This window comes from Paenibacillus sp. J31R30 (genome assembly GCF_059692115.1).
Window position 1 is genome coordinate 173,014 of sequence record NZ_JCAUAV010000007.1, and the last position, 57,671, is coordinate 230,684.

Consider the following 57,671-nt stretch of genomic DNA (forward strand, 5'->3'; position numbering starts at 1 on the left):
CCCAAAGGTGCGCATGCTTATCCAGCAGTCATGCATATTCATGGCGGGGGTAATCAGACGCTTAATCTTGACCATGTTAGGCATTTGGTGAGTCAAGGCTACGTTGCGCTAGGCTATGATTGGAAGGAAGAAATTAGCGGGGCGGACCGTTTTAGCGATTTGGCAAATATGCCACTTTCTGATATGGAAGATGAATATGACCCTTTACAATCGGTCATGCTAACGAGAGTCATTCATGCTAAGAAAATGGTTACTTGGTTAAGCTTGCGTGATGAAGTTGATCCCGATCGGATTGGCGTATTTGGTATATCCAGAGGCGGTACCATTACGTGGCTGCTTAATGCGTGGGACGATCGGCTGAAGGCAGCTGTTCCGATTTATGGCTGTGGGAAGCATTTGGCTCCTGGAAGACTGAATCGCAATATCCGAAAGGCACATAGCTTAGAAGATACCTTCGAATGGAACCGCATGTTGGACGGTGTAACGTTAGCTTCACGCCAGCAAGCGCCTGTTCTGGTGATGTCGGCCACCAATGACTACTGGGGCTGGATGGACGCCATTTGCGAGGCAGCGGTTCAAATCCCGCAGGAGAAGCGAGCTTTATTTTTTGCGGCTAACCAGAATCATCAGCTCGACCCATGGGCTGGAAAAACACTAGATCACTGGATGGCTGTGCATGTAAAAGGGGAAGGACAGAAGCGGCAAGCGCCGCGCGTCACACTCAGCCTTTCAACGATAGAAGGATATGACAGCCTGCGTGCTCATGCCATTTTAGATGCGTCAACCATGCTCCCAGAGAAACTCCGCTTTAGTTGGTCTTGGTGGGACTTTAGCGAAGTGCTTCCGCCGGGAAGATACTGGCATGTTGTAGAGGTGGATGCTTCTGCAGAAGCTAGTATTGAGATTCCCGTGGTGGATCCACAAATAAGCGGCTACATGTACATAGATGCCGTATACGCCGATGGCGTCAAAACGAGCTCTTTTCCTGTTCGCTTCTCACCGTCTTATATCGGCGTGAATGGAACGCAAGAGAAAACTAGCCTCGTATTGGCTGACTTCTCGAATGGTCTGGATGGATGGAGCTGCCCATTTATGCGAACGGAGCCCTATGATGCTGCATTTCAATATGCCTTTCTTGAACATCCGCAGGGAGGCAAAGCCTTAGGCATGGATGAGCCGGAAATCCCGTTTCAGCTGGCAACGAACAAGCTTGTGGATCCGATGATGGCAAGCTTAAGTGATACGAACAAGCTGCGTATCCAGTTATACAATGAACTCCCTGGGCGTTGGGCAGTCACTCTGTTATACCGTCCTGATCAAGCGGGGCAAAAAATCTGGACCCATGAGCTCACGGTGAATCCGGGGTGGTCGGAGTTAGACTTGCATCGGAGCGCGTTTCGCAGCGAGGAAGGGACAGAGCTTCCTTATTGGGATAAAGCGCAAAGGATCGTCATTTCCTATCAAGGATTATCGGAGATGAGTCCATTCGGAAGTGCCGCAATTGGGAAAATTTTATTCAATTAGGAAAAAAACATAGATTGACACCGTTTTCATTTTGAGATATTCTTAGTTTGCAAGTTTGCTTAATCGGTTAACCATTTTGATTAATCGGTTAATCATCGTACGTAGGTAGAAAGGGGTTGAATCCGATCACATGAGTGCCAAATTGAAACAAATATGGACTGACAAAACGCTTTACTTCATGCTTCTTCCTGGCTTGCTCTATTTTATTATCTTTCATGTATGGCCGATTATTGAGATGAAATTAGCCTTCTATGATTTTCGGATCATGGGGGATAACGTCTTTGTAGGATTCAAATATTTCAAAGAATTATTCAGTACACCGGTCTTTGCTCAAGTTATTAAAAACACATTAATTATCAGCGCGATGAAGATGTTTCTGATTTTTCCGATTCCAATCATTTTCGCTCTAATGCTGAATGAGTTCATGAATGGCAAGTTCCGCAAAGCGGTGCAAGTGATTTCGTACTTACCCCACTTTCTATCTTGGGTCGTTATCGCAGGGATCTGGTTCGAGTTCCTTTCCAAGTCAACGGGTGCAGTGAATGGGTTAATTCAGTTCTTCGGCTTCCCGGCACAAGACTTTCTAACGGATAAAGATTCCATTCGCTGGGTGCTTGTCGCAAGTGAAGCATGGCGTAACATTGGTTGGGATTCGATTATCTTCCTTGCTGCAATCCTTGGGATTAATCAAAGTCTCTACGAAGCAGCGTATGTCGATGGGGCTAGTCGTTGGCACATTATTACCCGCGTCGTACTTCCACATCTATATGTACCGATGGTGACCATCTTCATCCTTAACGTTGGTTTTATTATGAATGCTGGTCTGGATCAAGTGTTAAACTTCACGAACGATTCTGTAAATAGTCAGATCGATATCATTGATACTTACGTGTATCGCGTTGGTTTAATTAACGGGCAATATTCCTTTGCCACAGCAGCCAACTTGTTCAAAAGCGCAATTGGCGTAGTGCTCGTCCTTTCTACACATTTCATTTCCAAAAAACTCACCTCAAAAGGTGCATGGTAAGGAGGCAGTTTCATGGTAGGTAGAAAAATTACCGTACCCAAGTTGTTGATCGGGGCCATATTATCCGTCCTTACATTGACGATGTTTGTACCGATTATGAACATATTTGCTAAAGCATTTTCCAGCCCTGATAAAGTTCGCTTTATCCACGGCTATGATATTTGGCCAAAGGGCTTTTCCCTGATCCACTTTCAAGTTGTATTCAGCAATGAGCTGATCGGCAGGGCGCTTATGAACTCCTTGTTTATCACCATCGTCGGAACGATCTCAAGCGTTTTCTTTACGACGATTACAGCCTATGTGTTAACTCGTAAAAATTTGGTGGGTAAGACACCGCTGATGATTTTCCTCATCATCATTATGATTTTCGAGCCTGGGATCGTGCAAGAGTACATGGTGATCAAAGACCTTCATTTACTTGATAGTCTCTGGGCTATGGTGATCTACCGTACGATTAACGTGTTCTACCTCATCATTATGATGCGTTTCATTGAGGAGATTCCTGAATCCTTGTTGGAAGCCGCTAAGATCGATGGGGCTGGGCATATGCGAATTTTTACCCAGATCGTTTTGCCGTTATCCAAAATTCCCTTACTGACCATCAGCATGTTCTATATTGTCGCTAAATGGAATGAGTTTTTCAAATCAAGCATTTTCCTTTCCAGTCGTGAAAATACGGTTCTACAAGTACTGCTCAGACAGTTCATCGTAGAAGGTGATACCTCCGCATTGGTGGGTTCAGCTAATCTATTGCAAAATAACAACATTGCTCAGCTCGATTTCTCAGCTTTAAAGGCAGCGACCATTGTTATCGCGATGATCCCGATTCTTGTGCTATATCCCATTATTCTCAAACATTTTGCGAAGGGTGTAATGGAAGGCGGCGTTAAAGAATAGATGCTTTACCACTTAAGCTTGTGCTTAAGCTGCCAGTATTCTGGCGAAAAACTTTTAGGAGGAACAAACAATGAAAAAAGTGCTACTTACGTCGGTTGCAGCATTAATGATGCTAACCACAGCGTGCAGTTCCGGGGGGAACAAAACAACTGAAACAACGTCGCCAGCAGCAACAAATGCAGCGTCACAAGGTCCAGTAACACTAAACATTGTAGCGAAAGATTTCGCGGCAGACGATCCTAACGTTCAAAAGTTGGTAAAAGGCATTGAAGAAGGTATGAAAGCAGAAGGCAAAAACATTAAGCTGCAAATCGTACCGGTACAAAGCGGAACATATTCCGAGAAACTAGGCCTATTACTGCAAGGCGGAAATATTCCTGACTTGATGTACTTCCAAGGTGGAGACTATCAATTCGCAGTTACACAAAAAATCTTAACAGATTTGACGCCTTACATTGAAAAGTCCACGAATGTGAAAGCTTCTATGAGCGATTACAACAAAGAAAGAATGAAAAATTACCCTTACCTGTTGTGGCTATCCCCAATTAACAGTGCCGTTCCAGTTGTCCGCACGGATTGGTTGGATAAAACAGCATCTGGTAAAGAAGTGTTAGCTAATCCAACACCAGATAATTACTACACGTTCTTTAAAGAATTGAAAGATAAAAACGGCGCGAAATACGCTTATACAACAGCAGGCAACTTAGATGAGCTTGATGTGATGTTTGCACAATCTTTTGGACTAACATCCACATGGTTGAAAGGCGCGGACGGCAAGTATGTATACAGCAGAACAAGCGCAGCTGAGAAAGAAAAGTTGGCCTTTTATGCGAAGTTGTACAAAGATGGTTTGCTCGATCCGGAATATTTGACGAAAAAGTTCGATACGAAAGAAAAAGCTTTCTATGACGGCCAAGCAGCGGTAGTCGCTGGTACACAAGGTAAAGTTATTGACATTTATAACACGAAAATGACAGGACAAAATGGCGCTAATGCCAAGCTAACTCCGCTGCCACCTGCAAAAGGAAAAGCACAAGGCTATACGCCGGTTGATATCAGTAAAGAAAGCCGCGGATTTGCGATTTCTGCTGGTTCCAAGAATAAAGACGCAGCTTTCTCTGTACTTGAGTATATGGCTAGTCCAAAAGGACAAATGCTGGACAAGCTTGGTATTGAAGGCCAAGAATACACAATCGTTGATAACAAAATTAAACTAACAGATAAATTCGCTTCCTGGTTCCCGCATTTCGTAGAGTCCACAAGCAACTTCAAACCGGACAAAGCGTTTGACCCAGCAACGCCTTACCTATCTGCACCGGCAGTGAAATCTTTGGAAATGTTCACTTCCATGTCCACCAAAGATAATGCGTTTATTATGCCTGCTGATTTGGCAGCAAAATGGGATGCAGCGCTTGCTGTTTACAAAGGATTTGCGGCTGATGTCGTAACAGGTAAGAAAACAGTAGCAGATTTCGATAAGTTTGTTGAGCAATGGAATGCAGCTGGCGGTAAAGATGTTACAGAATACGCGAACAAAACAATTAAATAAATAGAACTGCAAAGTGTGGGGCAGGGATGCCTCACACTCCCTGTAGAGGGAGTGGAGAGAAATGATTACTTTTGCTGAGAGAGTTAAAGGTGTAGTCTTCGGTACAGCTTATGGCGATGCTATGGGCGCTGTTGTAGAGAAGTTAACGTATGGTGAGATTAAAAGCAGGTACGGCCGAGTGGATACCACGATGACGAAGTGGTGGAAAGCGGATTGGCCGGAAGCTGCAAGGCTTGGCCGAATGAGAGGCGAAGGTATCGTGACTGACGATACATTAATGACGCTTGCTCTGATGAACGTGTATTGCACGGAACAGCGTCATCTGGACGCTTATGATCTTGCCAATGAGTTCGTGAAGGAAATTGCCTTCCGACCTAGATATATTCCGGAGTTTGGAAAAGAAGCGTTAATTATGGATAGGCTCTTCTATCCAGAGAAGCACATTTTCAATCGCCATGTCTTAGCGAATTGCGAGCCGCGCGAAGGCGGATACGGCAACATGGTTAACTGCGGCGCGGCAATGTACATTGCCCCAATCGGAATTGTTAACGCATGTAATCCGAAAGCAGCTTACGATGAAGCCATTTTGTTTGCTTCTGGACATCAAGTCAGCTATGGCTTAGAAGCGGCCGGCGTAATGGCTGCCTGTGTGGCCCAAGCGTTCGTACCGGGCACAACGGTGCAAGATATCGTGGATACGGCTTTGCGCTATGCCAAAGACGGCACCAAAAAAGCGATTCAAGACATCTGCGAAGCTGCGGCTGAACTGAAACAAGAGAAAGAAGATCGCGATAAAGTCGTCGCTCGTTTTCATGCAGTTATTGCTCGTTATTCTCCTATGGGAGACGATGTGACGCGAAGCATTGATAAAGTAGGCATTCCTTCTAATCATTATACGCCTAGTCGTTTGTTTGCAATTGAAGAACTTCCGCTAGCATTAGCTTATATCGTTTTACATGATGGGAATATGCTGGAAGCTGTGAAAGATGGCGTCAGCTCTGGCCGCGATACCGATTCGATCGGTGTCATGATCGGTGCCATTCTCGGCGGGATGCAAGGTGTAGCCGCGATTCCAGCGTCGGAGATTGCTGTGTTGGAATCAGCGAATAAGCAAGACATCGCGCACAATTGTGATCGTTTTGTCGATGCTGCAACAGCGATTATTACAGAAGATTTAACAATGAATATGCGAAGACAAGATCAGCTTCGTTTTAAATAAATAAAGGGGTGTTTGGTGTGATACCATCAAATTATTTGGAGAAATTGTATGCTGGTTACTTAGGCATGAATATCGGGATCAGGATCGGGGCGCCTGTTGAGCCAACGATTTGGACGTACGAAAGAATTAGAGATACCTACGGTGAAATCACCGACTATGTTAAAGATTACAAAAATTTCGCTGCAGACGATGATGCAAATGGTCCTTTCTATTTCTTAAGAGCACTCTATGATGATGCCAAAGATCGCGATATTACACCGAATGATGTTGCTCGTGCTTGGCTGAACTACACGCGTGAAGGCATTGGTATGTTCTGGTGGGGCGGTTATGGGATCAGTACGGAGCATACGGCTTACATCAATTTGAAAAAAGGCGTTCCGGCTCCTCAATCAGGTTCCATCGAACAAAACGGTCTAATTATGGCTGAGCAAATTGGCGGTCAAATCTTTATCGATACATGGGGCTTGGTAAACCCAGGCAATCCGAAGAAAGCGGCTGATTTCGGCGAAGCTGCTGCACGGGTATCCCATGATGGCGAAGGCGTATACGGCGCTAGATTTTTCTGCGCGGCGATTTCTGCCGCTTTTGAAACGAGTAACATTAATGAGATCATCGAAGCAGGTCTTGCTCAAATTCCTGCAGAGTCCACGTATAACAAAGTCGCAAGAGCTGTATTGAAATTCCACGCTGAGCAGCCTGATGATTTCAGAGCTTGCCGCGATATGCTTGAGCGGGATTGGGGTTACGATAAATACAGAGGCGTTTGTCACATGATTCCGAATGCCGGCGTATGTATTTTGTCGATGATTTATGGTCAAGGTGACTTCAATCGTACGGTTGAAATCGCAACGATGTGTGGCTGGGATACGGATTGTAACGCAGGTAACGTAGGTACGGTTCTAGGGGTTGCTTGTGGAATTTCGGGTATTGCTGATAAATATCGTAAGCCAATCAACGATTCCATCGTGATGTCAGGTATTTCCGGTTACTTAAATATCTTGGATATTCCTACGTACGCGAAAGAGCTTGCGATTCTTGGTTATAGACTAGCTGGTGAGGCTTGTCCGCAGGAGCTTACGGATAGCTTCGTTGAAGATGAAATCTATTTTGATTTCGATCTGCCAGGTTCCACGCATAACTTCCGTGTATCGGATCCGTTCTTCTGTATAACGAAGCATTCTTCGGAGAAAGCATTTAAAGGTAAGGGTTCACTTGAAGTCATATTTGACCGTATGACGCGTGGCGAGCTGTCCAAAATTTTCTACAAGCCTTTCTACACACGTGATGAATTTAGTGATGAAAGATATTCCCCTGTATTCTCACCGAAAGCTTTCTCAGGTCAAACGGTATCCATGAAAATTTATCTCGACCAATGGGGCGGGAATGAATTGATGGGTGTTGCTCCTTACGTACGATTGGCTAACAGTAAGAAAGAGTTAGTACAGGGTTATGTGAAGCTGGTGAACAATGATTGGCTTCATCTTGAATTCCAAATTCCAGACTCCGAAGGTGAATTGATTGACGAAGTTGGGATCGTATTGGAAGCTTACTCGACACGTAAACCAAAAAGTCTAGGACGTATTTTCATTGACCAGTTCAGAATTTATGGTAAAGCGGATTATACGATTGACTTTGCTAAGCAAGCGATCAATTTCGGCTGTATCACACCGTTTGCTCATAACTTAGGCGCATGGAGCATTGAAAATGGTGCAATGTACCTCATGACGGCGGAAACAGCAGAAGCTTACACAGGTGCGTACTTCGCCAAGGATTATAGCTATACCGTCAATGTAAAGCCTCATGTAGGTTTATCCCATTTGGCAGCTGTTCGAGCACAAGGTGCAATGCGCGGTTATCATGTTGGCTTTGACGGAGAGAACGAAGTTTCCTTCTATATTAATGATTTTGGGTTCAAGAAGCTAGCAAGTGTATCTTACCCTTGGCAGCATGAGCAAGATTATGTTTTCACAGTGACTGTACAAGGAAGTACAATTACTCTATATATTAATGAAGAAGAAGTGATAAAGCATACCGATAACACCTTTGAATATGGTATGTTTGGTGTTAGTACAATTGCTGCGGCAAGGACATCTTATAGCAACATAAGATTAACCGAGATTTAGTAAGATGACACCGCTGGGATGGTAGCTGATAGAGGCCATTTCAGCGGTTTCCCTTATGCTGTCAGCCAATTGATGCGTTAGAAACTCGATGGCGAATTGGGGATGGGATGAGAACATGGTTCGAGAGAAAAAACCTACATTAAAAGAAATTGCCGAGCTTGCGGGTGTAACCAAAGCGACGGTTTCGATGGTGCTGAATAATACAGGAAGAGTCAGTCAGGAGCTGCGGGAAAAAGTGAAACGGCTTGCCGATGAGCTTGATTATCGCCCTAATGTTATTGCTCAAGGCTTGGCTCGTCAGCATATGAAACTGATCGGCATGGTGATTCCGTCCTTTCATGATGACTTTAGTCATGAGGTGTTTTTGGGCATCGAAAATTATGCCAAAGAGCGCGGCTACAAAATCTTAGTGGGTCTCACGAACAATGAAGGTGAAGCGGAGGACAGCATTATTGAAGAATTTTTGCAGCTGAATAGTGCGGGGCTGATCATTCATCCTTCTCCCAATGTTGACAGTAAAGAGCGCATGTATCAGAAGCTTCAGCAAGAGAAGGTTCCTTTTGTATTTTATACGCGTTATCCCATAGATGGTAATACCGATTATAACCGTGTCCTCTGTGACGATGTGCTTGGGGGAAGGTTAGCTACAGAGCATTTGCTTGAAAAAGGTCATAAACGGATCGCTTTTTATACGAATCGCTATGTGAAGCATACGAATGACTCCATCAATAAGAAAACAGGGTATGAGTTAGCACACAAAGAAGCCGGCCTGGCAGTGGATCCGCAGCTTTCGGTCAGCTCGGATATGTTCTCCGCTGACAATCCGATCAGTGACTGGGTTCGGGCGCATCAAGTAACGGCCATATTCGTATCAACGGACTATACCGCGATTAATATCATGGAAAGGCTGCAAAATAGCGGCATTCGGGTTCCAGAGGATGTTGCGATTGTCGGCTACGATGATATTCGTATGGCTAAGTTATGTACCCCTAAGCTGACAACAGTCCGAGTGCCTAAGAAGGAAATCGGAATGAAAGCAGCGGAGCTGGTATTGTCGATGATTGAGCATCCGATTCTGCGTCACAAACATGAAACGATCGAGACGCCAGAGCTAGTGGTCAGAAGGAGCAGTTAAGCCTATGGAAACAAAGTTTGTTCGGAACCGTGTGGAAAAAGTAAGACGTTCTACACTCATTGTCCCTGGCAATGTGGAACGGTTTATTCAGAAAGCAGTAACGCGCGGCGCAGATACGGTACAGCTTGATTTGGAAGATAGTGTTCCTATCGAGCAGAAGGACATCGGCCGTCAGATGGTGCGTGAAGCATTGAACACGATGCCTTTAACTTCTACACAAATCAATGTGCGATTGAATAATGCATGGGAGATGTGTGAGAAGGATTTAACTTGTTGTGTCGCTCCGCGGCTGCACAGTGTAACCATTCCTAAAGTGGAAGATGTCGATATCATTCGTAACGTTGAGGCGAAATTGACGGATTTGGAACGGGAGCGCGGCTTGTCTGCAGGACATACAGAAATCTCGATTCTGATTGAATCCGCACTAGGATTGTCTCGCTTAGGCGAACTGCTTGCGGCGAGTGATCGCATTAGTACGGTAACGCTCGGGAATGAAGATTTCTGTCTCGATTTGGGGATTGAAGCCTCATCGACAGGCGAGGAGTTATTTCCGTATTATGCGCAAGTTGTTTTACAAGCACGAATTCATCAAGTGATGCCGCTTGGTTTCGTGTCTTCGATTGCCGACTTTCGGAATTTAGATAACTTCAGACGTTTAGCGGAGAAAAGTAAGCAACTCGGCTTTATGGGCAGCTCCTGCATTCATCCAGACCAAGTAGCTATTCTCAACGAGGTGTACACGCCGCTGCAGGAAGAGATCGAGAGAGCTATTGGCATTGTCCAAGCTTATGAAGAAGCACAGCAGCAGGGCAGATCGTCCTGTTCCTATATGGGTAAAATGGTTGATCCTCCCGTTTATTTGCGGGCGCAATTATTACTGAAACGCAACACAATTCTGGTTGGCAAGGAGTGAATGACAAATGAATACAGCTTTTGGGCGGATGTTAAATCCGTTATCCATCGCCGTCGTCGGTGCCAGTGAGAAAATGAATTACGGTGGCCGCTTAATGAAAAATTTGCTGACGCAAGGTTACGCGGGGCAATTATTTCCCGTCAATCCAACAAGCAAAGAAATATTCGGCGTACCTTGTTACGCTTCACTTGATGATATTCAGGCAGAGATCGATTTGGCTGTCATTATTGTAAAGGCTGAGCTTGTCGAGTCCCTGCTTGCACAATGTGAGGCAAAAAAAGTCGGTTCTGTCTTAATTATCAGCGCCGGGTTTCGAGAGGCAGGGACAGAGGCAGGCGAACAGCGCGAGCATATGTTAACTGCATGGTCAGAACGGACAGGTATTCCAATCTGTGGGCCGAACTGCTTGGGGATTAGCTCCAGCAAGGTGGACTTGTGGGCGAGCTCTGCTTCCTCCATTGGTGAAAGCAAGCGTGTCGGCGGATCTGTCGGTCTTATTTCACATAGCGGTGCTACGGCGTTCGGTCCTTTGCTGAATCGTGCCAATGATTACGGAGTTGGCTACCGTTATATCGTTTCGACCGGTAATGAAGCAAGTGTCTCGATGACACAGTTTGCCGATTTCATGCTGGACGATCCTGATGTGACTGCAGTAGGATTATTCATTGAAGGCATCAAGGATGGGAAAGCCTTCGCTAAGCTAGCGGATAAAGCACTTAAGCTGGGCAAACCGCTTATTACGCTGAAGATTGGTGAATCTGCTGTTGGACAAAAAGCAGCAGCAAGCCACACCGCTTCGATGACTGGCGATCAGCAAGTATTCGATGCTTTCTGCCGTCAAAAAGGTATCCTAGCAGCGAAAGATTACGAAGAATTCATCGCGCTTGTGAAAAGCAGTGAATATAGCAAGCCGCTTACGGGGCGCCGCTTCGCTGTATTATCGCATTCCGGCGGTATCGGCGGATTCGTTGGCGACAAAATGGGCGCTGTCGGACTAAGTGTACCCCAGCTCCAAGCAGATACCGTTACCCGCATTGATACGCTGCTGACTGGATTTGGAACGGCGAACAATCCGCTCGATTTGTCCGGTACGATGCAAACGGAACAAATTCTGGAGATTCATGCCGCGCTTGAAGACGAGGCGGAATTGAACGGAATTGTATACGCAACGCACGGGAAATCACCGCTAACAGAACGCCTAGGCGCGCTGGATCGTTCATCCAATAAGCCGTTGTTCTGGTTGTGGACAGGAAGTCTGGAAGATCCGGAATTGCAAGGCGTTAAGAAGCTGCCAATTCCACTCTTCTTTAATCCGAAGCAGCTAGCATCCACGCTTACACGTTTGGTCGAATTTTATGAACGTTCTCAAGGTGCTGAATTAAGCGAAGAACTTGCAGCCAATCGTACGACGATAGACGGCGCAGCGCAATTGCAGGAATTTGCGAAAATGACGAGTTCGTTGACACTGACGGAGATCGAAGGCAAGCAGGTGCTTCAATCCGTCGGTATCTCCGTGCCAGAGAGTTATTTCTTAGCGGTGGATGGCGATATCGAGTCGTTCCTAACGTCCATGCCTTTTGATGGCAAACGCTATGTGGCGAAGCTTGTTTCACGAACGATTACCCATAAAAGCGATAGCGGCGGCGTGGCTTTGAACCTGAATCAGCCGGAGCAGGTGCGGGAATTCTTTGAGCGTCGCATTCAGCAAAGTGCAGACACAGCTGATGTAGATGGTATGCTGTTGGAGGAAATGGTTGGCGACAAAATCGAGTTGATCCTAGGGTCGACGAATGATCCGATCTTCGGACCTGTTGTGCTGATTGGTCTTGGCGGTGTACTAACCGAGCTGTTCCAACTCGTTACTTGGCGTGTGGCTCCTTTCGACAAAGAGGAAGCGAAGCGCATGCTCGGCGAAATTAAGGGGCTTGAGAAGTATTTGCAAGGCTTCCGCAACATACCTGAAACAGATATGGAAGCTTTACTTGATACCTTGGTCACTTTCTCCTACTGGGTATATGAGCAGCAGGATACGATTGAAAGTGTCGAGATTAATCCGCTTGCTGTATTACCGAAAGGTGAAGGGGTTAACGCGCTCGATTGTGTCATTACATTGAAATCAGATACTGAGCAAGCGGTGTACAGCGAAATCTAGGGGGTGCAGCATGCAGAAAAAGACAGCAAAAATCGTCGTGGTTGGCAGCATCAATATCGACCTCGTCGTGAAGTCTGAACACATTCCGGTCGCCGGTGAAACCGTGATAGGGCAGGAATTCGTCATGATCCCCGGCGGCAAGGGAGCCAACCAAGCCGTTGCTGCCGCGCGGTTAGGTGCACAGGTTGAAATGGTTGGCTGTGTAGGCGGCGACGCTTTCGGTAAACAGATGCTGGAGCAATTAGCCAATGAAGGCGTAGGCACATCCTACGTCACCGTGGATCCTCAGCAAACGACGGGTGTGGCGCTCATTCAAGTGCAAGAAGGGGAAAACCGGATTACGGTTGTCCCAGGTGCGAATGCCAGCGTGACGCCAGCGCATGTAGACCTTGCCAAGGATGCGTTTGTTGGCGCAGATGTTTTGCTTGTCCAACTTGAGATTCCGCAAGAGACGGTTTTGCGTGCAGTTCAAGTGGCGCAAATGCATGGCGTGAAGGTGATCTTGAACCCCGCGCCAGCTGCGGTGCTGCCGGAGGAGATTTGGCCGTTCGTTGACTTAGTGACGCCGAATGAGACAGAAGCAGCCATTCTGACTTCTGGACAGCTTGCGGGTTCAGATGATGCGGGCATAATCGACGGGCTGCGCAGCTTGACGAAATCCGATGTGATCATTACCCAAGGGGAAAAAGGGGTTTCCTATCACTTGAATGGGGTCTCAGGAACTTACCCTGCCTATCGTGTTAACGTGGTGGACACGACGGCAGCCGGCGATTCCTTCAATGCGGCATTGGCGGTATGGCATGGAGAAGGCTACACCCTGGAGCAATCGATTGCATTCGCGGCAAAAGTTGGCGCGCTGACGGTATCGAGCTTCGGTGCTCAAACCTCGCTGCCGACACGACAAGAAGTGGAGCAGTTTGAAGGTATTTTAAACAAGTAGATTACGAGTAAAATGAATCGAATTGAACCGAACCAGCAGACGTGGCGTTTGCTGGTTTTTTTGCGAACTTAACTAGTTGGTATGGCGTCTAATTCGTATGGATACGCATGTAAAGCAGTGGTTGGCATTTGAGCAGTAGTTTGGATTCGATGATGCGTGATGTGGAGGATACGATGTCTAGAAAAAAGCAGAGATGGCTGATATCCCTTAGCGCAATCCTGATAGTGTACGTGTTTCTATTACCGCTTCCAACAGCGGAATTATCGGTACGAAGAAATGTTTTCTTCGCGCTACATCCCATCAAAGCTTTCCGTGCTGAGGTGACAGAGAAAGGCAGCACGTCGTTTGGGGGAGCCAAATTGTACTATGTAGGAGAAGTATCACGATCCTTTATTTGGGTGAAGAAATCGGGGTTAGGCTATCGTGTGATAGCGGATGGAACTGGACCATAGTAAGAGAAGGCTGCCTAATCATGGGTAGTCTTTTTTTTGTTCCAGTGAAATCCTTTTCTAGGAGGCCAAAGGTAGGAAAGGTCAGAATGCTAATACATTATTAATTCTTTTCTATAAAGTTACTAAACATTTTAGGTGTATTCTGAAGTCAGAAGATCAAATAGCTGTAATTCAGCATCATTCCAACATGCAGTATTCGTAGAGTAGACAGGAGTTGACTATCCTTTGATACATATATTATCTAAGCTCGCTAAGCAATGGAGGCACTATTTCAAATTATTTCACAAGGACCCAAACGTACAGGCGGTGGGTCTAAAGCTGTTTGTTTGGGCAGTTGGTGGCTCTGCAATTCTATTCGTAGGATTTAGTTTCTTCTCATACTCACATTCGCAGCAGATCGTGATCGACAAGATGACTTCAGCAACTAAGCAGACTGTCGCGCAGTCAAGAGATACGTTAAATATTATTTTTCGTAATTATGAGGATTTAACTTTCAGTATTTTGACTGATGAGGAAATGTTGAATCAACTGGGTGTGTATGGGAGTAAGACAGCCACTCAGACCGAGAAGTTTGTTGCTCGGAACAAAATTGTGGAGAGCTTCGCCATACGTTTTTTTAGTAAAAGCGACATTACCAATATTCACTTGATTCCCCTCGACACGAAGCTGAAAGAAATCACAACGGATACGCTGCATGCGGAAACCAGTGATTACAGCAAAGAGGAATGGTTTCAGAGGGCGGTCATCGCTAATGGTGAAATTGGATGGTTAGCGACGAAAAGGTACGGTTATTCGAATTTAGGACAGCCTTCATTTGCCATCAATAGGCTTATTAAATTGAGCTCAGGGATGAAATATGTGCTTCTCATCGAGATCAGTTCCGAGGTGTTAAAGCGTTCCATAAGTGACATTCAAAATGGAGAAATGGTTATTCTGAACCCAGCCAACCAACTGTTGACCAGGGCGAATTCTGAAGCAGAAGGTGAATTCTATCGCATTCCTAATTTATTTCTGGAGAATCCGATTCATACTGGGCATCCTTCCGATAGTAAAACGGTAAAGGTAAACGGGGAGATGCAGCTGGTCGTTGCGGAGAAAATAGCGGCAAGCGACTGGATTGTACAAGCCGTTATACCAGGCTCGGAATTGTTCAAGGATGCGAATACCATTGGCAATAGTATGCTTATCAGTATGGTGGGAATTGCCGTCCTTACCTACTTATTTAATTACTATCTGCAAAGACGCCGGAATGCGACGAAAATCCGATATATGGCTTATCATGATCATTTGACAGATTTAGCGAATCGCAAATTGTTCATGGAAGTTATAGAAAAGGAAATTGAATCAGCGCAGCAAAATAAGCTGGAATTCACCGTCCTATTCTTGGATTTGGATCGATTCAAAATCATTAATGATACATTTGGACACGAGGCTGGCGACAAGCTGCTCATAGAAACAGCCCGCCGACTTGAAGATATTTTGGATAAGAGTTGTACGATCGCTCGTTTTGGCGGGGACGAATTTCTAGTGCTGATGCCGAACTCAGGGAACCAAGACGTGATTCTGCAAACCATTCAACAAATCACACTTCAGATTCAAAGACCTGTTCAGTATGAAGAGAAAGAGCTTCACGTCTCTGTCAGTATTGGCGTTAGTATTTACCCGCAAGATGGCATGGACATCCAAAGCTTGACCAAACACGCGGATACCGCGATGTACAGTGCGAAAGAAAGCGGTAGGAACAATCACAAGTTTTATAACACGACAATGGAGAAAAATGCGTATGAAAAGCTGTCGCTAGAAAGAGATTTGCGTCATGCGATAGAGCGCAATGAGCTGTTTCTGTATTACCAGCCTCAAGTCGAGCTGAATTCGGGGTGTATTATTGGAGTTGAAACGTTAGCCAGATGGAATCATCCCAAGCATGGGTTCATTCCTCCTTCCGAGTTTATTCCGATTGCGGAGTACTCAAGACTCATTGTGCCTATTGGCAAATGGATTCTACACACGGCTTGCAAACAAAATAAAGCATGGCAGGATGCAGGACTCCCTAAGGTGCATGTGGCCGTCAACTTATCGATTCACCAATTCCAAGACTCGGAGATTATCCATACCGTCGCTCAGATTTTGCAGGAAACGGGACTGGAACCGCAGTATTTAGAGTTGGAAATTACAGAATCGATCGCGATGGAAGAGGTAGAGAAGGTTATTTTAACCTTACAAGGCTTGCATGCACTAGGTGTGAAAATTTCAATCGATGATTTTGGCACAGGCTATTCTTCCTTAAATTATTTGAAAAACTTCCCCATACAACGATTGAAGATTGATAAATCGTTTTTAGATGACATTGAAGTCAACGAGAAAGAGCGTGCTATTGTTGGAGCTATCATCATCATGGCGCATAGTCTGAATTTGCGAGTAACAGCCGAGGGCGTAGAGACAAGAGAGCAAGTCGCATTATTACAAGCATGCAATTGTGATGATATTCAGGGCTATATATACAGCCGTCCGATTCCAACAAGAGAATGCGCAGAATTGCTGGCAGAGAGAAGGGTGTATGACACAGCTACGAAACATTTACAGAATGGTTAACCATTTGAGCGCAGGGGGGAATCCATGATGGTGACTAGTCAACGAGAAAGGAAGAACTTATGGGTCATATTTGTTTTAGTGCTTGTAATAGGCGTTATGGGGTGTTCCAGCAAGGAAAGCAAACCGACACCATCCACGCCAACCAATGATAGCAAAGTGACGCTGCGTATGATCGAGAGCTTAACGAATCCGAATCGGACGGTTATCTTAAAAGGCTTGATTGCGCAGTTTGAGAGCCTAAATCCCAATATTCAGGTGGAGCTCATATCTCCTCCTTTTACACAGGCTGATATTACGATCAAAACGATGCTGAATGTCAAGCAAGAACTGGATGTCTTGGAAGTCAGAGATATTAATGTCGCGGATCTGGCTAGCAAAGGTTATGTTGATTCATTAAACGATTACATGACTTCATGGGATCAAATCAGCACCCTGTCAAAGGCTGCCAGATCGATTTCTGTCGTAGGCGGTAAGTCTTACTTTATCGCGAATGGCTTGTACCAACGTCAAATGTTTTACAGAAAAGATTGGTTTGAAGAGGCAGGCCTTAAGCCGCCATCAACTTGGGAAGAGATTTATGAAACTGGTAAAAAATTGACAGACCCAGCCAAGAATCGTTATGGCTTTTCTTTTCGTGGCGCAAAAGGTTCCACTTCAAACTTGGATACGTTAATACTCGCTTATAATGGTGATTACGTTAATTTGGATGACGGTCCATTTTTGAATAATGGGTCGACGATCTACTCCTCTCCTGAAGCGGTGAAAGCGATGGAATTATATCTGAAGCTGTATAAGGATGTATCGCCGCCGGACTCTATTTACTGGGGATTCCAAGAGCAAGTTGAAGCCTTTACCTCGGGAATGACAGGGATATTGCTGCAGGATCCGGATGTGATTCAAACGATACAAGACAAAATGCTGCCGGGCACATGGACGACAGCGCCATTACCAACAGGGCCAAGAGGCAGTGCTCTAGTGAGTGTTGGCGGAGCTGGCTGGGGAATCGCTTCACATTCCAAGCATAAAACGGAAGCATGGAAACTGATCGCATTTCTTTCCGATGCCAAACAAAACACCGAATTATCCAAAAAATACGGCTTGATCCCGATTCATACCTCCGCCGCATCTGATGCGTTTTTTCAAACGGGTCCCTATAAAACCTTGCTCGACATGACACTCAAGCCTGAAACTTATCTCCTCTACAAACCGCCTTTTCAATATCCTGGGAACAGCAGTTGGGACAAGGTAGCGATGGAAGTTGCACAAGTGATGTTGTTGGGGAAGGCAACCATTCCGGAGACATTAAGCAAGATGGATGCTTTCTGGAAGGAGCAGAAAAGAAACGCTGGGATTGAATTGAAATAGCTGTTGCAAGTGAACCTGGAGGACAGATACCGATGCTGCTTAAGAGCTTTAACAGAAAATGTAGTCGGTTAAGTATAACGAACCAAATCATATTTCCATTTCTTACGATCATTCTCATCATGGTGACACTCTATTATGTCCAAGTATACCGCTATACGAAGCATGTGACGGATAACGCGAATGAGACCATCGTGAATCAGCTCAAGACGGACGTGTTTAAACAGCTGGACAATTATTTGCAACCTGTTGAATACGTGAATGACATGAATGTTTCTTTGGCTGCACTCGATTTGCTCAAAACAGAGGACGAACACCTCTTAGCAAGCACATTTCTAGAAGAAGTGCAGCATAGTACATTTGTGGATTATGCTTATTATGCCAACGAAATGGGAGGCACAGCTGGAGGTGGAAGAATCCGTAATGATTTAAGCCATTCCTACACGAAAGGTATGCGATTAGGCCCGCTTCACTACGAGAAAGTCGATGAAAATGGCAATTTTATCGATCATCTCAACACAGTCTTGAACTTCGATGTCCGCCAGCGGAGCTGGTATCAAGAAGCCAAGTCGAGTAAAAGCACCTATTGGTCGACAGCCTATATGAGCGTGCTTGAGCCGGTGTTAGAAATCACAACTTCTAAGCCGCTGATTTCGAAGGAAGGCAACGTGGTAGGAGTCTTTGGCGCAGATATTCTGTTGGATAAGTTATCCAGCTATATGCATCATTTGAACATTTGCAATCACTGTACGGCCTATCTTGTAGAACAATCTGGCGAATTAATTGCGACTTCTTCCTCAGATGCGTTGTTTGTAACTGATCCCATGGAGATGTCCAAGCGTGTACGAGCGAACGAGGCTGCCAATCCCTTCATTCAAGAGAGCTTTGCGATTTATAGTCAACAAACGAAAGAGCTTGGAAGGGAACAAGTGAAGTCAGGTAAATACAGCATCTCTGGAGCAAATTATTATGTAAATTTCAGCCGATATGCGTATAAAGGTAATCTAAACTGGGACTTAGTTATTATCGTTCCGGAACAGGAACTAAAGGGCTCGGTCAATTCACTGCTATTCAAGTTTAGTATCGAAGCGATTGTGTTGCTATTCCTGGCAATTTTCGTAGGTATTGCTTTAGCAATGTGGATGACCCATCCGATCAAAAAGCTGCATAAAAAAGTGATTGCACTTCAGAATGGTGAACTAGAGGTTGATATGGATGAGTGGCGTCCGGATGTCATCGGGGATTTGGGACGTGCTTTTAATGAAATGTCAGCAAAGCTTCAAGAATATTACGCTTCTATTGTGCAAAAAAATCATCAATTAGAACAGTTGAATGGCAGTCTGGAAAACATCGTTCATACAAGAACAGAACAGCTTGAACGTTTAGCAACGATCGATGATAATACAGGTCTTTACAACTATCGTTATTTAATGCAATCGCTAGAAGAGACTATTCAACAAGCAATGGTATTGAACGAGCCATTGTCACTCATCATTATCGATATTGATCATTTCAAAAAGATTAACGATACCTACGGGCATCTTGAAGGAAATCAAGTGCTGAAAGCAGTGGCGCAATGTATGAAATCGCATGTGAGATCGACGGATATTTTGGGCCGATACGGCGGCGAGGAATTTATGATCATTCTGCCCAACTGCACATTGGAGGCTGCCTATGAACTTGCGGAGCGATGTCGGGTTCAGGTGAGCAAGCTTTCGATTGGCTCCATGGGCATCAACGTATGTATGAGTGGAGGCGTTGCGATGTATGAGGGCGGGAGTATGAATGATTTTATCAAAAAATCCGACCAGCACTTGTATGCCGCTAAGCATGCGGGGAGAAATCAGATCGTGAAGTCATGAGTGGTATATGAACAAACAGTCCTTCCTAACAGGGAAGGACTGTTTGTTCGTTAAAATCAATGTGAAACCAATTTATAAAGCTGGCGTCTATATACTTAGTAGTATAATGGAGGGGTCAATTTTATGGATATCAATAAAATCATTAGTGATTACGAACAATTGGGTAAGTGGACGGATACGTTAAATAAATTAAGTGAAACGACTTGGCATCTTCCAATTCAAGAAGGAAAGGCATCTATAGCTGAGATTATCGCACATCTTCGACATTGGGATCTTCATCTCATTCATTTGGTTATTCCTGCTATTTGCAAAGGTGAAGATATGGTGTTCCCTAATTTCGATTCCTACAATAGCCAGGCGTATCAATATGCGAATTCGGGTGTATCGAAAGAACAACTCCTACAGGAATTCAAACGTGATAGAATGGAACTGATTCAACAATTGAGAAGGTTGAGTTCCGAAGAATTGCTGCTGCAAGTGAAAGCGAATGGCGTGTCCAATTGCCCGAATACCGGCACACCTTACTCGCTGCTATACATTATTCAAGAGTTTATTGAGCATGATGAGCATCATAAGAAGCAAATGGAACGTTTTCTTGAAAAGGAGAGCCAGTCTTGAATCCAGATCGTAGAAATTTAGTTGCGGTAACTGAAAAATTGGAGCAATCCGGCATTAGCTACGCTTTGGGTGGAAGTGGTTTAATGCTGAGCTTGGGTTTAACGAACACGGTGGGTGACTGGGATGTCATGGTTGATGCCCCGAAAGATCAAGTGATGAGAGCATTACAGCATGACCATATCGAAGAAAAGGCAAGCGGTGACTATCCTTTTGGAACCAATTATAAGCTAGTCGTTCATAGCGAGGCACCGCAAGTAGAAATCATCGGGGGACTCTCGATCCATACCAATAAAGGCCTATGCAGGCTGCCCGCAATTCCGAGCACATCTTGGAACGGCATTCAAGTCGGCAGTCCTGAAGTCTGGTATGTTGCTTATGCGTTAATGAATAGGACAGAAAAGGCAGCCGTATTGCTTGCTTATTTGAAGGAAACTGGAGCTAATAAAGATATCCTTCATCTATTGATGAATGAACCGCTCACTGATGAAATAACGGGAGCAATCAAGTCTCTTATCGAATCGTAAAAGGACGAAACAATGGACAATCAAATCACAATTCAGGCGTTAAAATATGGAAATCAACGACATTATGAATGGCAAACAACTTTATTAGAAAAGACAGATTCGCATATCGTTGTTTTAGGGGAGCATGGAAGGCAGCTGCATCACTTTACGAAGCAAAGCGTTTTTACGATTGAGAATTGGACCCTAGAATTTTTCTCATTTGATTCTTGGTTTACGGTTAGCGCGAATGTCGTTGACGGTAAATTCGATCATTATTATTGTAATATCAACCAGCCAGCAGTGATGAGTGGGAACACAGTTTCTTTCGTAGATTTAGATCTAGATTATGTGCGGAGAGATGGTGTCTGGCAGGTGATTGATGAGGATGAATTCGCGACGAATGCGATCAAATTCGGGTATCCAGCTGATCTGATCCATCAAGCCGAGCGGGAGTTAGCAGCCTTAAAGGAAAAGGTTAACAACAAGGAATTCCCCTTTGATGGGTATCTCGACAAGTTTATGGATTGTATTCCTAGGTAATGAAGTCAATGATTACGGAACTTAGGGGAGGTTTCTCTTATCATGATTACGGTACAGATGGTGTTAGATCGCCTTATCGAGCCCGTCGGCCAGTTGGACAAGACGGTTGATACACTGAAAAGCGGACGGTTGGATGCGGAAGTTCAGAAAGTAGCTGTTGTATTTATGACGACTTATGCAGCAATTAAACAAGCTGTTGAAGCAGGCGTCGATTTGATCATCACGCATGAACCGACGTATTACAACCATTTGGATGAAGTGGAGTGGCTTAGCGGGAATCCCGTCTATGAAAAGAAGCGTGCGCTCATCGAGGAATCCGGCATTGCCATTTTCCGAATGCATGATTATGTACATAAATATAAGCCAGATGGCATTCTTACGGGGATGCTGAAACAGCTCGATTGGGAAGCTTACGCAAATCCAGAGGAGATGAACCTGCTGACGCCGCCACCCGACGAGCTGCATACCGTGCGCACCGTTGTCGCTCATTTGAAAAGTAAACTGGGCATAGACAGTATGCTTGTTGCCGGGGACCCGGATCTGGCTGTGAAGCGGTTCGGTCTGCTGCCTGGGGCATCCGGTGGTCACTCTCATATCCAATTTCTCGGGAGCCGAGAGATCGACTTGTTGATTGTTGGTGAGACGAATGAATGGGAGACCAATGAATATGTGAGAGACGCCGCAGATATGGGGCTTGCGAAAGCGCTGATCGTAATTGGTCACCAGAAAAGTGAAGAAGCAGGCATGTTGACCGTGGTGGAGCTGGTGCGTCATGCATTTCCTGAGGTGGACGTGGCGTTCATTGCGTGTCCGCTTGCGGTACAGCGGCTTTAGGTGTTTTTCCACTGGGCTGTAGTGAGTGCTATATGGAATAGTAAGTAAAGAAGCTTGCCTCGCGGCGGCTTCTTTTTCTTTGTAAGAGTACTAATTGCAATGCGATTTGTGCTATTTAATATCCAATTCAATCTAATTTTTAGATTTAATATATTTTATAATCAATTGAATATATAATTTGAATTTGAAATGTTTTACAATTAGCTTGTAAATATAAAGCGCTTTCAAAAAAAGTGAAAGGAGTAGAAGTGAATAAGTTTTGTCGTCATTGACAGGAAACGGTTGAAGTAATGAGCCTCATCCCTAAAAAACAAGCAGAGGAGTTATCTTAATGACAAAAAGGTTTAAAATCTCAAGTGTCGCTGTATTTGCTATCGTTATTTTCTTCATGTTGATGTCAACTGCCAGTGCTTTCGGTCCCTCTACGATGTATACATCGCCTAATACGGATCCTGGTCCAGGAACACTTTATCCTAGAGCGCTTACCCTTAAAAATAGCGGTACATACAATGGCCGGATGCTGGCGACATTTGAACATTACGTCAATGGTATCCCTTCATTCCCTATCTACCAAAGCTTAGATGGTGGAGTGACTTGGTCACACCTATCCGAGGTTACGGACCAAGTAAACGGATGGGGATTACGCTATCAGCCGTTCTTGTACGAACTGCCGCAAGCTATTGGCAACATGCCGGCAGGAACCCTTCTCATCGCGGGTAACTCTATTCCCTCCAACTTGTCCGTAACGAAGCTGGATCTTTATAAAAGTACGGATCACGGCGTTACATGGACTTTCGTTAGTACCCAAGCAACTGGCGGCAAGGCAGATCCATCCGGTGCTTTCGATCCAGTATGGGAGCCATTCCTTCTTGTAGCTAACAACAAGCTTATTTACTATTATTCAGATGAAAGAGATCCTCTTCACAATCAGAAGCTAGTGCACATCACATCAACAGATGGCGTTAACTGGAGTGCTCCTGTTGAAGATATTTCCCTTGCAGATTCGACCAAACGACCAGGCATGACAACTGTTGCTAAATTGGGCAATGGCAGCTACATCATGACGTACGAATACGGCGGTGCAAATCCTAATTTTTCAGTTTATTATAAGATTTCTACGAATCCAGAAAACTTTGGGCCAGCAACTGATCCTGGAACACAACTCGTCACTCAAGACGGTGTCAAACCAACAAGTGGTCCATACGTGACATGGATCCCGGGAACAGGGCCTAATGGTACGATTGCTGTACGCGCTTATTCAAGCTCAGAATTATTTTTGAATTCCCAGAATGGCGCAGCGAACAAATGGACGAGAGTAAGTACGCCTGTGGCAAGTGGTTACAGCCCTGCATTAGTTCCTCTTGCGGATAATCATAGCGTGCTAATTCTGAATGGAGGCCCACTCGGAACCTCGAACCATAATTCAGTTACGTATGGCAGTGTAGATTTGGGAGACGCAGCGCTGTTGCGCCAATGGGAATCGTTTAGCGTGCCTGGTGCATATATGAGGCATTATAATTTTGCAGGAAGAATTGATCCAGGACCGATTAGCCCGATCGATGACTCCAAATTCAGAATGGTACCCGGTCTTGCGGATCCCAATTCTGTTTCTTTCGAATCCCTCAACTTCCCAGGGTACTACTTAAGACATTACAACTACGTTCTCCAAGTGGGCAGAAACGACGGTACTGCTACGTTTAAGGGAGATGCCACCTTCACGAAAGTGGCTGGATTAGGCGACGCAACGAAAGTATCCTTCAAATCGTACAATTTCCCGACACGTTATATTCGTCAATTAAGCAATATTCTTAGAGTCGATCCAATAAGTACAACGCAAGAAAAAAATGATGCTACCTGGATTCAGCATTAATTAGTAAAAGAAGAGCTCGCGCTACACCTTCGAAGGGAGGAGTAGCGCGAGTTTTATTTTGGGGGAGAAGGCAAGTGTAACGAAATACAACTTTTTTCTAGCTGAATCGTCTCTATGATAGAGGCTTAGCATTGATTAGACATGGGGGGATTCTGCAACGCTCATCCTTTTGGTACCTATTTAGTCCAATGTACAAAAAACAAAGGAGCTAGCGCAAAAATATGCTTAGCTCCTTTTCCATCCCAACCAGAGTTTGAACCTGACCTGCAGCAGGTCATTATACTACTTCTTTTGCTTCCTACGCTTGCTAATCAGCTTATTCGAAGCCTTCCCGTTTCCACCGACCGCATCCTGCTGCTTCGTTCCAGGGCTATCAATGGCAGAGTTCGTCCCACTCGTGCTGTACTTGCCAGCACCGCTGGCGACTTGGGTAGCTGAAGCATTTTTTGCACGCTTAGGGAGCTTAACGATTTGATCATTAATGACAACGATGATTTCTTTGCCCTTACGACGAATTTCGGTTAGGTTTTTGCTATCCTCAAATCTACCCTTGACGCTCTTCACTAATTTGTTCTTCGCTGTTCCTCCTGCACCAACGCTTTGCTGTTGCTGACTATGCGGTGATCGAATAGCAGCGTTACTGCCAGCTGCACTGCTTCGGCCTGCTCCACTTGCGAGTTGCGTCGTGTTAGGAGCATTGGTAAATTGATGGTTGATGACGAAAACCAGCCTGTTAACGCCATGAATCGGCGATTGCGCGATAATACGTTTCTTCCCTTTTTCAATAATAATCGTGAAGCGGTCTGATTTCATAGCACACAGATCCTCCCTATTGGGTTCTCTCTTAAGTATATGTCCGTAGGACAAATTGGTAAGGGATACTGGCTGATTGGGTGAAATGATCTGTGTCAGGTTTTTGCCTATGTATAACGCCATGTACCAAGGTCTTTACGTCTATATGCACTCAGTATGAGCCCAATGCCGACAAATTGGAAAATAACGAGCGAGCCGCTATAGCTAATAAAAGGAAGTTGAAAGGAACTGAATGGTGCTAGGCCCATCGACATGAGCATGCTCCAAATGTACTGTGTTAGAAACAGAGTCAATAACCCAGATACTAAAGCTTTCCCGTAGGGATCTCTCACCTTCCGAGAGACGCCAACTGTTTGCTGGACGAACAGCGTTACCATAATCACCATAGCAATACCAGCTGCCCAGCCAAAACAATAGATGAGAAAAGGGAACATCATTTCGGCTTGAAGCTCAGGCAACGTGTTAAGAGGAGCACCGAATCCATGACCCCACCAACCAGCGGAATGCATCGCTATTTTGGACTGTGTGAGTTGGAAATTCATTCCTCGCTGATCTTCATTTGGATGTGTAAAAGCGAAAAGACGGTTAATTTTATAAGATTGACTAAGTAAGAACCAACTAAAGGCAGCTGCAAATAGACTACAATGAGCAACGAGGATGATTCGTTTTTTTCTCAAAACCAGTACCAAGGTCAAACAGCCAATAAAGAAAAGAACGAAATTCGCTATAGAATGTGTATATACAATGAGCAAACCTGGCAGCCAAACGATTCCCACGTTGATCCAACTTTTACGAGAGAATGCACGAAGGTGAGATTCGTTGGCAACGATTCGATGAGGCGTGCTCCAAATGCCAGCTATTGCAATGAGAAGCAAGTAGGGGGAAAGTGCAGGGATATTCAGTTGGACGGGTCCTAAATTCACATAGCTACTAACGCCATTCGTCACAAGTCCAAATAGGAGGACATAACTAAGTAACGCTATTGCAGCCATATAGAGGACCCAAGAGTATTTAGCTAACTTGCTATAATTACTAAAGCCAATGATCAGCATCATGCAAGAGCCTGCCCCTAGGTAAACAATTTGTTTTAAACCAATGGAACTGAGACCTAGACGATGGGATAGCGCGGTTTGAGCAGAAAATATGGCAACCAGCCCGATCACCATAAATGCTACGATAATTGCCAGCAGCCCCCAATTAAATCGAGGCCGATGGGCAAGATGAAACTGTCGCCCAATGACATCAGGAGTCCCCATCTGAGCAATGGATTTCTGAACAGCAGTATCTAAATCAATCCCAGTGAGCAGCTTCTCCTCAATCAACTCCTGTAAATGACTTTCAAGCTCCAGACGAACTTCGGTATGGACCTCTTTTGCTTTAATTTCGCGACAAACCCGTTTTAGGAACGTAGTGATTTCCTCATGGTAACGAAAGTTATTCATACGCCGCCCTCCCCAAGGACACGATCCACCGTATTGCGAAAAAGTGACCATTCTTGTTTCTTCACGAAGAGTTCGCCCTTGCCTGCCTTAGTTATACGATAATTTTTACGCTTCCGTCCGTCTTTTTCATCCCAATAAGCTTCAACAAAGCCCTCAGACTCAAGCGTATGCAAAATGGGATAGAGCGTACCTTCCTTTAAGGTGAAAACGCCATCGGAATGCTTCTCCATTTCTTTGGTCATCTCGTAGCCATACATGTCTTTGCGATCCAAGAGGGTAAGGATCAAGATAACTGTGCTTCCTTTCATTAATTCCTTATTGATTTTCATGGATAGCTCCTTATCACATGTATTGAGTATCTATGCATCGGTTATCTATGTATAAGTATAAATGAGAAAATACGGTTTGGCAAATTTGCCCAACACTATCGAATTGGATTAGCATGAGCTGGGCACCCAGCGGTCAACATCAGATCATTAATGAGTTGCTGCAATGGCAAGCTTGATGACCCATCACTGGATCTACTATTGTGACGAAAGTGTCATATATACGACATTCCCTCACTATAAATGGGTTAGAAGAACATCAAGGTGAGGAGAGTGCCTGCATTGTCAAATGAGTTCGTGATGCGTTCATTGGATGAGGTCCGGTTCTGGTCACGTATTATGAAGGAACATTCCTTATTTCTCAAATTAGGCTTTCGATGTGAGGACACGCAGCTAATTCAAGAAGCGAATCATTATTATCATATTTTTGAGCATATTGAGGGACGTTCCCACTCGTATACAGAGCTCACTGACCCTGAACAAATTAGGCGATTCAATACGGAAGTGGCTGCGGCTGTGGCACATATTTGGGCTTTCAAAAGGAAAGTTCTCGGACTCATCATTCAATGCAAGCTCCCTGGCGCCAACAATTTTCCGTTACTAGTCGACCATACAAGTCGAGAGGCTAATTATTTCCGTAACCGATTACACGAATTAAATGCAGGACGATTAGAGCCACTACCCGACGCCATTATTGATGAAAATATATTCTTCTTGCGCATCATGGCGGATCACGCCAAGTTTATCGGTCACCTGCTGGACCCTTCCGAACGCCAGTTAGTGGAGCAAGCGCGGAATTTTAGTCATGATTTTGACCAACTTCTCTTCCAAGCTATCGATTTAAGTGGAATGAGGCCACAGTCCCAAACCGATCCGCTCTTGGACCAGTTCCTCGACCAGAATCGTGTCTCTGTTGTTGCGCTCCGTGATTTCAAAAAAACAGCCCGTGATTTAATTGAAGCTTGTAAAATTAAAAGCATTATCCATCCTTTGCTGGCGGATCACGTGTTCCGCGAAGCAGAACGTTTCCTAGCTATTATCGACATGTTCGAACAGTGCTTAACTGGCAACCCCATCATAGGGATGCGGGAGGAGCATCTGGGTCATTGAATGATTGTGAAATATAGGAGGTCACTTGCTGAAGCAAGTGGCTTTTCGCATTTCAGTGGTGTTTTCTATTGTAGATACGGCGGAATTAGCATGTTGTTTGGGTAGGCATTCTTCGGATGGGGACGAGGATGTGCTAGATTCGTGAAAATAGCTGTACAGGCAGTTATCTCCAGTTTCTACTTCTAGGTCAATATACAGTGCTATTAGTGGAATTATTATAGAACTAGTATAAACAACTAGTCCCCCCTATGTTTATTAAACATATTATGCTAATGAAGCTATAAGACATCTATCAGGGAGGGAGGAATAACTAGAAAACTGTAACTTACAAGCGGTTTTTGGTTCACTAGAGAGATTGTTAAAAGTGGATAAATAAGATCTTCTATAAGAACTTATTTTACTTAATCGAAAAGAGGTTGAATTATGATGCTGCAAGATTTCATGATTCCTATCACCATTTTGTCGTTTATATGCACCATTGCTTATATTATCTTTCGTCCCAATGTAAATGAATCTATTCCAGCAACCGTCGGCGCCATTTTTGTCCTCCTAAGCGGTAGTGTTACTATAAATGACTTGGGTAAAATAACTGAAACCATAGGTGGAGCAGCCGTAACCATTATGGCAACGATTGTTATGGCGATTGTTTTGGAAAGCTTTGGATTTTTTAATTGGGCTGCAGAGAAGCTCCTAGAACGAGCGAAAGGATCAGGAATACGTCTATTCTGGTACACCAATTTATTTTGTTTTCTGATGACCCTTTTTGTGAACAACGACGGTAGTATATTGATTACAACACCGATATTACTTATGCTGCTACATCAATTAGGCCTTAAAAACCATCAAAAAATTCCTTATTTACTCTCCGGCGCTTTAGTTGCAACAGCTTCTAGCGCACCAATTGGCGTAAGTAATATTGTCAATTTAATTGCGCTAAAAATTGTTCATATGGACCTCTATATGCAAACAGCGATGATGTTTGTCCCTGCTTCACTTGGTCTTGTACTCCTTACACTCCTGCTATTTTTCAGTTTTTATCGCGTATTACCTCGCAAACTACCACCAATTAAAGTAGGAGCTTTACACCAAACACATCCACTGCAAGATATTTCGTCACCGATTCCGATAGAGAATCGAACAAAATTCATGCGGAATATCTTAATTTTCGTATTCAGCGTTCGAATAAGCCTATTCGTTGCCTCTTTCATTCATTTTCCAGTTCCATTAATGGCTGTTATCGGTTCTACATTCCTGCTGGGCTGGCGTTGGTATTATTTGAAAATTGCGCCTACAGATATGATTAAAAAAATGCCTTGGTATATACTGGTTTTTGCCTTCAGTATGTATGTGATTATATATGGTTTGCATAATATCGGACTAACCCAAATGCTCATCGAGCTGATGCAACCACTCGTTTCGGGCAGTTTACTTCATGCAAGTCTTATAATGGGAATTCTACTTACCATTTTATCGAATTTATTTAACAATCATCCCGCATTAATGGTAGGAACGTTAACTTTGACAAACATGGGTCTTGACCCCCTTACCTTAAAAATTTCTTATCTAGCTGGTGTAATCGGCAGTGATATGGGTTCCCTTATTTTACCGATTGGGACGCTTGCAACGATCATGTGGATGCACATTATCAAGAAAGGGAAAGTAAAGTTGAGCTGGGCTGAGTACTTAAAGGTGACGATTACAGTCATTCCAATTACGCTTATTTTCACGCTAGTCATTCTAGCATTCTGGGTATCCTGGATTTTTTAATTCGGCAGATATGATGATAACTGGAGGTTATTCGTATGCGTGTGCTTCAACAATTTGTTGGTCAACAAGTAATTGTGGAGATTTCTGGAAATAATATCTGTACGGGTAAAATAATTGATTTAGGGCTAGATATTATGGTTGTGGTCAATAAACAACAGTACTATTATATCCCCTTAGTAAACGTGCAGAATGTTAGATTGAATTCAGAATCCAGAACGGAAACAGAACTTATATCTGATGAAATGCCAATCGATTATCAAGAGGATAGCCTCTCATTTCGAAAGATATTAAATAATGCAAAGGGCCGATTTGTCGAGATTTATGTTACTGGCAATAAAACGATACATGGCTATTTAACTAGTATTATGAATGATTATTTCGTCTTCTACTCTCCTGTCTATAAAGCCATGTATGTGTCTATGAACCACTTGAAATGGTTAATTCCTTATCATGCTCACCTCACACCGTACTCGCTAAATAACCAATCACTACCTTTGAATCCTATCAATGTACCTTTATCACGGACCTTTGAAGGGCAATGTGAAAAACTGAAAGGAAATCTAGTTGTTTTTGATCTTGGAGATAACACGAAAAAAATAGGCTTACTTCACAAAGTGGATAATGGTTCTATAGAGTTGATTATTGCCAATGGAGATAAAGTTATTTGGAATCTACAGCATTTAAAAACGGTGTACACACCATGATTGAAGTAGCGTTTTACTGCGAAAATAAAAAAGCGACCTTCTGGGGGGAAGGTCGATCGAAAAGGCCAAATTATGCATTCGCACAACTTATCTTATGAAGGTAAGGGCTGAATCGTTTGGGTTACTAACTAGACGAATAAATTTTTTAAATAAGCTTAAATACGATATTCTCATCTTTCGGATGAGAGTATTTTTTGTGTTTTTGTGTTGTAAACTGAGCTATGGACAGTTTAGAGACGTTGGATTTAACGTAAATATGGGTGGGGAAATAAGCAAAAAAAAATTGGTAGAGCATTTGCTAAAGCCAGGTGGTATAATAGGTTAAACGTTTTACAAAACCTTGGTGAGGAGTGTCTCAGATGACCATTCAGAAAGATTGGGCACAAGAAGCATGGGCTCAAACAGTAGCAAAAGTAGGTAAAACAAGTAAGCGTATTGGTGACGGCTTCCCGCACGCAAGTGTGGAAGGGGAATATAAGCTGGAGCCTGCTTACTGGTGGACGGCCGGTTTCTGGCCGGGACTATTGTGGCTTTTATACCGAGATACAAAGGATGAGGGTCTGAAGCAGTTGGCTGAGTCATGCGAGCAGCAACTCGACAAAGTTGTAACGGACTACTACCGTCTGGATCATGATATTGGCTTTATGTGGACACTGACAAGCGTTGCGCGTTATAAGCTGACTGGTGCAGATGACTCCAAACGTCGGGCCTTGCTTGCAGCGAATCTGCTGGCCGCTCGTTTCAATGTGAAGGGAAGCTACATACGCGCTTGGAACCCATGGCGCGAAGGCCATGACAATGCGGGCTGGGCTATCATCGACTGCATGATGAATCTGCCCATATTGCATTGGGCAACGCTAACCACTGGCGATCCGCGCTTCAAAGAGATCGCCATAAGACATGCCGACATGGCGGTTAATCACTTCATCCGTCCCGATGGATCGGTGAATCATATCGTGATTTTTGACCCGCACACCGGCGAGAAGCTTTCCGTGAACGGTGGGCAAGGCTTTGCGCCTGAATCGGCCTGGTCGCGTGGAACCGCCTGGGCGATTTATGGCATGAGCCTGAGCTATAAGTACACGGGCGATGAGAAATATCTACAGGCAGCGAAACGTGCCGCGCATTTCTTCTTGGCGAACCTGCCGGAAGATCATGTGCCGCATTGGGATTTCCGTTTGCCGGATGGCATCCCGGCATATCGCGATTCCTCGGCAGGCGCGTGTGCGGCTTGCGGCTTGCTCCTAATCGCGGAGCAAGTGAGCAGCCAAGAGGCATCCCTTTACCGTGAAGCGGGAGAGCGCATCTTGCACTCGCTGTACACGAACTACGGTGCATGGGATTCCGAAACCGAAGAAGGGTTAGTTACCCATGGTACAAGCCACTATCCGGAGGGCAAAAATATCGACGTGCCGCTCATCTACGGCGACTACTATTTTGTAGAGGGTCTTTCAAGGTTGCTCGGACATGGCGAGTTGTTCTGGTAGGTTATTGTAAAATTTAAAAAGAGTTGTTCTGGAGTAGCTTTGAGCTACTTGAGGGCAGCTCTTTTTTGCGTTCACCTTTCGTTCAAGCACCTCTCGCAAACACCTTCAAGTCAATCACCTCTCGCGAAAATGAAGCTTGGTCTTGTAGATACCACAGAAATCAATGCAAGTTTTTATGTCCTCCTCTGCATCCCCCCCTCACCCCACAAAAAGACTTTTACTACAGTAAATCGACATCCGCCCTCATTGTTGGTCACACGTCCTGAAACCTATAATTAACACAGAAGACAAATAGATAGTGTAGGTGAGAGCATATGAAATCCGCTACTGTGAATGAACAGGTTGTCCAGCGGTCAACCGACGCAACAAAGAAAAAGGGTTGGTGGAAATACGTCCTCAAGCATCGTGCGTTTTATATCATGCTGATTCCCGGGCTGCTCTATTTCCTCGTGTTTAAGTATTTGCCATTAATGGCGAGCTTCATCGCTTTTCAGGATTACAACATTTTCAAAGGCTTCACAGGCAGTGAATGGGTCGGGTTCAAATGGTTCCATCAACTGTTCACGTACGACAAGTTCGGACGATTGCTCCGAAATACGCTGTTGATCAGCTTATATCAAATTGTGTTCGCGTTCCCGCTGCCGATCTTACTGGCGATCATGCTTAATGAAGTGCGAACGATGGCCTTCAAGCGAATCACCCAAACGGTGCTGTATTTACCTCACTTTTTATCATGGACGATTGTGTTCGGGCTTACGTATATGTTGCTGTCGCCGACACAGGGACTAGTCAATCACGTCATTTCCTCCTTCGGTGGTGAAACCGTCGCCTATCTCCAGAAACCGGAATACTTCCGCTCCATCATTATTTTTTCGGGGATTTGGAAGGAAATGGGCTGGAACGCCATCATTTTCATCGCTGCGCTTGCGGGCATTAGTCCCTCCTTATATGAGGCAGCGAGGATGGACGGAGCGAACCGTTGGAAGCAGTTTTTACATATCTCGATACCAGGCTTGCTGCCGGCCATTATGATCCTTTTGATGCTAAAAATGGGACACATCATGGACTCGGGCTTCGAGCAAATCTATCAGTTTCTAAATCCGGCCACGTTTGAGACGGGGGATGTATTGGATACTTACACCTATCGAGCGGGCATTCTGCAAGGTCAGTACAGCATAACGACAGCCATCGGATTGTTCAAATCGGTTATTGGTTTTATTTTACTCGTCATTGCGAACCGTGTGAGTAAATGGACAACCGGTGAAGGGCTATATTAAAGGGGCGATACGACGATGAAAATTAGACGAACACCAGGTGAAATCGCTTTTGATACAGCGAATGCACTTCTCTTACTGATATTTTGCGCTGCAGTTGCCATCCCATTGATGAATGTCATTGCCGGCTCACTCAGCTCCAATGAAGCCATTATCCATTCCGAGGTATCGCTTTGGCCTGTAGGCTTTAATCTGCACAATTATGATTTTGTCATCCGAAATGCGGTGTTTTGGAGGTCGTTTGGGGTCACGATTCAGATCGTTTTGATAGGAACCGCGATCAACATGGTTCTTACGATTCTTACCTCCTATCCGCTATCCAAAGGGTGGCTAGGCGGCCGCAAGGCGATTCTACTTTTCATCATTTTCACGATGATTTTTCAGGCTCCGATGGTACCGATGTACATCCTTGTCAAAAGCCTAGGCTTGTTAAATAGTATCTGGTCACTCATTATTCCAGGTGCACTCAGCGCGTTCAATATGATGCTTTGCATCACCTTCATGAGGTCGATTCCGGAGGAGCTTTTTGAAGCAGCTCGGGTGGATGGCATGTCCGAATACAGCATCGTATGGCGCATTGTGGCTCCATTATCCATGCCGATTAATGTAACGCTGATATTATTCTACGCTGTGGGGCATTGGAACAACTATTTGGGACCTCTCTTGTACATCACCGATCGCGAACTGCAGCCTTTGCAATTGTATCTGTATAAGCTTATTTCACAATTCGATATGGATTCTGCCGGAGGTCAATCGATCTTGGAGCTTTCCACGGCAGTAACCCCACAAGGGTTGCAGATGGCGACGATTGTCATTGCCACGCTTCCAATTATTATCGTGTATCCGTTTTTGCAAAAGCATTTCATCAAAGGTGCGCTATTGGGTTCGGTTAAGGAATAAGGTTAGGCGAGAATTAGCCGGGACTTGACTCGATGAAGGAGGTGGTGCGACGCATTCAACGCATTCCAGAAATGTCCAGATGAATATGAGAAACGAACTAAACTATAATTAAGAAACTAGGGAGGGTCTAATCGATGAAAGTGAATATGAAACAAATGGTTACGCTTGTATGTATGGTATGTCTTGCGGGTGCAACAGTTGCCTGCTCCTCAGATAAGAGCTCTACATCAACAACGACACAACCTTCCGTAACACCTGCTGCAAGTCAGAGCACAACGCCGGCTGCACCAGAGAAAATTAGCTTATTCGTCTCCAATAACGCACAACAGATTCCAGCAGGTAAGTCCATGGATCTGGCGACTGTTAAATATTTGGCACAAAAAACAAATACAGATCTTAACATCACCTTCCTACCGCATGAAAACTACATGGATCAGCTGAAATTGAAGTTCGCTTCCGGCGATATTCCTAACGTTCACATGGTGTGGGGTATTGAGACCTCTGATCTGGTTATCAACGGTTTGGCCATGGATTTGAAGCCATTAATCGATAAATACGGTCCGAATTTGAAGAAAAACATCCCGCAATCCGCTTGGGACGCTGTTACACTGAATGGCAAGATCCTCGCCATTCCGCAATTGGCGCAAGGAAATGCACCGGCTGAGCGAGTTATTTATGTTCGTAAGGATTGGATGGATAAGCTAGGAATTAAGGAGCCAAAAACATCTACAGAGTTCCTAGATATGCTGCGCGCTTTCCGCGATAAAGATCCGAACGGAAACGGCAAGAAGGATGAAATTCCATTTGCTTCCCGTGAGAAATTTGAATGGGCGGATAACATTTTCGGGATGTATGGGGTGAATTTGGACTCCAACAGTCTCTACAATAATGAAGTTATGCCTGGCTATGTGAATCCGAATATGAAAAAAGCGTTGGGTATGCTCAACACGATGTATAAAGAGAAGTTAATTGATACGGAATTCCTGACAAACACTCGGGCGATTTGGGATCAAAAAATCAAGTCCGACCTCGTTGGTTCTTGGAACCACGTTGTATTCGGTGCTTGGGATCCTTGGCAAAAGGAACTTAGCAAATTGCTTCCTGATAAAAAGCCTAACGTACTCGGTATTCCGACACCAAGAGGTGAGGGTTACGATGGGAAATTGGGGCGCGTTGAGAAACCAGTATTGAAAACGTTTGTCGTTCACAAAGATACGAAAAACCCAGAAGCGGTTGTGAAAATGTTCGATTGGCTCGTTTCGGAAGAAGGGCAATTATTCACGGAGCTTGGCATTGAAGGGCAATCTTTCACCAAAGAAGGCACTACACTTAAGTACAATGCGGACAAAGATCCTGATTTGAAATGGCGTTCCGCTGTGTTCCAAATGCATGGCTTCCATGAGCAAGCTCAGAAGGTATTGATCAATAACGATGAAGCTTACAACAAGCTGATTCAAACGATTGAAACGTCCCGCAAAGAAGGTATTCCGAATCCAACTGCAGGTATGCCGCCTTCCGAAACGTTGACGAAGAACGCAGATCTTGGTTATAAAGGTTCCTTCCAAGAGGCAGCTGCCAAAATCATTCTCGGCGAGAAGCCACTGGACTACTTTGATGAGTATGTAGCGAACTGGAAGAAACAAGGTGGAGACAAAGCGATTAAGGAATTGACGGACTGGTATAACGCAAATCGTAAGAAGTAAGTAGTCGCATGACAATGACACATGCCCATCTGAAGCCAGTATGACACTCGCTCAGGTGGGTCCTCTTTTAATGATGTAGTATTTGAAAGAAGGAAGGATGAGATAGGTGATGATGAGAATGGGGAAAATGGGAAGAATACTCTCTCTCCTGTTAATCGGCGCGATGCTGGTTGTACCGTTCCAACCAAAGATTTCCCTGGCGCAGGCACTGACGGAAGAGGAACTGGGGGCATTGTCTGGAAGTGAAGTTCTGATTTCTGATATTAAAAAGCAGGGAGCTGCGCTCAATCCAGAGGCTCCGGCGTATGGTTCATTTCAATCGGCGACCGTTGCGGGGCAAGCTTTTACAGAAGCTTTGCGTTTTACGACGAATGTACAGCCGGCAAGTACCTATCTGTTACAATATGTGCTGCCGATTGAAGCGCGTATAGAAAAAGATGATGTTATTTTAGCTACATTCTTTGCGAGAACGTTGAGCTCGACTGTGGAAACAGCTGAAGGTACAGTAGCTTTAGTTATGGAAAAAAGAGGCACATTTGAGAAGTCGATTACGGAGACATTGACAGTGCCGACACAGTGGAAGAAATTCCTGGTGCCAATTAAAGCTGCACTATTGATGGAGGCGGATACACCACAAATAGCTTTTCGTCTTGGCTACAAGCCACAGGTAATTGAAATTGCCGATCTTAAAGTCGTAAATTACAAGAAAGCGGTTACATTTGAGAATCTGCCAAGCACACCAGTTACTTATGAAGGCATGGAAGATGATGCAGCTTGGCGTGCAGCTGCGAATAATCGCATTGAGCAAATTCGTAAAGGCGATTTAACTGTTGAAGTCAAAGATGCAGATGGCCATCCGATCCAAGATGCAGATGTGCATGTTAAGATGACGAATCATGACTTCAAGTTTGGTACGGCCGTTAATAGCAACTTCATTTTTGGAACCGATCAGAATTCAGAAACGTACCGCACGAAGCTGAAGGAAAATTTTAATTCTGTCGTCATGGAAAATGATATGAAATGGCCTTTCTGGGAAGCGGATAAAAGTAAAACAGTTAAGCTGTATAACTGGTTAGGCGAAAATAACTTCGACATTCGGGGACATGCGTTGCTGTGGGAGGGTTCCCCTCGATTGCCAGCTGATATTCCTGGTCTCCTGAGCAGTAAGACTACATTGGAAAAAAGGATTCAAGATCACTTTCACGAGCTTGCCGGCTTCTTCCGGGGAAGATTGTATGATTGGGATGTGTTGAATGAGCCTGTTCTGAACACCATGATTCGCAGCACGTATGATGACCCAGGTGCTGTTATGGCGAATTGGTTCAAATTAGCCAAAGAGGCGGATTCCACAGCCAAATTATATGTAAACGAAACGCAGATTCTAGGTATGGATGCACCTGTCATCCAGAATTTTTCGACTATTTTACAATCCATGAAGGATCATGGAGCACCGATTGATGGGATCGGAATACAAGCCCACTTTGGTAGTACGCCGGTTAGTCCAATGGCTTTTTATAATCAGCTCACACATTTCACGCAATATGCACCTGAAATCGCTATTACCGAATTTGATATGAATTCACCAAGGGCAGATATTCAAGGGGTGTTTACAAGGGATATCCTATTGGCTTCTTTTAGCCATCCGAATGTGGAATCATTCACCATGTGGGGCTTCTGGGATGGTGCACATTGGCAGAATAATGCACCGCTTTTCCGATCAGACTGGACATTAAAGCCTTCAGGCGAGCAATGGCGTAAGCTAATCTACGAAACCTGGTGGACAGATGTTCCTGGGAAAACAGATGAAGCTGGTCAATTCGAAACACGCGGATTTTATGGGGATTACGACATCACGGTAACACGGAACGGTACAAGCCAAACAGTTAAGGCATCTTTGCTGAAAGGTGAAGAGAACAAAGTGTCAGTTGTTTGGGGGGCACCGTCGCAGGGGGCGGCAACACCTAGCTTCGTACCGCTGCCGCTTCCAACGCAAACAGCCGAAATCACGGCGCCGGTATGGCCTTACGGTAGTACATTCGGTGTCGCAGAGGCATCACCGACTTCGGTGACGTTCAACTGGCCAGCGGCACATGATAATCAACAGGTGGAAAGTTATTTGATTTATAAGGATGGCAGCCTGCTAACACAAACAACAGCAAATGTATCGAGCTATGATGTTACGGGATTAACGCCAGGTCAGTCCTATGCGCTTCATGTTGTAGCTGTGGACCAAGCAGGTAATCGCTCGCTTCCAAGTCCGGATATTCAGGCGATTGCAGCCTCGGGTTCGGATCAGACACGGCCAGGCTGGACGAAAGGCTCGGTCCTTACGGTGTCGGATTTAAACCAAACAGGAGCTGCGCTTTCTTGGCCTATAGGTGTGGATAATGATGGAGCCGCTGGCTATCGGATTTATGTGAACGGGCAAATCGCAGGTGATACCGTTAACCCAAGTTACTCGTTAACTGGTTTGACTGAGAACAGTCAATATACCGTTCGCGTTGAGGCGAAAGATGCTGAGGGGAATCTGTCCGCAGGAGGGCCTATTGTTACTTTCAGAACACTTGGAGTGGAAGACACAACGCCTCCAGCTTGGGCTTCTCCAGCTCTTCTCAACACAACAGAAATAACTGCAACGAGCGTGAAGGTAAACTGGGGCACTGCGCAGGATGCGCGCGGTGTGACGGCTTATCGTGTGTTTCAAGGCAATCAGGAGCTGGTGACTTTGCCTGCTTCCACGAAAGAGTTCAGAGTCGAAGGTCTGTCTCCTAATACAACGTACACCTTTAAGGTTGAGGCGGGAGATGGCAGCAATAATTGGTCACAGACAGGTCCTATAGGCACGATAAAAACCAGCATAGGCGTGGATGCTTCTGCACCGCAATGGCCATCTGCAAGAATGCTGACCTATAGCGAATTAACTGATCGATCGGTCACCTTAAACTGGACGCCAGCCCAAGATAACATCGGTGTATCCGATTATCGTGTGTATCGCAACAACACGGTTATTGCCAATGTATATGGGAATGTGCAGAACTATGTGGCAACGGATCTAGCTGCAGGACAGCCCTACACGTTCCGTGTCGAGGCCCGTGATGCCACAGGGAATTGGACAACAAATGGACCAGTCGTTAACATAATCACTTTTTCGGGAGTTGTTAGATCACAACAATTGCTGTATCCGAGCGACGATGCTTTCATCCAAGCACCGCCAGTAGGAACCCCGAGTGGGCCGGGTACAACAATGAATGGCGACTCTCTTAGATACAAGAATGCGGCTGGTGTGACGCCAAGTGATTTAAATAAAAATACAGGTAATAATCGGAGAGCCTATCTGAAATTCCCGCTAAATACAATTACGGGTAATGTCTATGAGGCCACGGTGAGTCTCTATGTGTACTATGCAGATTCCAAGGGGATTGATATGTCTTTATATCAAACCGGTGATTTGTATGTGAACAGCAGCAGTCCTTGGAATGAAACCGGCATTAACTGGCAGAACAAACCTGCTGAGATAGCAAAGATCGGCAGTAAGACGATTGATATTATCACGGGTTCCTGGTATAAGTTCACGGTCACCAATCAGGTTACTACGGAGCTTAATGGTGATAAAGTAATCTCATTCAAGCTTACGGATGATACGTGGTTAGATAAGAATCTTGATATGTACTCCAAGGACGCAACAGGCGCAAAAGCGATTTATAAGCCTTATTTATCTGTCGGCACTGAGCAATTGCCAGTGGATGTCACTCCACCTGCATGGACCAACGGTACGCTAACTAAGTCTGATATTCAACCGAATACAGTAACCCTAAGTTGGTCGAGTGCACAGGATGACAGGGGAATTAATGGCTATACCGTTTATCAAAATGGTTCTGCTATAGCTACGGTTGCTTCCGATGTCTACAGTTATAACGTAACGGGTCTGACCCCATCGACAGCGTATACGTTCAAGGTGGAAGCTCGAGATGCTGGTTTAGTATCAGCGAATGGACCAACAGTTAGTGTTACAACGCCTGCTGCGGATATCCTTGCACCTGTATGGTCGCCGACTGCAGCGTTAACAGCGCAGGATTTAGCTCGCTTTGGCGTAACCTTGCAGTGGCCAGCAGCTACTGACCAGTATGGTATAGCAGCTTATGACATTTATAACGGGAATTTGGTTGTAGGCTCTGTCTATGGCGATGTGCATACCTATCGTGTAACAGGTCTTACAGCAGGAATGGATTACGACTTCCATGTGAGTGCGCGAGATGCATCAGGAAATAGAGCTACAGGGCCTGCGGTTCATGTAAAGACACATGAGCCTGATAGGATTCCACCTACATGGAATCCAGACAGCCACCTGTACCATGTGAGTGTAAGCGCATCAGGTCTCATGTTGAATTGGCCTGATGCGGTAGATGATTCAGGTGTGGTCAGCTACCGTATTGAGCAGAACGATTCGGCAGTCATTGAAGTAACGAGTGATATTAACAGCTATTGGATCAATGGTTTACAGGCAGCAACCTTTTATTTATTTAAAGTTCGAGCGGTGGATGAAGCTGGGAATGTCTCCGAGCCACTACAAGGGTACGATGGCACGTTGATGGCTGATACCATTACCCCGCAGTGGCCAACCGGCTCGCGCATAACTTCCACAAGAGACGGCGATCAAATCACGCTAGAATGGGATGCAGCCGTGGACAATGTGGGGATTATGCAGTATAACATTTATCGCAACGGCGGGTTTGCGGCATCCATTGCCGGAGCAACGAGTATTGTGCTGCATGAAACCGAGGCAGCCGTCTACAAAGTTGAAGCGCAGGACTTCCTAGGTAACGCGACAGTGTTCGGACCGAGCACGGATGATCCAGAAATCCCGGTTCCAAGTGATATAACAGCGCCTGGATGGCCAGCTGGAAGCGCATTGACACAAGGAACAGTGACAATGAATTCCGTTCAACTCTCATGGAGCCAAGCGATTGACCGCGTGGGTGTAACTCAATATAAGCTGCTGATGAATGGAAACGTCATTGCAACAACGCCAAGCACCACTTGGCAGGTGACAGGATTGACCGCTGATACCGCTTATGGCTTTAAGGTTGAAGCGGCAGATGAAGCGAACAACTGGTCAAGCGATGGTCCAAGCTTACAGGTCAGAACGCAAGCTGTTCCTGCTCCAACTGTGCCATCTACAGGGACGCAACCAGCGCCTGCTAAGCCAACGATTACTGTTAGCAACGGGGAAGCACAGATTACCTTCCCATCAGCAAGCGTAACGACTCAAGCGGGGAAAGTAACCGCAACGGTTGATAAGGCAACATTGGAAGAAGCGTTCAAAAAGACGGATGCGCAAGCAGGCGGTGGAGCAAATCAACCTGTCACCTTGCAATTACCGGTAGTCGCAGGCGCAAATGGCTATGCAATTGAATTGCCAACGGAGTACCTGATCCAGCATGCATCCACACAGGGGCTGATCATTTCCACACAACTTGGCACGATTGTTTTACCTAGCAACATGTTTGCTAATAACTCAGCAGCAGCCGGACAGCCTACTCTTACGATCAATATTTCGATCGACAAGCTGCCAACGCAAACCGATCTGAAAGGCAAAACAGGCGTCGTCGTTGATCTGCAATTCACAGCATCTGGACAGCCATTGAAATTCGAGAATAAGGATGCTTCTGTTTCAGTCAGCATTCCGTATGTGCTATCAGCCGAAGAGAAAGCTCATCCCGAGCTGCTGAATGTCTGGTACGTGAACGCCAAGGGCGAAGCTCAATTAGTACCAACAGGCAGCTACGATGCTTTAACTGGCAGCATTCAGTTCAGCACGAATCATTTCAGTATGTACGCTGTTTCCTACAACAAGCCAGCGTTCCAGGATCTCGCTTCCACAACGTGGGCACAGAAATCTATTGAAACGCTTGCTGCTAAAGGTATTATTCAAGGGGTTAGTGCTCAAGTGTTCAATCCGACGGCGTCCATCACACGAGCAGACTTCACGAAGTTGCTGGTCGAAACCTTTGGTCTACAAGCGACGGCCGAGACGCATTTCGAGGACGTACAGAAGGGTGCCTATTATGAGCGAGCCGTTGGCATCGCGAATAAGCTGGGTATCGTCAATGGCATAGACGATCATCACTTCGATCCACTTGCCTCCATCAAGCGCCAAGATATGTTCGTCATGATTACGAGAGCTTTGGCGCAAGTCAACAAATCATTACCTAAAGCGAATAATTCAAAGCAATTCACGGACGGAGCCGACATCGCTTCTTATGCAGTCGAGGCGATTCATGCTCTTGCCCAGCAGGGCTTCGTTGAAGGCAATGCCGGCAAAGTGAATCCGCTGGGCAATACGACCAGAGCTGAAACTGCCGTTATGTTGGACAGATTATTCCAATTTATCTACCAATAATATGCAATACTCCAACCGTGCCTGAACAGGGCGCGGTTTTTGTCGTATTTTAAATAAAAAAGTACGATCCCTGCAGTAAATAAAACGCTTACCTCATTGCTCTAAGCCGAAAATGGGCATATTATTTATATACCACACTTTAAACACATCATCGCTGTTCATAGGAGGAAGATCAATTTGTACACCTATATGGTCAAAAGCTTGAAGCGATCACTGAAATGGAGGTTGATCTCCATCATTGTGACGATTTTAATTTTTACCGTGTCTACAATTGGTATCTCCAGCTATATCCAGACGACAAGCTCGGTTCGAAAAGATATCGATCATCTCAGTATGCAGGTACTGAAGCAGGCGAACATGAACTTAAACCGGTATTACTCGGAATACGAGTTGGCCTTCCTCATGTTAAGTAACAGCCTAGAAGTACGGGATTGGATGCGTGTTTCATCACCTACCGTTTCATCTGAGCTCATTCGAACGTACGAAAGAATCAAGGATAATTACTTGAATCGTTTATTTTTGCAATATCCGGAGGTCTTATCGGTCACCTTATATAATCCGAGCGGGTATGAGCAGCACTTCGTTAATACATTCGCCCTACCTTTAAAATATACGATCAAAAATGAACCCTATTTCGCCCAAAGCGGCAATTATGAGAAGGTCAAATTTATTACGGGCATTTCCGAGAATTATATCGATGCGACCAATCAGAAAATGAAGATCCCTGTTTTGACCCTTTTTAAGCAGCTGAGCAACGGTTATCTCAAAATCGATATCTCACTGAAACCGTCGCAGAGTGTGATGTCTCAAATCAATATTGCGAACTCAGGCGTTGCTGTCGTTATGGATCAGACGGGAACGATTATTCATCATTCCCATTCCCAAGAGGTCATGGGGCATATGGATGACCATATTGTGCAAGCGGTGAAGGAGCAACAAGAGGGATCTGTTTTCGACAAGACGGGGAAAGAACTCATTATTTTCCAAACCATTCAGATGACCGGCTGGAAGATTATTTCCATTCTCCCTTATCAAGAAATAGCCCAAAGTATTAATTACACGCGCAACGTCACAATAATAATTGCTATTTCTGCCCTTATTATCTCGGTATTGCTCACTTATTTTGCAGCCTCTTCCATCACGAGACGGATTCTAGGCCTGCGTAAAATGATGAAAGCGATGCAGTTGACGAGCTCCTTCCATTTGCGGGCTGAGGTGGAGGGGGTTGATGAGGTCGCTGATTTAAGTATCTCTTTTAATAATCTGCTCGGTCACTTGGAGCAATCCATTCATGATCACGCGGAGACGCGCGTTTTGCAGCATCGGGCTGTGATTTCGGCGCTTCAATCGCAAATTAATTCGCATTTTTTATATAACACGCTCGAAACGATTAATTCCATGGCTGTCATTTCCAAGCAATCGCACATTGGTCATGTTGCTGTGAACCTCTCCAATATGCTGCGATACACGTCGGATTTCAAAAATATGCAGGTCCTCCTCAAAGAGGAGATCAAGCACTTGGAAAATTATTTGACCATTATGAAGGTCAGATTTAAAGATGAAGTGACGTATAGCATCGAGGTACCTGAGGAGCTTTTACAAGCGGTTTGCACGAAAGCACTCCTGCAGCCCTTAGTGGAAAACAGTATCAAACACGGCAGGGAAACGACCGGAGAATCCGTACATATTCGTGTCAGCGGGGAAGTGGTGGAGGGAGAGAAGCTGCTTCTGACGGTTGCTGATAATGGTCCTGGCTTCTCGGCGGAGACATTAGTCAGATTGAAGCAGGAACAAGCGGATTCACACGCCCATCAGTATCGGCACAATCAAGTCGGTCTATCGAATCTGATCTACCGTTTGCATATGTTTTATGCGGGGGAAGCTAAGATTACCTTCTTGAATGATCCCGTTTCTGGCGGGGCGGTTGTTGAAGTCTTATTGCCATTACAAGATCAGCTGGATAAATAGAAAGGGGACCGCAAACTGATGAATCGACTAATGATCGTAGATGATGAGGATTTGATTCGTGAGAGCTTGGCTATCCAAGTGTCTGACATGGAAGGGCTCACGGTATCGGCGACGCTTCCCAATGGCAGAAAGGCACTAGATTGGCTTAAGGATCATTATGCGGATATTTGCATGACAGATGTTCGGATGCCCCTGGTTGACGGCTTGCAATTAATGAAAGAGATCAACGAGCTCTATCCGTGGATGATCTGTATTGTGATTTCAAGCTATGATGATTTCCAGTATGCCAAAAAGAGTATAGAACTAGGCGCAGTTGATTATGTGCTGAAGCCGATGGATAGCGTCCTCTTGCAAGAGGCCGTGCAAAAGGCCTGCAACAGAGTTCGCAGCTCTCGCCGCAATGAAGCGAATCAACTTCTGCTGCATAAGCTGCCTGTGTATAAACCTATGATGGACCGCTGGTTGGAGATGGTATTGTCTGTTTATTTGCACGGTCAGCCGCTGCTCATCGTAGATACATTAGCGATGTTGGAAGTGTGGGTCGAGGGCCGTTATGAAATTCTAAACGAGCTGTCTATGGCATGGACTTCGTTAGTTATTGAAGAACTAAAGAAACAGGACATCCACGTGAACTACGAGGAAGGGGAGGACTTCGAGCTTGGGGAACAGTGCTTGAGGCACTCGGACGTACGGCAATATTTTCGTTTATGTGCGGTAAGACGGCTGGAGCAAGCAGCGAATATCCTAATGGACCGCGCGCGAAAGGCGAAGAACCTGCAGAAGGAAAGCGTTGTCGATCAAGTCAAACGGTATATCGAGGTGCATTACGCCGAAAGCTGGGGCCTGCAGGAGTTAGCGGACCACGTAGCGATGAGCCGTTCGTATTTAGCGAAGCTTTTTAAAGAGCAGGCAGGGATGACGATCTGGACCTATTGCGTCAACGTTAGAATGCGTAAAGCAAGAGATTTACTGCTCACTTCCTCTTTGAAAAGCTACGAAATTGCCCTGCAGGTGGGGTATGAGAACAGCATTCACTTCTCGCGTATTTTCAAACAGTACCACGGCTTGAACCCCATGGAATATAAGGATCGGTTTGGAGGTAATTAGGGCACAGTGCAGGCATTTTCGTCGCATTCGTGCAGTAAATAACCTTTTTACCTCAGTGTTTTGGAAGCGGTTTCAGATTATCTTAGAGGGAGGTCAGAACTGGCCAATTTGAGAAAATGAGGTGCATGCAGAATGATTTCAGGTAGAAAGAAGGTTTATGGTGTAATTGGATTGGCCATTTCCATGTTGGTGAGCGTAGCTCCCCCTGCTTTGGCAGCAAGTACGGTGACTCTGTATAAGGACACTACGTACCAGACCATTTGGGGATTTGGCGCCGCAGCCAATCATCCTGTTAATGAGTTGAAGACGAATTACAACGCAGCCACACAAGGACAAATTCTGGATAAACTGTTCCGTACGGATGCCTCGAATGCCGGATTATCGATCGTCAGGATGGAGATTAACCCGTATACGGCTGCGCAGGATGCTGTGCAAACGACGTTCATGCCTTCCTCTGGTGTCGTGGATTGGAACACGGATCTGCATCAACGATGGTTTGCGCAAGAGGCTGAGAATCGCGGGATGAATCAGTTCTATGCGGTGCCTTGGAGTCCTCCAGGCTGGATGAAAACGAACGGCTCGCCTAACAATGGCGGGCATCTGAGTACCTCGCAGTATGATAATTTCGCCAACTATATGAAGACCTATGTGAATCAATATCGGAATGTGTTTGGATTTAATATTAAATGGGTCAGTGTGCAAAATGAACCGGATCTAGCTACGCCTTATGCTTCGGCGCAATATACGACGAGTGAGTTAGATCAAGTATCTGCGAAGGTGGCCGATGCGGTTCACAGCTTGAATCAAGGCGTATTGGTTGGCGCGCCAGAGGGTTCTAATCGAACCGCTTCGAACAACTATATGACCAATTTCAGTACAGCCACGCGGGATAAACTGGATTTTGTCTCGGTGCATGATTACAGCACCTATGTCGATGTGAATCATTTCGGAAAGCCGTTGATCGCGACCGAGGTTAGCAATTTCCAAACCGCCAACGATCCGAGCATCACAGATGGCTTGAAGTGGGCGAATATGATTGCGGCCGATTTGAAGCGAGGCGAGCGGGGCTGGCTGTACTGGTGGGCGGTGAATCCTGCTGCCAGCACATCAGGTGAAGGGCTCATCAATTTAGGCGCGAATAATGCGTTCACCGTGAATAAAAGGCTGTATGTGATGGGCCAATTCAGCCGCTACCTGCGGCCGGATGATACCCGTATCCTGGCATCTTCGAGCGACAGCAACCTCGTTGCGATCGGGGGCAAGAATGGGACGGGGCGCGCCGCCGTTGTGCTGATTAATAATAGTACATCGGCGATTACGACGACGATTAGCGGTCTGACGATGGCTAACGTTTCAGGAAGACGTACCAGCGCCACCGAGGATCTGGCTAAATTAACGGACATCGCGGTGACTGGCGGGGCCATTACCGTAACGCTGCCCGGCAAGTCCGTGACGAGCTATGTGGAGTACTAAGTTGTCAGCGATTAGAAGGGCAGGCAGACAGATCAGACAGCTCAGGCAGATCAGACAGATCAGGCAGGTTTAACCGCTGCTAGATCTGGGTATCCTTTTACTAGAATGATAGATTCTAGTGAGAGGTGGCGTTGAAAGATGACAACGGAAGCGTCTAACGTATTTAAACCAGTCATTCCTAGCAAAATAGCGGAATCCATTGAGCGCTTGCGTGGTGAAGGTTGGGCCGACGATGATTTCTTTAATTTCTCGCGCTATGATGAAGAATCTGCGGAGGCTCGGCTGTTATATCACTTTTTTCGGAACAATCGCGTGACCTTTGCGGCTGCGGTCATTAACAGCTACAGTGTTCAAGAGATGCAGAAGCAAATGTGAATAGAGGAGATCCTTATCCAGCATTGGCTGGGTGAGGATCTTTTTTGCAGTCGACCAAACCGACTAACTCATAAGCAGAAGTGTCCCTGGGTCTGGAATTAGTCGATGAAACCGACTAACTTACGTAAAAGAAAGGGAATTCGTACACGATTCTGGATAGCTCTATTTGGAAGATGCCCCCAGCTTTTAAGAGCAATAAACTACAACTCCTTGACTACAAGACGTATCTGCATTACGATCCCATCTCCATTTTGGGACAAAGACGATCTGATCGCGGAGATGTTGGTTAAGAAGTAATCTCAAACTATTACGTCACTTTAATTGACATTAAACATAGGGTTTCAGTGTTTTTATCCTTAACTATTTATTTCGTGTCAACATACTTGACGCTATATTAAACTAGAAGTATACTCTAATTAACCGCACAACGTTGTGCAACAAATACTTAAGGCAATGGCGCCTATCCTACACGGATAGGCGTTTTCTGTCTTTTTGGAAGGGTGAATACGATGATGAAACGATTACAGGACCTTGTTTTGTTTATCCAATGTCTGCCTGTCGCCTTGAGATGGTATTGAGAGTTTCATGTTAGGTTTCGACGCTCTCTGGATGAGGAGTATATAATAGCCAATCTCTAACACGGTCACTTTTACGGAGTGATCGCGTTAGAGTTTTTTTTCTTTTTTATCTAACCTTCATACTTTGGGCAAACTTTCATGATACGATGTTGGCAAAGTGCGTGTGATGCACGATCAGGATGGAAGGGAAGTCACAGAATGTCAGATGGACAATTAGCCGTATTAGATGTACATATTGAACAGGCCGGTTACGATGAGGTGCCGGATATTATTAAGGGAATTCATTTTACAGTGAGACAAGGCGAACTAGTGGGGCTATTAGGTCCGAACGGCGCTGGCAAAAGTACGACAATCAAGAGCATCCTCGGTCTACTGAAGGATTTTAAAGGCAAAATCTCCTTCATGGGTGAAAGCAAAAGCTACGCCTATATTCCCGAGCACCCCATTCTATATGATGAATTGACGTTGTGGGAGCATATGGAATTCGCCGCATCGGTCTATGAATTGGACCGCACGGTGTTCCTGGAGAGAGCAGATGATCTCTTGCATCGCTTCCGTCTGCTGGATGAGAAGCATCAATTGCCTGGGAAATTTTCCAAAGGGATGCAGCAGAAGATTATGCTTATTCTCGGCTTTTTGAATAAACCTGATGTGTACATCGTGGACGAGCCCTTCATTGGCCTAGATCCGAAGGCGATCAAGGATTTCTTGGGGATGCTGGAAGAGGAACGCAAGCGCGGTGCAGGCATCTTGATGAGTACCCACGTGTTAGATACAGCGGAGCGGATTTGCAGTTCATTTGTGCTGCTTTCGGGTGGCAGATTGGTAGCGAACGGAACACTGCAAGACATCCAACAACAATGCGACATGCCGGATGCCACCTTGTTTGACTGCTTCCATTCCTTATTATGAGAGGGGGCGACAGCGGTTTGAACAGCAGCTTTCAGGTTTTTGCGCGTAGAGTTCGCTCGGACATACACTTCCAGATTCGTGCGTTACGTATGGCTGTAGATTGGGTTATTGCGATTTATTTTGTCATTCCCCTGCTGATCGTGGCGGGTTATCACTATTATGCTTGGTATATGACACCGCCTGCGTGGTTAAGCGGGATTTCAATTCATACGGTGGCTACACTTTTCTACATTTTCACATGGATGGGTACGCTGCGCTACTTTGTTGAAGAGGGGGATCAGCTGTTTCTCCGGCAAAATGAAAGCTGGTTCCGTCATCTCATGCATCTCGGGTATCGATATTCGGTGGTTCTGCAAGGGACTACTACGTTGCTTCTCACATTTCTTTTCCTGCCATTAGTCGTGTCTGTTTATTCGTATAGCGTCACGCAGGTCCTGTGTTTCTGGTTGCTGACTTATGTGGTGAAGCTGAACATTGGCCTAGTTCGCCAGTTGCTAGCACTTCGATTCCAGAGATTCCTGCTCTGGGTGCTGCGGATTGTGGTGTTTGCGGGCGGGTTCATCCTATTCCAACTGTTAGTCACAGAAATCGCGGATCAAGCTTTCATTAGCTGGGCTGCAGTAGGGCTAGGCTTGCTTACATTTATCCCCTTAACCCGGACGCGGCTGCGTGAAAAGGGTGCCTTCTTCGCGGATATCGCGAGAGAGCGAGATGCGCGGATGCGTATTGTCTCCTTGATGTTAATTCGTGTGATGGAGCGTAAAAGAAAACCGACTCGCAGATACCCGCTTTTATTCAGCAGATCGCGGCGGTTGATCAAAGGCAAAGGAGCCGGCAATGGGATCGCTGAGCTGTTAGTGAAATCCTATTTCCGTAATGGTCTACAATGGCGGCAATCGATTCAATTTGTTATCGTCATCAGCGCAGCATTGTTTATTTTGCCAGGTTCGATTAAAATTCTCGTCTGGATTCTTGCGGCAGTCCTGCTGGTTTTTTGGCGCAAATCGTTCTGCAAGGACGAACTAACGACACCGTTCCTGTCGCTATTTCCGATCCAAGATCCGATGAAACACCAAGCGCTTCAGACCGCTATTCCGATCTTAGTTCTACCAGCTCTCATGGTCATTAGTCTTGTTGCGGGGATCTCGATGTTCACCTGGTGGGGACCGATTGTGATGATCGGAGCCGCGGTTCCGCTGGCGTATGGAACTTCATCGGTGTTTACAAGCTGGTACTGAATGCAGCAAGATTAGGTCGTTAGTAAGGTTAGCCAATGCAAGTTGGCTAGCCTTTTTCTTTTTTTATATAGCGGTGCCTGGGGGTGTCCTGGCGATGAAGCATAGCGGAATAGATCGTCAAGTTTAAGCGGATGCTAGCAAATAATTCCCATTTAAAGGTATTGAAAGCGAGGCCGAACGCCATTGGAACTTCTATTGCCCTTATTAATTGTAGCGGCCGTAATCGTAGCATCAACATTACTTCATAAGCGCTATCCCCAAATCCCTCTGCCCTTTTATTTAATTGGACTAGGGGCTGTTGTATCTTGGGTGCCGTTCATCCCGACAGACTTCAAATTTGAACCAGAGGCCTTCATGGTTTGCCTAATTGCGCCTATCCTTTTCGGAGATGGAAGGGTGATATCGCGCAAAGAATTATGGGAATACCGCAAGCCTATCCTTCTCATGGCGATCGGGCTTGTTGTCTTTACGGTAGTTGGTATCGGATATGTCATCCACTATCTCATTCCGTCCATGCCGCTTCCAGTCGCTTTTGGTTTGGCTGCAGCTTTGTCTCCCACGGATGCGGTTGCTGTTAAATCCATGACACGAGGCCGGACGTTTCCCATGGGCTTAATGTCGATCTTGGAGGGGGAGTCGCTGTTAAATGATGCGGCAGGTCTGGTTTCTTTTCAAGTTGCGTTGGGTGTCGTGATGACAGGCGTATTCTCTGCGAAATCAGCTGCATTGGAATTCCTGCTCGTGGCTCTAGGCGGCTGTATCGTTGGGCTTGTTGGTGGTGCTGTATTGGTAAATTTCAGGATTTTTCTACGAAAGAGAGGCTTGGAAGAAGTCCATTCACTTGTCACGATTCAACTGTTAACGCCATTTGTCATCTATCTTGCCGCGGAGGAACTCCACGTTTCCGGTATTTTGGCCGTTGTTGCCGCGGGCATCGTGCATGGGTTAGAACGCGATCGATTGCAGCAAACCACAACGAAACTGCACATCATCTCGACGAATACGTGGTCGATGCTAAGTTTTATCCTGAATGGTCTCGTATTTGCCCTGCTCGGACTATTGCTTCCAGAAGTTATAAGGGGCTTGCTTCATAGTGGTGAGGCTTCGTTCTTCAAAGCATTTGGTTTGGCACTCGCGATATACGCTGCGCTAAGTACAGCGCGGTATTTATGGGTATATTTCTTGCATAACGACTTTCTGCCAGTCAGCCAAGCGAACCCTAACATCGCAATGAATACGACCCGCAAGGGGTATGCTCTCGCCGTTAGCTTGTGTGGTGTCCACGGTACGATCACCTTGGCAACAGCCTTATCCATTCCATTCGAATTATCGAATGGAACGCCATTCCCATTGCGAAACACGATCTTGTTTATTTCGGCCAGCGTCATCTTGATCAGCATGTTGGCTGCAGCTGTAGCCATGCCATTCATAGGAAAGTCAGTTGTAGCCGAAGGTGATCAAGCTCAAGCAACGATGACAATGAAGGAAGCGAGTATTCATTTGGCCAAGAAGACGATTCATGCGCTCAAAACGGAAATGGATACGGCTAGTTTCGACGCTACCCTTGCAGTCTCGCAACAACTAGAAGAACAAATTCGAATTGAGTCCTATGGCTCTGTCAAGCTATCTGGCCCCTACATTCGCGAGTTGCAGCAAATCGGAAGAGAAGCAGAATCCTCGAAGCTCTGTGAACTTATCGATCAAGGTGTAATTTCTCCTCAGCTGCAGTCGGTTTTTACCCTGCTGCATCAACCGCATTCGGAATCTTTTTTTCTAGCGAGGCTCCAGTACCTCTGGACTAAATTCAAGTTGAACCTGCTTAACCGTAGAATCAAACAACATCGTAAGGAGGGGATCTCCGAGAAATTCAGATCCATTACAGAGATGTTTGAAGAGCTTAAAACCATCGAAACACAATTACAACAAGCAGCGGTCAAGGCCATTAGCAAGCAAAAGTCAAAGAAGCATAAGCTAGAAAACCTGCTTGTCATTCAGCATTATTCGCGCATGTTGAAACGGGAGAAGATTAACGGAAACGAGTGCTCGGAAGAAGACTTCCTAAACCAGCTAAGAATTGTCCAAATGCGAAGTGTACAGATAAGAAGGGATGGCGTTCAAGAACTGGAAGAAACGGAGCAGATATCTACGGGAACTGTGTATGAATTGTTGCAAGCGATCAATTATGAAGAGATGCTAATTTTGGACAATAGCGGGGAATAAGCGGGGCTAAGCAAAATAGTAAATAAAGGGCTGTCCAGCTCGTCAGTAGATGAGTCGGAACAGCCCTTTTGGCTATTTTCGAGGTCGCAGTAAATACCACTCCACAACTAACAAATTAAGCAGCAAACCAATCCAAACGTTGATGTTCAGAATCTCTGCAACCATCTGCTCCCTGCCGCCTTCGGGAAGTTTGAATCCATGCATAGCTAGATAAAATAAAATAAAAATCGGAACGATCACTCTGGAAGTGGTTGCGACTAAGGTGACCGCATAGCTGCGAATCATCCAGCTTCGATGCTGTGGGAGTTTCCCTTTGACTGCGTAGCGGAAGCCTTTCCATGTCGTGATTAGCCACAATAGACTTAGCGCCAGGAAAGCCATGGCTTTCGTAAAGTTTTCCGCATAGAAGGATAAGACGAGGCCGAAGAGGCCACTGATCATAACGCTGATCACATATACGCGCCCTAAAACCCGATGCCAAGCTGGATAGCTGGCACGAAAACGAGCATGAAACTGAAATAAGCCGCTGACCAGCGCAATCAATGCAAGCGCAATATGAAGCGTGAGCACCGTGTAGTGCATTGGAAAACGGAGATCGAGTGTAACTCGGCTATTTGCAGGATTTAAAGTGATATAAGGGAATATCGCTGCGATGGCTACGCCAATAATTATGATGATTGAGAAGATACCTAGCTTTTTACTCATTTGTGCCCCCGTTTTATTACTCACTCCTCTCCTAGTATAAGTTCAACAACTAAACTGACGCTTACCTATTTATTAAAAAAATATAAACCATCGAAAAGGTGGCAGCGCTTTCCCTGTTCACGCCCTGCAAACAACCAAATTGTGGTATTATTTTAAAATATAAGCATTTATACCATCATGGAGGTGCATAGGAATGGGTGCAAATAAAATCCCGCAGATACTTTCAGTCATCGTAATAGCAGGTCTAATGACTCTTGCTGTTGTGAATGACGTATCGAGCCGCAAAGTAATGAGTGATCCTTTGCTTCATGTGGATGATAAAACAGACATTTCAACATGGTCAGCATCACCAGAACCGTTATTTGACGATAAAAATAATGTAAAGCTGAAGCCATTTATGGGGCTGATGTCGGGTGCGGTAGCTCTTCAGTACCATGGGCCGCAACAGAAGCTAGCTGTCAGCTTTGATTATTGGCAGGATGGTGTGAAGAAGCATACGTCAGCCGGCATGAGCATGACCATGATGGAGAAGGACAGAGACGAGTCAGGTAATTACCATTTTGAAGGTGATTTTGTCTATTCGTTTAAGGAGCACCAAGATCCTAACGGTGCATTCTATAGCGAGCTGGAATATGCCATTATCGACCATAATGGTTACTATAGTTCGGCAGTCAGAGTCGATAAACCAACGGGACTTGGCATGACGGGTGAAATGAAACTACAACAGAGCGTCAAAGTCCCGCGAAATGAAAGTATCGTAGTATGGGGTTTGCAAGGAACCGATAAACAATCGATGTTGTCGTATTCGACCATAGCTGAAACGCTGAAATCTGCCAATTGGGCTATGGCTGTCCGACTAGGTTTTATCGGATTAAATGAGGAGATGTAATTCTTATAATTATGTATTTTAGTGCAAATTTATATGTGGTTCACTGCATGTATCTGAATAGTAAATAGCACTATGATTAGTTCATGTAAATAAAATAGTGCAAAGATACTGGAGGGCTACTTATGTTGCATCCATTCATGGGAATCAAGGACTGGGATCGTACCGGGATGTCAGTCGAGGAATCCGCAAAAACATTACAACGAATCGCCTATGTAGATCGCCAATTGATGCGGATCGAGGCTGGTCATATGGCGGCTAGACCTGAATATGAAATAAAAGGAGCGCTTGCGCGGCTAAGTTCGCAGGATGCGGAACACCATGATCAATTCCGCAATCGGATTAAGCAGCTGCGCATGAGTACCGTGGCATTCGACAAATGCCCGGACGTGTCGCTAAACGAACTTATGCAAACCGTGTTGAATTCAGCGACGACGTTGTGTTTGTTGACGGCGCTTTTTGAAGTGGTAAAACCAGCGCAAATTGCTGCGATTCATGCCTATCGGGGCAAAGCACAGCCGCTTGTGGATGAGCCAACGCTGCATATTTTGAAGCATCAGCTCATTGATCGCGAGGAGCAAATGGACTGGGGGCGTGAGGCGCTTCAATATTTACTGCAGACCGCATCCGAAGTTGAGAAGGAACAAGCAAGGGGCTGGAGAATGTATGTGGAACAACTCCTTGCAGCAGCCGGCAGTATAACCGGATGGGAAGATCGAGTCCCTGTGGATCCATCTGTTCGAATCATGACGGAGCCATTTGCGATGCCGCAAACGAGCACGCGAGACAGTCGTTTTCAGTCACAGGTTGTGAAAATGCAAGGGTTTGGCATCCCAGATAATGAGGATGGAAGATTCTTGTCGATGATGCTGTCTAGATATTTTGAGATGTCTCCAGCGGAGGGCGTAGCCTATGTCCATTTCACTACCGAAGGAAAGCCATGGCATTTCTATCGCGATACGGCTAGGCATATGTGGGATGAAGTCCGCCATAGCTGGTTTGGTGAGGCTGCGCTTCGGTTGAAGGGGTACGATGTGTATCAATTCCCCAACTGGACGGGTTGGTACGATATGACGGCACAGCTGTTTGAAGGCACCGAAGCCTACTCGCATCTGACGATTGCCATTGAAAAGGCTGCGATGAAATATCCGCCAGGCAAACGCGAAGAGTGGGAGTTCTGCCGAGATATCGCGAAGGATCCGCTCATGACGACGTTTCAGGATTTTGACTGGGCAGATGAAGTTGTACATGCTGGCTTCGGGCAGCGCTGGATGATTGAAGATGTCCATGGCGGAGATGCGCGTGCGGCACAAGAGGAAGCAGCAAGGACAGTGCAGAAACGCGCTGTGTATATGCAGGAACACGGTGATCACGCTAAAAATAAACCGGCCGGAAGCCTGGGAGGATATTAACTAAGATGACGACCAAGTTTGATAACGCACGTATTAATGATGGCTCTAATCGCCCTCCACGGCTGGAAATCCAACAATCCATGTGGGCGATGATGGCGCTAGGGCCAGATGGGACAGAGCTGCCGCTTGAAGCGAAGTTCGAGCGAATTGCGAACGCAGGCTTTAATGGCATTTTAGGAAGAGTACCTGAAGCGCAAGATAGGGAGTTGTGGAAAGGACTGCTGAGCCAATACGGCTTTAGCTTCGGTACGCATTGTTTTCCTTTTAGCGGGAATGACTTGTCTCAACATATGAAGCATGCAAAAGATATCGATATGCTGTATGTGAATGCGCAGGTGGCAGATTCGTTTACTGTGGGGGACGAGGCCATTGGGCTCCTGGCTGAGCTAGGTGCTGTGACGATTGAACAACGAATTCCTTTTTATGTAGAGACGCATCGGGGCAAAATAACACAGGATTTGATCCGCACCGTACAATACGCGCAAGCGCTGCCGGATTTGCGCTTTACACTAGATATCTCCCACTATGTGCTGGCAGGAGAAATGACGGAGAGACAAGAAAAAGCAGAGCTTTTACTCGACATGGTGCTGCAGCGCACGTCTGTCATTCATAGCCGAATTTCCTCAGGTGAGCAAATTCAAGTGAGTGTTGGCTACTCCGATGCGATGCTGGAGCGCTTTGAGCAATGGTGGACGCAAGCGATGCGCTATTGGCTGCAGGGAGCTAAGCCGGGCGATGTGCTGCCTTTTGTGTGCGAGCTTGGACCTGCGCCATATTCGCTCATTGGGGCGGATGGCAAAGAAATCTCCAACCGCTGGGAGCAGGCGTTGTTGCTGAAAAGCATCGCGGAAGCTTGCTGGAAACGAGCCTCTGGCGCGTAGGGATAAAGGTTGAACGAGGAGCGATCCTTGTTCAACCTTTTGACATTTAGTTAGTCGATAAAATCGGATGAAATTGACTAACCGCTCGGGAATCGGCCATAACTAACTCGAAATTTGAGATTGTCAATTAATTAAGTGGCGGCAGCTCTAGCGCACAATTTTTGTGCGCAAGCATGGGATGATTGTCGCGAAGGCAGCCCTAGCGCACAATTTTTGTGCGCAAGCATGGGATGACTGTCGCGAAGGCAGCCCTAGCGCACAATTTTTGTGCGCAAGCATGGGATGACTGTCGTGTGGGCAGCTCTAGCGCACAATTTTTGTGCGCAAGAATGGGATGACTGTCGTGTAGGCAGCATTAGCGCACAATTTTTGTGCGCAAGCATGGGATGACTGTCGTGTATGCAAGCAAATTAACTAAACGATAGCCTCACTTTTCGGGTTACAGTATTCTTTTATCCTCTGCAGGGTGTTCTAACTCGACTAATTTGTTTGCAAGAGAGCCACTTGTCAGTTTCTTTCTAGTGAGATGGATAAGGTGTCATCTGCGCAGAAAGGGTATAATATAGGAGTAGGAAGTAAATGACAAGTGAAACGCGATTTTTGAAAGAAAGAGGAGCTACAATGACAGATAACCAAGCTAGTACACATACAGGATGGAACTTTGACAACAGTTATGCGAGTTTGCCGCAATCTTTTTTTACAAAGCTGAACCCAACGCCAGGGAGCTCACCGAAGTTGGTTGTTCTGAATGCTCCACTGGCAGCAACCCTAGGGCTAAACGCCGAAGCGCTGCAAAGCAAAGAGGGCGTGGCTACCCTTGCAGGCAACCATATTCCCGAAGGCGCGGTACCGCTGGCGCAAGCTTATGCGGCGCATCAATTCGGGCATTTTAACATGCTCGGGGATGGTCGGGCTATCTTGCTGGGTGAACAGATCACGCCGTCCGGGGAGCGCGTAGATATTCAGCTCAAAGGCTCCGGCAGAACGCCGTATTCCCGTCGCGGCGATGGTCGTGCCGCCCTTGGACCGATGCTGCGTGAATATATCATCAGCGAAGCGATGGTCGGGCTTGGCATTCCTACGACGCGCAGCCTAGCGGTTGTCACCACGGGGGATGTGATTTACCGTGAAACTGAGCTAGCTGGTGCAGTTCTGACTCGTGTAGCTGCTAGTCATATCCGCGTGGGTACCTTTCAGTATGCTGCGCAATATGGCACCGCAGAGGATTTACAAGCCCTAGCGGATTACACCATGCAAAGGCATTATTCTGAAGCTGCCGCGCAAGCGCAGGGTGACCCAAGTGCGAACCGCTATCTCCACTTCCTTCAGGAAGTGATCAAGCGTCAAGCGGATCTAATTGCCAAATGGCAGCTCGTTGGCTTTATCCATGGCGTCATGAATACCGACAACATGGCGATCAGCGGGGAAACCATTGACTATGGTCCATGCGCCTTCATGGATGCTTACGATCCAGCAACCGTGTTCAGTTCCATCGATACTCATGGTCGCTACGCGTATGGGAATCAGCCGCGCATCGCTGTGTGGAATTTGGCGCGATTTGCTGAGACGCTATTGCCGCTGCTGCATGCCGAGGAAGAGCAAGCAATCAAGCTGGCTGAAGGTGCCTTATCCGGGTTTTCAACGAGATATCACCAAACATGGCTCTTGGGAATGAGAGCGAAGTTAGGGATCTTTGGCGAAGAGGAAGCGGATACTACGCTGATTCAAGAACTGCTTAGCCTGATGGAGAAGAACAATGCAGACTATACGAATACGTTTGTAGCTTTAACTTTTGATAAGCAAGAAGACGCAGGTCTGTTTGGCACGCCGGAATTTGTAACATGGCGGGAGCAATGGCAGGCGCGTCTGGGCAGGCAG

Annotated in this window: 42 protein-coding genes (2 of these 42 only partly in view); 38 read left to right on the plus strand and 4 right to left on the minus strand. The window is 45.7% G+C overall.

Annotated features, from left to right (window positions below):
• From AC58QO_RS22595 to AC58QO_RS22685, 19 genes are all read left to right on the plus strand, one after another.
• Positions 1 to 1,524, plus strand: the 3' portion of a protein-coding gene (locus AC58QO_RS22595; RefSeq protein WP_497269455.1) for a dienelactone hydrolase family protein. The gene continues 168 nt to the left of window position 1, outside the view; only the last 1,524 of its 1,692 coding nucleotides appear in the window; its start codon lies off the left edge, out of view; it ends in the stop codon at positions 1,522 to 1,524.
• Positions 1,525 to 1,654: 130 nt separating this feature from the next.
• Complete coding sequence (locus AC58QO_RS22600; protein ID WP_497269457.1) at positions 1,655 to 2,551, plus strand: ABC transporter permease; 897 nt, start codon at positions 1,655 to 1,657, stop codon at positions 2,549 to 2,551.
• Positions 2,552 to 2,563: 12 nt separating this feature from the next.
• Positions 2,564 to 3,448 (plus strand): carbohydrate ABC transporter permease, encoded by an 885-nt coding sequence (locus tag AC58QO_RS22605; protein ID WP_497269458.1) that lies wholly within the window; start codon positions 2,564 to 2,566, stop codon positions 3,446 to 3,448.
• Positions 3,449 to 3,518: 70 nt separating this feature from the next.
• Positions 3,519 to 4,997 carry an extracellular solute-binding protein gene (locus AC58QO_RS22610; RefSeq protein ID WP_497269460.1) on the plus strand — a complete coding sequence of 493 codons (1,479 nt, stop codon included), beginning with the start codon at positions 3,519 to 3,521 and terminating at the stop codon, positions 4,995 to 4,997.
• A 61-nt stretch (positions 4,998 to 5,058) separates the two neighbouring features.
• Complete coding sequence (locus tag AC58QO_RS22615; RefSeq protein WP_497269462.1) at positions 5,059 to 6,216, plus strand: ADP-ribosylglycohydrolase family protein; 1,158 nt, start codon at positions 5,059 to 5,061, stop codon at positions 6,214 to 6,216.
• Between the two features lie 17 nt (positions 6,217 to 6,233).
• Complete coding sequence (locus AC58QO_RS22620; RefSeq protein ID WP_497269464.1) at positions 6,234 to 8,339, plus strand: ADP-ribosylglycohydrolase family protein; 2,106 nt, start codon at positions 6,234 to 6,236, stop codon at positions 8,337 to 8,339.
• A gap of 115 nt (positions 8,340 to 8,454) precedes the next feature.
• On the plus strand, positions 8,455 to 9,474 hold the full coding sequence (locus tag AC58QO_RS22625) for a LacI family DNA-binding transcriptional regulator (RefSeq protein ID WP_497269466.1): 1,020 nt from the start codon (positions 8,455 to 8,457) through the stop codon (positions 9,472 to 9,474).
• Between the two features lie 4 nt (positions 9,475 to 9,478).
• On the plus strand, positions 9,479 to 10,387 hold the full coding sequence (locus AC58QO_RS22630) for an HpcH/HpaI aldolase/citrate lyase family protein (protein WP_497269468.1): 909 nt from the start codon (positions 9,479 to 9,481) through the stop codon (positions 10,385 to 10,387).
• A gap of 7 nt (positions 10,388 to 10,394) precedes the next feature.
• The gene (locus AC58QO_RS22635) at positions 10,395 to 12,539 is read left to right on the plus strand and encodes an acetate--CoA ligase family protein (protein WP_497269470.1); all 2,145 of its coding nucleotides are present in this window, start codon (positions 10,395 to 10,397) and stop codon (positions 12,537 to 12,539) included.
• Positions 12,540 to 12,549: 10 nt separating this feature from the next.
• Complete coding sequence (gene rbsK, locus AC58QO_RS22640; RefSeq protein ID WP_497269472.1) at positions 12,550 to 13,479, plus strand: ribokinase; 930 nt, start codon at positions 12,550 to 12,552, stop codon at positions 13,477 to 13,479.
• Between the two features lie 173 nt (positions 13,480 to 13,652).
• A complete protein-coding gene (locus AC58QO_RS22645; protein ID WP_497269474.1) occupies positions 13,653 to 13,931 on the plus strand; it encodes a YjcN family protein in 279 nt (92 codons plus the stop codon).
• Between the two features lie 225 nt (positions 13,932 to 14,156).
• Positions 14,157 to 16,523: a bifunctional diguanylate cyclase/phosphodiesterase gene (locus tag AC58QO_RS22650; protein ID WP_497269476.1), complete on the plus strand. Its 2,367-nt coding sequence runs from the start codon at positions 14,157 to 14,159 to the stop codon at positions 16,521 to 16,523.
• A 24-nt stretch (positions 16,524 to 16,547) separates the two neighbouring features.
• The gene (locus tag AC58QO_RS22655; RefSeq protein ID WP_497269478.1) at positions 16,548 to 17,888 is read left to right on the plus strand and encodes an ABC transporter substrate-binding protein; all 1,341 of its coding nucleotides are present in this window, start codon (positions 16,548 to 16,550) and stop codon (positions 17,886 to 17,888) included.
• Between the two features lie 32 nt (positions 17,889 to 17,920).
• On the plus strand, positions 17,921 to 19,747 hold the full coding sequence (locus tag AC58QO_RS22660) for a sensor domain-containing diguanylate cyclase (RefSeq protein WP_497269480.1): 1,827 nt from the start codon (positions 17,921 to 17,923) through the stop codon (positions 19,745 to 19,747).
• A 123-nt stretch (positions 19,748 to 19,870) separates the two neighbouring features.
• The gene (locus AC58QO_RS22665; protein ID WP_497269482.1) at positions 19,871 to 20,365 is read left to right on the plus strand and encodes a DinB family protein; all 495 of its coding nucleotides are present in this window, start codon (positions 19,871 to 19,873) and stop codon (positions 20,363 to 20,365) included.
• Positions 20,362 to 20,889 (plus strand): hypothetical protein, encoded by a 528-nt coding sequence (locus AC58QO_RS22670; protein ID WP_497269484.1) that lies wholly within the window; start codon positions 20,362 to 20,364, stop codon positions 20,887 to 20,889. The genes AC58QO_RS22665 and AC58QO_RS22670 overlap by 4 nt, the downstream gene beginning before the upstream one ends.
• A gap of 12 nt (positions 20,890 to 20,901) precedes the next feature.
• Positions 20,902 to 21,408, plus strand: a complete 507-nt coding sequence (locus tag AC58QO_RS22675; RefSeq protein WP_497269486.1) for a DUF402 domain-containing protein — start codon at positions 20,902 to 20,904, stop codon at positions 21,406 to 21,408.
• A gap of 42 nt (positions 21,409 to 21,450) precedes the next feature.
• Complete coding sequence (locus AC58QO_RS22680; protein WP_497269488.1) at positions 21,451 to 22,242, plus strand: Nif3-like dinuclear metal center hexameric protein; 792 nt, start codon at positions 21,451 to 21,453, stop codon at positions 22,240 to 22,242.
• 331 nt (positions 22,243 to 22,573) lie between these two features.
• A complete protein-coding gene (locus AC58QO_RS22685) occupies positions 22,574 to 24,112 on the plus strand; it encodes an AbfB domain-containing protein (RefSeq protein WP_497269490.1) in 1,539 nt (512 codons plus the stop codon).
• 282 nt (positions 24,113 to 24,394) lie between these two features.
• Here AC58QO_RS22685 and AC58QO_RS22690 read toward each other — a convergent pair whose 3' ends face one another.
• The 3 genes from AC58QO_RS22690 to AC58QO_RS22700 all read right to left on the minus strand — a co-directional run bounded on the left by AC58QO_RS22690 (position 24,395) and on the right by AC58QO_RS22700 (position 26,696).
• Positions 24,395 to 24,925 carry a hypothetical protein gene (locus AC58QO_RS22690; RefSeq protein WP_497269492.1) on the minus strand — a complete coding sequence of 177 codons (531 nt, stop codon included), beginning with the start codon at positions 24,923 to 24,925 and terminating at the stop codon, positions 24,395 to 24,397.
• Positions 24,926 to 25,032: 107 nt separating this feature from the next.
• Positions 25,033 to 26,367, minus strand: coding sequence for an FtsW/RodA/SpoVE family cell cycle protein (locus AC58QO_RS22695; RefSeq protein WP_497269493.1), 1,335 nt, complete (start codon positions 26,365 to 26,367; stop codon positions 25,033 to 25,035).
• Positions 26,364 to 26,696, minus strand: a complete 333-nt coding sequence (locus AC58QO_RS22700; protein ID WP_497269495.1) for a PadR family transcriptional regulator — start codon at positions 26,694 to 26,696, stop codon at positions 26,364 to 26,366. Before AC58QO_RS22700 ends, AC58QO_RS22695 begins: the two co-directional genes overlap by 4 nt.
• A gap of 279 nt (positions 26,697 to 26,975) precedes the next feature.
• On the opposite strand from AC58QO_RS22700, the gene AC58QO_RS22705 reads away from it, so the two are divergent.
• The 15 genes from AC58QO_RS22705 to AC58QO_RS22775 all read left to right on the plus strand — a co-directional run bounded on the left by AC58QO_RS22705 (position 26,976) and on the right by AC58QO_RS22775 (position 51,909).
• A complete protein-coding gene (locus AC58QO_RS22705) occupies positions 26,976 to 27,803 on the plus strand; it encodes a DUF2935 domain-containing protein (protein ID WP_497269497.1) in 828 nt (275 codons plus the stop codon).
• 423 nt (positions 27,804 to 28,226) lie between these two features.
• Positions 28,227 to 29,570: an ArsB/NhaD family transporter gene (locus tag AC58QO_RS22710; protein WP_497269499.1), complete on the plus strand. Its 1,344-nt coding sequence runs from the start codon at positions 28,227 to 28,229 to the stop codon at positions 29,568 to 29,570.
• Between the two features lie 35 nt (positions 29,571 to 29,605).
• Entirely contained in the window at positions 29,606 to 30,274 is a 669-nt protein-coding gene (locus tag AC58QO_RS22715; RefSeq protein ID WP_497269501.1) for a YwrJ family protein, read from the plus strand.
• Positions 30,275 to 30,633: 359 nt separating this feature from the next.
• The gene (locus AC58QO_RS22720) at positions 30,634 to 31,761 is read left to right on the plus strand and encodes a glycoside hydrolase family 88 protein (RefSeq protein ID WP_497269502.1); all 1,128 of its coding nucleotides are present in this window, start codon (positions 30,634 to 30,636) and stop codon (positions 31,759 to 31,761) included.
• 314 nt (positions 31,762 to 32,075) lie between these two features.
• Positions 32,076 to 33,038 (plus strand): ABC transporter permease, encoded by a 963-nt coding sequence (locus tag AC58QO_RS22725; RefSeq protein WP_497269504.1) that lies wholly within the window; start codon positions 32,076 to 32,078, stop codon positions 33,036 to 33,038.
• Positions 33,039 to 33,053: 15 nt separating this feature from the next.
• On the plus strand, positions 33,054 to 33,935 hold the full coding sequence (locus AC58QO_RS22730; RefSeq protein WP_497269506.1) for a carbohydrate ABC transporter permease: 882 nt from the start codon (positions 33,054 to 33,056) through the stop codon (positions 33,933 to 33,935).
• A 134-nt stretch (positions 33,936 to 34,069) separates the two neighbouring features.
• Complete coding sequence (locus tag AC58QO_RS22735) at positions 34,070 to 35,638, plus strand: extracellular solute-binding protein (RefSeq protein WP_497269508.1); 1,569 nt, start codon at positions 34,070 to 34,072, stop codon at positions 35,636 to 35,638.
• Positions 35,639 to 35,747: 109 nt separating this feature from the next.
• Complete coding sequence (locus tag AC58QO_RS22740; protein WP_497269623.1) at positions 35,748 to 42,038, plus strand: fibronectin type III domain-containing protein; 6,291 nt, start codon at positions 35,748 to 35,750, stop codon at positions 42,036 to 42,038.
• A 177-nt stretch (positions 42,039 to 42,215) separates the two neighbouring features.
• Positions 42,216 to 44,006: a cache domain-containing sensor histidine kinase gene (locus tag AC58QO_RS22745; protein ID WP_497269510.1), complete on the plus strand. Its 1,791-nt coding sequence runs from the start codon at positions 42,216 to 42,218 to the stop codon at positions 44,004 to 44,006.
• 18 nt (positions 44,007 to 44,024) lie between these two features.
• Complete coding sequence (locus AC58QO_RS22750) at positions 44,025 to 45,113, plus strand: response regulator transcription factor (RefSeq protein ID WP_497269512.1); 1,089 nt, start codon at positions 44,025 to 44,027, stop codon at positions 45,111 to 45,113.
• Positions 45,114 to 45,245: 132 nt separating this feature from the next.
• Positions 45,246 to 46,586: a glycoside hydrolase gene (locus AC58QO_RS22755; protein ID WP_497269514.1), complete on the plus strand. Its 1,341-nt coding sequence runs from the start codon at positions 45,246 to 45,248 to the stop codon at positions 46,584 to 46,586.
• A 138-nt stretch (positions 46,587 to 46,724) separates the two neighbouring features.
• Complete coding sequence (locus AC58QO_RS22760; RefSeq protein WP_497269516.1) at positions 46,725 to 46,961, plus strand: hypothetical protein; 237 nt, start codon at positions 46,725 to 46,727, stop codon at positions 46,959 to 46,961.
• 776 nt (positions 46,962 to 47,737) lie between these two features.
• Positions 47,738 to 48,451 (plus strand): ABC transporter ATP-binding protein, encoded by a 714-nt coding sequence (locus AC58QO_RS22765; RefSeq protein WP_497269518.1) that lies wholly within the window; start codon positions 47,738 to 47,740, stop codon positions 48,449 to 48,451.
• Positions 48,452 to 48,468: 17 nt separating this feature from the next.
• On the plus strand, positions 48,469 to 49,689 hold the full coding sequence (locus AC58QO_RS22770) for an ABC transporter permease (RefSeq protein WP_497269520.1): 1,221 nt from the start codon (positions 48,469 to 48,471) through the stop codon (positions 49,687 to 49,689).
• A gap of 183 nt (positions 49,690 to 49,872) precedes the next feature.
• The gene (locus AC58QO_RS22775; protein WP_497269522.1) at positions 49,873 to 51,909 is read left to right on the plus strand and encodes a Na+/H+ antiporter; all 2,037 of its coding nucleotides are present in this window, start codon (positions 49,873 to 49,875) and stop codon (positions 51,907 to 51,909) included.
• 72 nt (positions 51,910 to 51,981) lie between these two features.
• Here the strand turns inward: AC58QO_RS22775 and AC58QO_RS22780 are convergent, their stop codons facing one another.
• On the minus strand, positions 51,982 to 52,638 hold the full coding sequence (locus tag AC58QO_RS22780) for a DUF2306 domain-containing protein (RefSeq protein WP_497269524.1): 657 nt from the start codon (positions 52,636 to 52,638) through the stop codon (positions 51,982 to 51,984).
• 169 nt (positions 52,639 to 52,807) lie between these two features.
• Between AC58QO_RS22780 and AC58QO_RS22785 the strand changes: the two genes are divergently transcribed.
• From AC58QO_RS22785 to AC58QO_RS22800, 4 genes are all read left to right on the plus strand, one after another.
• Positions 52,808 to 53,503: a hypothetical protein gene (locus AC58QO_RS22785; protein WP_497269526.1), complete on the plus strand. Its 696-nt coding sequence runs from the start codon at positions 52,808 to 52,810 to the stop codon at positions 53,501 to 53,503.
• A 122-nt stretch (positions 53,504 to 53,625) separates the two neighbouring features.
• The gene (locus AC58QO_RS22790) at positions 53,626 to 54,912 is read left to right on the plus strand and encodes a hypothetical protein (protein ID WP_497269528.1); all 1,287 of its coding nucleotides are present in this window, start codon (positions 53,626 to 53,628) and stop codon (positions 54,910 to 54,912) included.
• 5 nt (positions 54,913 to 54,917) lie between these two features.
• Positions 54,918 to 55,793 (plus strand): sugar phosphate isomerase/epimerase family protein, encoded by an 876-nt coding sequence (locus AC58QO_RS22795; protein ID WP_497269530.1) that lies wholly within the window; start codon positions 54,918 to 54,920, stop codon positions 55,791 to 55,793.
• Positions 55,794 to 56,414: 621 nt separating this feature from the next.
• Positions 56,415 to 57,671, plus strand: the 5' portion of a protein-coding gene (locus AC58QO_RS22800; protein ID WP_497269625.1) for a protein adenylyltransferase SelO. 237 nt of this gene lie beyond the right edge of the window; the window shows 1,257 of its 1,494 coding nt (coding positions 1-1,257); the start codon lies at positions 56,415 to 56,417; its stop codon lies off the right edge, out of view.

Bases quoted from the DNA above. Each gene is read 5' to 3' on its own strand.
- AC58QO_RS22600 (WP_497269457.1), top strand. From the start codon at position 1,655: ATGAGTGCCAAATTGAAACAAATATGGACTGACAAAACGCTTTACTTC.
- AC58QO_RS22605 (WP_497269458.1), top strand. From the start codon at position 2,564: ATGGTAGGTAGAAAAATTACCGTACCCAAGTTGTTGATCGGGGCCATA.
- AC58QO_RS22610 (WP_497269460.1), top strand. From the start codon at position 3,519: ATGAAAAAAGTGCTACTTACGTCGGTTGCAGCATTAATGATGCTAACC.
- AC58QO_RS22615 (WP_497269462.1), top strand. From the start codon at position 5,059: ATGATTACTTTTGCTGAGAGAGTTAAAGGTGTAGTCTTCGGTACAGCT.
- AC58QO_RS22625 (WP_497269466.1), top strand. From the start codon at position 8,455: ATGGTTCGAGAGAAAAAACCTACATTAAAAGAAATTGCCGAGCTTGCG.
- AC58QO_RS22630 (WP_497269468.1), top strand. From the start codon at position 9,479: ATGGAAACAAAGTTTGTTCGGAACCGTGTGGAAAAAGTAAGACGTTCT.
- AC58QO_RS22635 (WP_497269470.1), top strand. From the start codon at position 10,395: ATGAATACAGCTTTTGGGCGGATGTTAAATCCGTTATCCATCGCCGTC.
- rbsK (WP_497269472.1), top strand. From the start codon at position 12,550: ATGCAGAAAAAGACAGCAAAAATCGTCGTGGTTGGCAGCATCAATATC.
- AC58QO_RS22645 (WP_497269474.1), top strand. From the start codon at position 13,653: ATGTCTAGAAAAAAGCAGAGATGGCTGATATCCCTTAGCGCAATCCTG.
- AC58QO_RS22655 (WP_497269478.1), top strand. From the start codon at position 16,548: ATGATGGTGACTAGTCAACGAGAAAGGAAGAACTTATGGGTCATATTT.
- AC58QO_RS22660 (WP_497269480.1), top strand. From the start codon at position 17,921: ATGCTGCTTAAGAGCTTTAACAGAAAATGTAGTCGGTTAAGTATAACG.
- AC58QO_RS22665 (WP_497269482.1), top strand. From the start codon at position 19,871: ATGGATATCAATAAAATCATTAGTGATTACGAACAATTGGGTAAGTGG.
- AC58QO_RS22675 (WP_497269486.1), top strand. From the start codon at position 20,902: ATGGACAATCAAATCACAATTCAGGCGTTAAAATATGGAAATCAACGA.
- AC58QO_RS22680 (WP_497269488.1), top strand. From the start codon at position 21,451: ATGATTACGGTACAGATGGTGTTAGATCGCCTTATCGAGCCCGTCGGC.
- AC58QO_RS22685 (WP_497269490.1), top strand. From the start codon at position 22,574: ATGACAAAAAGGTTTAAAATCTCAAGTGTCGCTGTATTTGCTATCGTT.
- AC58QO_RS22690 (WP_497269492.1), bottom strand. From the start codon at position 24,925: ATGAAATCAGACCGCTTCACGATTATTATTGAAAAAGGGAAGAAACGT.
- AC58QO_RS22695 (WP_497269493.1), bottom strand. From the start codon at position 26,367: ATGAATAACTTTCGTTACCATGAGGAAATCACTACGTTCCTAAAACGG.
- AC58QO_RS22700 (WP_497269495.1), bottom strand. From the start codon at position 26,696: ATGAAAATCAATAAGGAATTAATGAAAGGAAGCACAGTTATCTTGATC.
- AC58QO_RS22710 (WP_497269499.1), top strand. From the start codon at position 28,227: ATGATGCTGCAAGATTTCATGATTCCTATCACCATTTTGTCGTTTATA.
- AC58QO_RS22715 (WP_497269501.1), top strand. From the start codon at position 29,606: ATGCGTGTGCTTCAACAATTTGTTGGTCAACAAGTAATTGTGGAGATT.
- AC58QO_RS22720 (WP_497269502.1), top strand. From the start codon at position 30,634: ATGACCATTCAGAAAGATTGGGCACAAGAAGCATGGGCTCAAACAGTA.
- AC58QO_RS22725 (WP_497269504.1), top strand. From the start codon at position 32,076: ATGAAATCCGCTACTGTGAATGAACAGGTTGTCCAGCGGTCAACCGAC.
- AC58QO_RS22730 (WP_497269506.1), top strand. From the start codon at position 33,054: ATGAAAATTAGACGAACACCAGGTGAAATCGCTTTTGATACAGCGAAT.
- AC58QO_RS22735 (WP_497269508.1), top strand. From the start codon at position 34,070: ATGAAAGTGAATATGAAACAAATGGTTACGCTTGTATGTATGGTATGT.
- AC58QO_RS22740 (WP_497269623.1), top strand. From the start codon at position 35,748: ATGATGAGAATGGGGAAAATGGGAAGAATACTCTCTCTCCTGTTAATC.
- AC58QO_RS22750 (WP_497269512.1), top strand. From the start codon at position 44,025: ATGAATCGACTAATGATCGTAGATGATGAGGATTTGATTCGTGAGAGC.
- AC58QO_RS22755 (WP_497269514.1), top strand. From the start codon at position 45,246: ATGATTTCAGGTAGAAAGAAGGTTTATGGTGTAATTGGATTGGCCATT.
- AC58QO_RS22760 (WP_497269516.1), top strand. From the start codon at position 46,725: ATGACAACGGAAGCGTCTAACGTATTTAAACCAGTCATTCCTAGCAAA.
- AC58QO_RS22765 (WP_497269518.1), top strand. From the start codon at position 47,738: ATGTCAGATGGACAATTAGCCGTATTAGATGTACATATTGAACAGGCC.
- AC58QO_RS22785 (WP_497269526.1), top strand. From the start codon at position 52,808: ATGGGTGCAAATAAAATCCCGCAGATACTTTCAGTCATCGTAATAGCA.
- AC58QO_RS22790 (WP_497269528.1), top strand. From the start codon at position 53,626: ATGTTGCATCCATTCATGGGAATCAAGGACTGGGATCGTACCGGGATG.
- AC58QO_RS22795 (WP_497269530.1), top strand. From the start codon at position 54,918: ATGACGACCAAGTTTGATAACGCACGTATTAATGATGGCTCTAATCGC.